The sequence below is a fragment of the Hyphobacterium sp. genome, from assembly GCF_043584775.1.
In the GTDB taxonomy this organism is placed as follows: domain Bacteria; phylum Pseudomonadota; class Alphaproteobacteria; order Caulobacterales; family Maricaulaceae; genus Hyphobacterium.
The window spans coordinates 2,723,667-2,780,427 of record NZ_CP121327.1 but is presented as its reverse complement, the minus strand read 5'-3'; the positions used below and the strand labels follow the sequence as shown (position 1 = coordinate 2,780,427).

General features: G+C 59.7%; 52 protein-coding genes and 1 tRNA gene (1 of these 53 running past the window's edge). 23 read left to right on the top strand and 30 right to left on the bottom strand.

What is annotated here, in order from left to right; all coding sequences use genetic code 11:
- The first annotated feature begins 96 nt into the window (after positions 1–96).
- The 4 genes from P0D52_RS13870 (at position 97) to P0D52_RS13855 (ending at position 3,944) form a co-directional block, all read left to right on the top strand.
- Entirely contained in the window at positions 97–651 is a 555-nt protein-coding gene (locus tag P0D52_RS13870) for a hypothetical protein (protein ID WP_394693239.1), read from the top strand.
- Between the two features lie 133 nt (positions 652–784).
- Positions 785–994 (top strand): helix-turn-helix transcriptional regulator, encoded by a 210-nt coding sequence (locus P0D52_RS13865; RefSeq protein ID WP_394693238.1) that lies wholly within the window; start codon positions 785–787, stop codon positions 992–994.
- 3 nt (positions 995–997) lie between these two features.
- Complete coding sequence (locus P0D52_RS13860; RefSeq protein ID WP_394693237.1) at positions 998–3,214, top strand: phage/plasmid primase, P4 family; 2,217 nt, start codon at positions 998–1,000, stop codon at positions 3,212–3,214.
- A 211-nt stretch (positions 3,215–3,425) separates the two neighbouring features.
- Positions 3,426–3,944 (top strand): hypothetical protein, encoded by a 519-nt coding sequence (locus tag P0D52_RS13855; RefSeq protein ID WP_394693236.1) that lies wholly within the window; start codon positions 3,426–3,428, stop codon positions 3,942–3,944.
- A 152-nt stretch (positions 3,945–4,096) separates the two neighbouring features.
- Here the strand turns inward: P0D52_RS13855 and P0D52_RS13850 are convergent.
- Positions 4,097–4,172, bottom strand: a tRNA-Thr gene (locus P0D52_RS13850).
- A gap of 225 nt (positions 4,173–4,397) precedes the next feature.
- Here P0D52_RS13850 and P0D52_RS13845 point away from each other — a divergent pair.
- On the top strand, positions 4,398–5,036 hold the full coding sequence (locus P0D52_RS13845) for a hypothetical protein (protein ID WP_394693235.1): 639 nt from the start codon (positions 4,398–4,400) through the stop codon (positions 5,034–5,036).
- 8 nt (positions 5,037–5,044) lie between these two features.
- Here the strand turns inward: P0D52_RS13845 and udk are convergent, their stop codons facing one another.
- Genes udk through hemC form a run of 5 tightly spaced genes read right to left on the bottom strand, consistent with a single transcriptional unit; the run spans position 5,045 to position 10,113 of the window.
- Positions 5,045–5,704: a uridine kinase gene (gene udk, locus P0D52_RS13840; protein WP_394693234.1), complete on the bottom strand. Its 660-nt coding sequence runs from the start codon at positions 5,702–5,704 to the stop codon at positions 5,045–5,047.
- The gene (locus tag P0D52_RS13835) at positions 5,701–7,140 is read right to left on the bottom strand and encodes a heme biosynthesis protein HemY (RefSeq protein WP_394693233.1); all 1,440 of its coding nucleotides are present in this window, start codon (positions 7,138–7,140) and stop codon (positions 5,701–5,703) included. Before P0D52_RS13835 ends, udk begins: the two co-directional genes overlap by 4 nt.
- A complete protein-coding gene (locus P0D52_RS13830) occupies positions 7,137–8,408 on the bottom strand; it encodes a hypothetical protein (RefSeq protein ID WP_394693232.1) in 1,272 nt (423 codons plus the stop codon). Before P0D52_RS13830 ends, P0D52_RS13835 begins: the two co-directional genes overlap by 4 nt.
- 56 nt (positions 8,409–8,464) lie before the next feature.
- The gene (locus tag P0D52_RS13825) at positions 8,465–9,175 is read right to left on the bottom strand and encodes a uroporphyrinogen-III synthase (protein ID WP_394693231.1); all 711 of its coding nucleotides are present in this window, start codon (positions 9,173–9,175) and stop codon (positions 8,465–8,467) included.
- Positions 9,172–10,113 (bottom strand): hydroxymethylbilane synthase, encoded by a 942-nt coding sequence (gene hemC / locus P0D52_RS13820; RefSeq protein WP_394693230.1) that lies wholly within the window; start codon positions 10,111–10,113, stop codon positions 9,172–9,174. The genes P0D52_RS13825 and hemC overlap by 4 nt, the downstream gene beginning before the upstream one ends.
- A gap of 38 nt (positions 10,114–10,151) precedes the next feature.
- Here hemC and tsaD point away from each other — a divergent pair, with 38 nt between their 5' ends.
- Genes tsaD through P0D52_RS13800 form a run of 4 tightly spaced genes read left to right on the top strand, consistent with a single transcriptional unit; the run spans position 10,152 to position 12,899 of the window.
- On the top strand, positions 10,152–11,282 hold the full coding sequence (gene tsaD, locus P0D52_RS13815) for a tRNA (adenosine(37)-N6)-threonylcarbamoyltransferase complex transferase subunit TsaD (protein ID WP_394693229.1): 1,131 nt from the start codon (positions 10,152–10,154) through the stop codon (positions 11,280–11,282).
- Positions 11,279–12,280 carry an NAD(P)H-dependent glycerol-3-phosphate dehydrogenase gene (locus P0D52_RS13810; protein WP_394693228.1) on the top strand — a complete coding sequence of 334 codons (1,002 nt, stop codon included), beginning with the start codon at positions 11,279–11,281 and terminating at the stop codon, positions 12,278–12,280. The genes tsaD and P0D52_RS13810 overlap by 4 nt, the downstream gene beginning before the upstream one ends.
- Positions 12,281–12,288: 8 nt before the next feature.
- Positions 12,289–12,570 carry a YciI family protein gene (locus tag P0D52_RS13805; RefSeq protein ID WP_394693227.1) on the top strand — a complete coding sequence of 94 codons (282 nt, stop codon included), beginning with the start codon at positions 12,289–12,291 and terminating at the stop codon, positions 12,568–12,570.
- The gene (locus P0D52_RS13800) at positions 12,567–12,899 is read left to right on the top strand and encodes a Rieske (2Fe-2S) protein (RefSeq protein ID WP_394693226.1); all 333 of its coding nucleotides are present in this window, start codon (positions 12,567–12,569) and stop codon (positions 12,897–12,899) included. Before P0D52_RS13805 ends, P0D52_RS13800 begins: the two co-directional genes overlap by 4 nt.
- An 81-nt stretch (positions 12,900–12,980) precedes the next feature.
- Here P0D52_RS13800 and P0D52_RS13795 read toward each other — a convergent pair whose 3' ends face one another.
- Together P0D52_RS13795 and P0D52_RS13790 are read right to left on the bottom strand one after the other, a co-directional pair.
- The gene (locus P0D52_RS13795; RefSeq protein ID WP_394693225.1) at positions 12,981–13,724 is read right to left on the bottom strand and encodes a creatininase family protein; all 744 of its coding nucleotides are present in this window, start codon (positions 13,722–13,724) and stop codon (positions 12,981–12,983) included.
- Between the two features lie 63 nt (positions 13,725–13,787).
- Positions 13,788–14,315 (bottom strand): hypothetical protein, encoded by a 528-nt coding sequence (locus tag P0D52_RS13790; RefSeq protein WP_394693224.1) that lies wholly within the window; start codon positions 14,313–14,315, stop codon positions 13,788–13,790.
- A gap of 142 nt (positions 14,316–14,457) precedes the next feature.
- Between P0D52_RS13790 and P0D52_RS13785 the strand changes: the two genes are divergently transcribed.
- Entirely contained in the window at positions 14,458–15,216 is a 759-nt protein-coding gene (locus P0D52_RS13785; protein ID WP_394693223.1) for a class I SAM-dependent methyltransferase, read from the top strand.
- A 135-nt stretch (positions 15,217–15,351) separates the two neighbouring features.
- Here the strand turns inward: P0D52_RS13785 and P0D52_RS13780 are convergent, their stop codons facing one another.
- The gene (locus P0D52_RS13780) at positions 15,352–16,122 is read right to left on the bottom strand and encodes a DUF3800 domain-containing protein (RefSeq protein WP_394693222.1); all 771 of its coding nucleotides are present in this window, start codon (positions 16,120–16,122) and stop codon (positions 15,352–15,354) included.
- Between the two features lie 95 nt (positions 16,123–16,217).
- Here P0D52_RS13780 and P0D52_RS13775 point away from each other — a divergent pair, with 95 nt between their 5' ends.
- A complete protein-coding gene (locus P0D52_RS13775) occupies positions 16,218–17,888 on the top strand; it encodes a tetratricopeptide repeat protein (RefSeq protein ID WP_394693221.1) in 1,671 nt (556 codons plus the stop codon).
- On the opposite strand, the gene P0D52_RS13770 is transcribed toward P0D52_RS13775, so the two are convergent.
- The 3 genes from P0D52_RS13770 to rlmN are packed head-to-tail and all read right to left on the bottom strand — an operon-like array spanning position 17,885 to position 20,669.
- Complete coding sequence (locus tag P0D52_RS13770) at positions 17,885–18,664, bottom strand: extensin family protein (protein ID WP_394693220.1); 780 nt, start codon at positions 18,662–18,664, stop codon at positions 17,885–17,887. The two genes, P0D52_RS13775 and P0D52_RS13770, sit on opposite strands and share 4 nt — an antisense overlap.
- 11 nt (positions 18,665–18,675) lie before the next feature.
- Complete coding sequence (locus P0D52_RS13765; RefSeq protein ID WP_394693219.1) at positions 18,676–19,533, bottom strand: GNAT family N-acetyltransferase; 858 nt, start codon at positions 19,531–19,533, stop codon at positions 18,676–18,678.
- Entirely contained in the window at positions 19,533–20,669 is a 1,137-nt protein-coding gene (gene rlmN / locus P0D52_RS13760; RefSeq protein WP_394693218.1) for a 23S rRNA (adenine(2503)-C(2))-methyltransferase RlmN, read from the bottom strand. The genes P0D52_RS13765 and rlmN overlap by 1 nt, the downstream gene beginning before the upstream one ends.
- Before the next feature lie 87 nt (positions 20,670–20,756).
- On the opposite strand from rlmN, the gene P0D52_RS13755 reads away from it, so the two are divergent.
- Complete coding sequence (locus tag P0D52_RS13755; protein WP_394693217.1) at positions 20,757–21,506, top strand: DUF6065 family protein; 750 nt, start codon at positions 20,757–20,759, stop codon at positions 21,504–21,506.
- Here the strand turns inward: P0D52_RS13755 and P0D52_RS13750 are convergent, their stop codons facing one another.
- A complete protein-coding gene (locus tag P0D52_RS13750) occupies positions 21,507–22,004 on the bottom strand; it encodes a hypothetical protein (protein ID WP_394693216.1) in 498 nt (165 codons plus the stop codon).
- Between the two features lie 152 nt (positions 22,005–22,156).
- On the opposite strand from P0D52_RS13750, the gene P0D52_RS13745 reads away from it, so the two are divergent.
- Complete coding sequence (locus P0D52_RS13745) at positions 22,157–22,738, top strand: sigma-70 family RNA polymerase sigma factor (RefSeq protein WP_394693215.1); 582 nt, start codon at positions 22,157–22,159, stop codon at positions 22,736–22,738.
- Between the two features lie 74 nt (positions 22,739–22,812).
- Entirely contained in the window at positions 22,813–23,496 is a 684-nt protein-coding gene (locus P0D52_RS13740; RefSeq protein ID WP_394693214.1) for a ChrR family anti-sigma-E factor, read from the top strand.
- On the opposite strand, the gene P0D52_RS13735 is transcribed toward P0D52_RS13740, so the two are convergent.
- Both P0D52_RS13735 and P0D52_RS13730 read right to left on the bottom strand, forming a co-directional pair.
- The gene (locus P0D52_RS13735; RefSeq protein WP_394694798.1) at positions 23,493–24,008 is read right to left on the bottom strand and encodes an RNA methyltransferase; all 516 of its coding nucleotides are present in this window, start codon (positions 24,006–24,008) and stop codon (positions 23,493–23,495) included. The genes P0D52_RS13740 and P0D52_RS13735 overlap by 4 nt on opposite strands.
- Before the next feature lie 17 nt (positions 24,009–24,025).
- A complete protein-coding gene (locus P0D52_RS13730; protein ID WP_394693213.1) occupies positions 24,026–24,901 on the bottom strand; it encodes an isoaspartyl peptidase/L-asparaginase family protein in 876 nt (291 codons plus the stop codon).
- A gap of 137 nt (positions 24,902–25,038) precedes the next feature.
- Between P0D52_RS13730 and P0D52_RS13725 the strand changes: the two genes are divergently transcribed.
- Positions 25,039–25,818, top strand: coding sequence for an SDR family NAD(P)-dependent oxidoreductase (locus tag P0D52_RS13725; RefSeq protein ID WP_394693212.1), 780 nt, complete (start codon positions 25,039–25,041; stop codon positions 25,816–25,818).
- Between the two features lie 175 nt (positions 25,819–25,993).
- Positions 25,994–28,072, top strand: coding sequence for a TonB-dependent receptor (locus P0D52_RS13720; RefSeq protein WP_394693211.1), 2,079 nt, complete (start codon positions 25,994–25,996; stop codon positions 28,070–28,072).
- On the opposite strand, the gene egtB is transcribed toward P0D52_RS13720, so the two are convergent.
- On the bottom strand, positions 28,069–29,382 hold the full coding sequence (egtB, locus tag P0D52_RS13715) for an ergothioneine biosynthesis protein EgtB (RefSeq protein WP_394693210.1): 1,314 nt from the start codon (positions 29,380–29,382) through the stop codon (positions 28,069–28,071). The genes P0D52_RS13720 and egtB overlap by 4 nt on opposite strands.
- Positions 29,383–29,827: 445 nt before the next feature.
- Between egtB and P0D52_RS13710 the strand changes: the two genes are divergently transcribed.
- Positions 29,828–30,448 carry a DUF6445 family protein gene (locus tag P0D52_RS13710; protein WP_394693209.1) on the top strand — a complete coding sequence of 207 codons (621 nt, stop codon included), beginning with the start codon at positions 29,828–29,830 and terminating at the stop codon, positions 30,446–30,448.
- Positions 30,449–30,452: 4 nt separating this feature from the next.
- Here the strand turns inward: P0D52_RS13710 and P0D52_RS13705 are convergent, their stop codons facing one another.
- From P0D52_RS13705 to P0D52_RS13690, 4 genes are all read right to left on the bottom strand, one after another.
- Complete coding sequence (locus P0D52_RS13705) at positions 30,453–32,357, bottom strand: cytochrome c peroxidase (RefSeq protein ID WP_394693208.1); 1,905 nt, start codon at positions 32,355–32,357, stop codon at positions 30,453–30,455.
- Positions 32,358–32,449: 92 nt separating this feature from the next.
- Positions 32,450–33,598, bottom strand: coding sequence for an osmoprotectant NAGGN system M42 family peptidase (locus P0D52_RS13700; RefSeq protein WP_394693207.1), 1,149 nt, complete (start codon positions 33,596–33,598; stop codon positions 32,450–32,452).
- Positions 33,595–35,373 carry an N-acetylglutaminylglutamine synthetase gene (gene ngg / locus P0D52_RS13695; protein WP_394693206.1) on the bottom strand — a complete coding sequence of 593 codons (1,779 nt, stop codon included), beginning with the start codon at positions 35,371–35,373 and terminating at the stop codon, positions 33,595–33,597. Before ngg ends, P0D52_RS13700 begins: the two co-directional genes overlap by 4 nt.
- A 1-nt stretch (position 35,374) precedes the next feature.
- On the bottom strand, positions 35,375–37,153 hold the full coding sequence (locus tag P0D52_RS13690; RefSeq protein WP_394693205.1) for an N-acetylglutaminylglutamine amidotransferase: 1,779 nt from the start codon (positions 37,151–37,153) through the stop codon (positions 35,375–35,377).
- Positions 37,154–37,421: 268 nt separating this feature from the next.
- On the opposite strand from P0D52_RS13690, the gene P0D52_RS13685 reads away from it, so the two are divergent.
- Both P0D52_RS13685 and P0D52_RS13680 read left to right on the top strand, forming a co-directional pair.
- The gene (locus tag P0D52_RS13685; protein ID WP_394693204.1) at positions 37,422–37,910 is read left to right on the top strand and encodes a hypothetical protein; all 489 of its coding nucleotides are present in this window, start codon (positions 37,422–37,424) and stop codon (positions 37,908–37,910) included.
- Between the two features lie 523 nt (positions 37,911–38,433).
- Positions 38,434–43,353 (top strand): NAD-glutamate dehydrogenase, encoded by a 4,920-nt coding sequence (locus tag P0D52_RS13680; RefSeq protein WP_394693203.1) that lies wholly within the window; start codon positions 38,434–38,436, stop codon positions 43,351–43,353.
- Here the strand turns inward: P0D52_RS13680 and P0D52_RS13675 are convergent.
- From P0D52_RS13675 to P0D52_RS13650, 6 genes are all read right to left on the bottom strand, one after another.
- Positions 43,335–44,210, bottom strand: a complete 876-nt coding sequence (locus tag P0D52_RS13675; protein WP_394693202.1) for a dienelactone hydrolase family protein — start codon at positions 44,208–44,210, stop codon at positions 43,335–43,337. The two genes, P0D52_RS13680 and P0D52_RS13675, sit on opposite strands and share 19 nt — an antisense overlap.
- A gap of 36 nt (positions 44,211–44,246) precedes the next feature.
- Positions 44,247–45,107 (bottom strand): dienelactone hydrolase family protein, encoded by an 861-nt coding sequence (locus tag P0D52_RS13670; RefSeq protein WP_394693201.1) that lies wholly within the window; start codon positions 45,105–45,107, stop codon positions 44,247–44,249.
- Positions 45,108–46,697, bottom strand: a complete 1,590-nt coding sequence (purH, locus tag P0D52_RS13665; RefSeq protein WP_394693200.1) for a bifunctional phosphoribosylaminoimidazolecarboxamide formyltransferase/IMP cyclohydrolase — start codon at positions 46,695–46,697, stop codon at positions 45,108–45,110.
- 76 nt (positions 46,698–46,773) lie between these two features.
- On the bottom strand, positions 46,774–48,489 hold the full coding sequence (locus P0D52_RS13660; RefSeq protein WP_394693199.1) for a heparinase II/III family protein: 1,716 nt from the start codon (positions 48,487–48,489) through the stop codon (positions 46,774–46,776).
- A 5-nt stretch (positions 48,490–48,494) separates the two neighbouring features.
- A complete protein-coding gene (gene rpe, locus P0D52_RS13655; protein WP_394693198.1) occupies positions 48,495–49,157 on the bottom strand; it encodes a ribulose-phosphate 3-epimerase in 663 nt (220 codons plus the stop codon).
- A 43-nt stretch (positions 49,158–49,200) separates the two neighbouring features.
- Positions 49,201–50,505, bottom strand: coding sequence for an RsmB/NOP family class I SAM-dependent RNA methyltransferase (locus P0D52_RS13650; RefSeq protein ID WP_394693197.1), 1,305 nt, complete (start codon positions 50,503–50,505; stop codon positions 49,201–49,203).
- A gap of 46 nt (positions 50,506–50,551) precedes the next feature.
- On the opposite strand from P0D52_RS13650, the gene P0D52_RS13645 reads away from it, so the two are divergent.
- Positions 50,552–50,758, top strand: a complete 207-nt coding sequence (locus P0D52_RS13645) for a DUF1674 domain-containing protein (protein WP_394693196.1) — start codon at positions 50,552–50,554, stop codon at positions 50,756–50,758.
- 63 nt (positions 50,759–50,821) lie between these two features.
- Positions 50,822–52,063 carry a hypothetical protein gene (locus P0D52_RS13640; RefSeq protein WP_394693195.1) on the top strand — a complete coding sequence of 414 codons (1,242 nt, stop codon included), beginning with the start codon at positions 50,822–50,824 and terminating at the stop codon, positions 52,061–52,063.
- On the opposite strand, the gene pyrF is transcribed toward P0D52_RS13640, so the two are convergent.
- The 3 genes from pyrF to P0D52_RS13625 are packed head-to-tail and all read right to left on the bottom strand — an operon-like array spanning position 52,060 to position 54,239.
- Positions 52,060–52,752: an orotidine-5'-phosphate decarboxylase gene (pyrF, locus tag P0D52_RS13635; protein ID WP_394693194.1), complete on the bottom strand. Its 693-nt coding sequence runs from the start codon at positions 52,750–52,752 to the stop codon at positions 52,060–52,062. The two genes, P0D52_RS13640 and pyrF, sit on opposite strands and share 4 nt — an antisense overlap.
- Before the next feature lie 12 nt (positions 52,753–52,764).
- Complete coding sequence (locus P0D52_RS13630; RefSeq protein WP_394693193.1) at positions 52,765–53,391, bottom strand: LysE family translocator; 627 nt, start codon at positions 53,389–53,391, stop codon at positions 52,765–52,767.
- Positions 53,392–53,402: 11 nt separating this feature from the next.
- Positions 53,403–54,239, bottom strand: coding sequence for an SDR family NAD(P)-dependent oxidoreductase (locus tag P0D52_RS13625; RefSeq protein ID WP_394693192.1), 837 nt, complete (start codon positions 54,237–54,239; stop codon positions 53,403–53,405).
- 222 nt (positions 54,240–54,461) lie between these two features.
- Between P0D52_RS13625 and P0D52_RS13620 the strand changes: the two genes are divergently transcribed.
- Both P0D52_RS13620 and P0D52_RS13615 read left to right on the top strand, forming a co-directional pair.
- A complete protein-coding gene (locus tag P0D52_RS13620) occupies positions 54,462–54,923 on the top strand; it encodes a hypothetical protein (RefSeq protein WP_394693191.1) in 462 nt (153 codons plus the stop codon).
- A 69-nt stretch (positions 54,924–54,992) separates the two neighbouring features.
- Positions 54,993–56,171 carry a dipeptidase gene (locus tag P0D52_RS13615; protein ID WP_394693190.1) on the top strand — a complete coding sequence of 393 codons (1,179 nt, stop codon included), beginning with the start codon at positions 54,993–54,995 and terminating at the stop codon, positions 56,169–56,171.
- Between the two features lie 17 nt (positions 56,172–56,188).
- Here the strand turns inward: P0D52_RS13615 and P0D52_RS13610 are convergent, their stop codons facing one another.
- Positions 56,189–56,761: the 3' portion of a hypothetical protein gene (locus P0D52_RS13610; RefSeq protein WP_394693189.1), read on the bottom strand. The gene runs 270 nt beyond the window's last position; 573 of the gene's 843 nt are visible here — the last part of the coding sequence; its start codon lies beyond the right edge, outside the window; it ends in the stop codon at positions 56,189–56,191.

Sequence of the window (56,761 nt, the reverse complement as noted above, 5' to 3'; positions counted from 1 at the left end):
CGATCAGAGCCACGGGCGTCAGCCTCGGACCGTCCCCAAGCGCTACAGCGCCGCGAAGAGTTCGCCGGAAACCCAGAGTCGCCAGACTTGCCGAGCATGTTGGAGAAGTTGGCGTTGGGACTCATCCTCGCTAACCGACCCGGTCTTCGCGACGGGCCAGCGAGGCTGAATGAGGCTGCTAGCCTTGTGCGTGAAGCAATAAAGACCGTCACTGGGTTCTCGGATCAAGGCCGCACGGCAGACTTTGACATAGCCCTCCAGTTCAAAGCTTGGAACACACCCACTGGTGCCGAGAAAGTTGTGGCCAGACCTCTGGATGATCGCGGCGATTACATAGAATCCTTTGCTCTCTACAAAGAGAATTCGGATAAGCTAATCGACGGCGACGTTGCAGACCGGTTGAGAAAAGCAACAGCTGATCTTCCCGAGGCCGCTGCGATAGCAAGTCAGGGTCGGATCAAAGACAATTTCCATGTCTATGGAGAATATCTCTGGCAGTCTGCCGTCCATCGGGTGAATGATCAAGAAGAGGAGGAAATGCTTCGAGATCTTCAGGAGATTTCCCGAATCCTCGCGAAGTGGAACATCGGTCTAGACACCGATCCGGTAAAGCTAGGGCTTGCTGCATTGATGAAGCCCGCCGAGGAATAATTCAAATCCGGTCGAAGGGGGAAAGTGCCCCCTTTTTCCCACATCCCAAAACACTAAACGAGCTTTTACTGATCCGGTTCCGCATTTCGGAGCCAAATTTTCGCGGAGGCTCCATCAGAACAAGGAGCTTCTGATGAAACAGAATCCCTTCAACGAGCCGCTGCTGACCACACGCGATGCAGCCAATTATCTCGGGGTCAGCGATAGCTGTCTCCAGCGCCACCGCTGGGCCGGTACTGGCCCTGTCTTTATCCGCCTGGGTCGCAACGGTCGCGTCCGTTATTGCCCTTCTGATCTGGACGCGTGGTTTATCCGCTGCCGGTCCACACGAGCGGAGGGCTGAGCGATGAGCAATCAACTCAACCTTCGCGCATTCATTGACGCCCTGACGCCATTCGCGCGAGCGAAAGCTCTAGCCGATCTTGGAATCACACCGCTTCCAATTCCCAAAGGGAAAATGCGCCCTAAAGGAAAGTGGTCTGATTATGAATTCCAAGCCGGAAAGTCCGAGGCGGACTTTATTGAAGGCATCGAGGTAGGTATTCGCCTCGATGGTTCGAGTCTGGTTGATGTCGACATTGACTGGCTTGAAGGTCGGGAAATCGTGGCCGACCTTTTCCCTTTGGCTCCTACGTTTGGTCGTTCTGGCAAAGAGGGCACCCACCTCTTTGTGGCTGCGGACTTGGACAAGACAATTAAGTTCCAGCTCCCAAACACCGCCGCCGATGCACCTGGCATCCCCGATGAACACGCTTTGTGTGTCCTGGAACTGCGCTCCAAGGGGCTCATTAAGCCGCCGCCTGGCTTGCACCATAAGGATGACAAGACACTTGCCTGGAACAATAACGCCACGTTGGTTCCCGCCTTAAGTAATGATTGGCTGATCAAGCAAGCAGGACTTGCTGCGTTCCTGACGGTCTGTGCCCGATTTTATCCGGGCGAAGGTTGTAGGCACGATTTCGGTGTACAGCTCTCAGGCGCCCTCGCGCGTATTTGTGAAGACGCTAGCGAGATAGACTCAATGGTTCAACTCGTTGCCGAAACAGCAGGGGATGAAGAAGCGGCAAAGCGCGGCGCGGGTAAATCGAGCCTTGAGAAACTGGAGGCAGGCAAGGACGTCACCGGCATGCCGACCGTCGTCAAATCCCTTGGGCTACCAGATGATTGTATCCCGGTGTTCAACGGGTGGCTTGGACTTTCTCAAATTCTGCCCGAACCGTCGAACAAAGTTCCAATGAACACCGCTCGCCGGTTCCTAATAGACCACCACATGGCCGGCGAAACGATCACCCTTCGCTACCACGCCGGTTCCTATTATCGATACCAGGGCGCAGCCTATGTCGTATTCGAGCCGGAATACCTTTCGAAGGACCTATACGCCTTCTGTGATCGCTTCTTCGAGGTGAAGAGACATGATGTTGCCAACGTCTTAGACATCATGCGCGGACTGTGTCTTCTGCCCGAAGGCTCGCAACCACCAATTTGGCTGACAGAATCAAATGACAGGCCTGACCCAAGTGACATAGTCGCCTTCAAGAACGGACTGCTCGACCTGGGAACCGGCGTACTGTTGCCACCGAATCCTGAGTTCTTCACGACATCAACACTGGCGGTGAACTACGATGCGGACGCGGGAATGCCGCCGCGGTGGTCCGAGTTTCTCCAATCGACGTTCGCGGGTGATGAGGACCAGATCGAGCATCTGCGCCAGGTGATGGGATACATCATCTCCGGCGATATGAGCCGCGAGGCCGTGTTCGTCTTTTTCGGTCCGCCACGATCTGGAAAAAGCACGACGATCTCGGTTCTTGAGGCCATTCTTGGCGCATCAAACACGGCAAGCAGTTCGCTCGCAGACCTGGATTACACATTCGGTTTGCAAGGCTTCGTGGGAAAGATGTTGCTATCCATCACCGATGTTCGGATCGACCCCCGCACCAGCAAGGCGGGTGTACTCTCAGCGATCCTAGCGATCAGCGGTCAGGACGAAGTGACGGTCCAGATCAAGTACGGCAATGCTTGGAAGGGTCGGCTCGGCGTTCGGATATTGATCGCCACCAACGAGCTCATTCGCCTGAACGACCATACGAAAGCGTTAGCGGCTCGGCTTGTGCCAGTTATCTTTCCTAACTCGTTTACCGGCAGGGCCGACACGGGCCTAAAGCGCGCATTGCAGAAGGAGCTGCCCGGGATAGCGAAGTGGGCAATCGACGGATATTTGGCAAAACGAGAGGCAACCGCTTTCACGTTGCCACAGTCTTCGGAGGAATACGTTTCGGACCTTGATGAGGTGAACAATAACCTTCTCGAATTCGTCGAGACGTGCTGCGTGCGTGGAGGCGAGTACGACATCAAGAAGGATGACCTCTATAAGGAGTATTATGAATGGTGCCAGGAAGCGTCGGTTTTCGCTCTCGGCAAGCAGGCCTTCTCGCAGCGCTTGTTGTCGCTGCTTCCTTCGGTCCGGTCAGACCGCATCCAGAAGGACCATGTCAGGGTGCGGGTTTATCGCGGCATAACAACCACAACAGACAAGCTCTTGTGCGGAGGCAAGGAGCCATAAATTGGTGCCCTACCTGTCCACCCTTTGCCTAAGCCCTAGCAAACAATAAAGCCAATACATATGGCCTACATTAAGCAATATATAAGGGTATTACGGCATGGGGCGGGCAGGGTGGACACTTCGCGATTGACCCCGTTAATCTCGCGAAAATTCGATCCCAAAATCTCTCAACCTGCTTGCCTTGGCAGGCAAACAGGCCAACCCTCGGACCATGTTATCGCTTCTGCTGGCAGCGCTTGTCACAACAGACCCTCCGATCGATCCGCGCCGTGTCGCGGAATCCGCGATCTGTGTTCCGGTGTCATCTTCTTCCGTCGCGCTGGGCGAAGCTCTGGATCAGTTCGCCTTTTCTATACGATGGGCCTCCAGGGCCGAGGCGCTGGCCTTTCCCGATTATCCGGATGAACTGGCAGCGGTTTATCAGGAGTGCGTATTCGCAGCCTTCGGCGAATCGCCATTGTTCCGGGGCCTGGTGCTTGTGACCGGTGAGATTCCGCACCAGTGGCCGCTACAACGCCATATAGACGCCAGCGCTGGTCGCCGGTTCTCCCTTGCCGGGCATCAGCTCGCAAACGGTGCCACACTGACGGTATATCCCGATGAAGGCGAGTTTCTGCTGACGGTGCCGCAGGATGCTCGCGACGAACCCGAGATCGGCGTTCTAATAGTCCGCGGGACGTGCGACTTCGTTTGGTTCGAAGGCGCTGAGCCTGGCAGCGCTGAGCGCTGATTCAAGGGCGCTACTTTTGAAGTCCCCGGAAATCGTTTGTCTATGCGGTTGGACGGCCGATATGCGCTTCATGCGCCCTACTAGACCGTACACGCACAATCTTTGGATGGCTTCGGTAGTGCTGATGTTTATTATTAAAAACAATGGCTTGATGGTGCCGCATGGGTGACTCGAACACCCGACCTACGCATTACGAATGCGTTGCTCTACCAGCTGAGCTAATGCGGCCTAAACCAATCATGAGCGCTACATTTGCGCTACTTTTCTTACCTCTGGCAACCTAACTCACTGCTTTGCTTCGTGTTCCGCAATTAGGGCACCTAATTACGAATGCGTTGCTCTACCAGCTGAGCTAATGCGGCCCTTGAAATAAGGCGGCGGAACGTAACCGCGAACGCAGCAATCCGCAATATGCCAAATGCGCTCCATCACACAGCGTGCTAGGGTTGAAACATGAATCGGAACGCCGCCCTGCACCGCAAGCGCCCACAAACAAAAGCGGGCGTTGCGTTTGCCCCTGCTCAAACCGGAATTCTGGTTTTGGCCGGTGGGCTATTTGCGATTATTCAGACTTTTTCGACAGTGACGCTGGCGTGTCGTGGATACTATGACTGGTATCTGTTCAACCAGCAGATCGGCGGAAGCATAATCCAGGCCTATGTGGTCTTCTCCTCAGCTATATCGTTATATTTACTGGCCGATATCCTCCGCCCGAAACGCCAGCGCGCCTCGGTGATCGTAAGACTATTTCAGGTCCTGTTGGTTCTCAGCATCGTGTCTGTGGTCACGGTTCAGCACGGTTTGCTCTTGCCACAGGAACAGCATGCTGACGTTCGCCGTTCGATTCACCTGGCGCTGGAGCGCACGTTTCAATTCCAGCGTGACCGGCTCTACTGGGAGGTTGAGGGCGACGGCGGAGATCCGGTTCCGGCGCCGGGCACACACAGTTTCCAGGACAGCTCACCCTTTGTGATCAAAGCGGGCCGGCTGAGGTGTGAAGTGGATGCAGAAGTGGAAGCGCTGCAGGAAGCGCAATGGCGGGCCTATTCGACAGGAGCGATTCCGTTCGCGATCACTGACGAGCGCCATTGAAGGCCTGACTAGCTTCTTGAAGCCAGCATGTCCCTGATTTTCGCTGCGGCGGGCGCCGCCAGCCGGTCAAAGGATGGAGACAGGGCTTCAAGTTCCGGGCTGGCAGCCGCGGCATCATTGATCACGACCAGATCGGCTTCATCCTTGCCGGGCTCGGTGTGCGCCAGATGCATGGGCCGTACGGTCCGCAGATACTGGGTCACGACCGATTCCACGCTGCGCCCGCGTTCGCGGACATCACGCAACAGGCGGCGGGCCAGACGAATATCCGCCGGGGCATCCACAAAGATCGAGAAATCGTAGAGATCGCGGAGTTTAGGATCCGCCAGAACATGAATGCCCTCTACGATAATCACATCGGCAGGCTTCACTTCCCGGGTCTGTGCCAGCCGCTTGTGGGTCAGAAAATCATACAGCGGCGCGTGAATGGTCTTGCCGGCTTTCAGTTTTCGCAACTGATCGCCCATCAATTCGTGATCATGCGCGGCCACATCGTCAAAATTGAAGCGCTGGGGGTCAAAGCCGGGCTCGTCTGCATGATCGCCATAATATTCGTCTTCACCAATAAGGCGGACGTCAGAGGGCGTGAGCTGGCGGCGAAGCGCATCAGCAAAGGTCGACTTTCCGGACGCCGACCCCCCTGTCACCGCGACAATCAAAGGCGTCATGCGTCATCCTCGTCAATACCTGGATCATCCGGCGGGCGCGGCGCATCGTAGAACTCGGGCGCTTGGCCCGCCTTCTTCACGGGCTTGGGCGCTTCCAGCAGCGCGTTTTCCGGCACCGCGCCCGCCGCTATCTCGAAACGTTCATAGCGCGGATGCGTCATCCGGCCTTCATCGCCATAGGCATAGACCATGCGCTTCCAGTCATCCGGAGAGTAGGAAAAAGCCCGTCCCTCACCGTCAATATCCGACCAGTCAGCCTCGCCGGGCGCATGTGAGGCACGCGTCATCCAGCGCCGCGCGGCGGCGTCATCATCTTCCTGACGCGCCAGCCGGGCGGCCAGTGCGCAGAGCCGCGCCGTCGGCGTGCCCATATTCAATAGGGGATCCAACACGGCCCTTGCCGCGTCGGCCTGCGCGGCATCAAGGGCTGCCTCGACCAATAGCAATTTTGACTCGCGATGCTCCGGCCGCGTCGCGGCCAACATCCGCAAGCGTTCCGCGCGTTTTGCCTTGGTGTCAGACTTTCGCAGATCACCCAGCGCCCGGGCCAGAGCCGGATGGGGCTCGGCCGCCCAGGCCGTTTTGATCAACTCCTCGGCGCGCTTGTGCTTGCGGCCCGCGGCCAGAAGGCGTGCGGCGAGCACCACGGCGGGCGCAAAGCCCGGCGCAGATGCGGCGGCCCGTTCGGCCATGGGGCGGGCAGTTTCAGGCTCGGCAGTCTCGCATTCCAGCGCTCTCGCGGTTAAGAGGACGGCTCGCCGGCGCCGCGCCCGGTCGAGCGGAATCCGGCGGCGCTTTTCGCCTTCGCTCAGGGTTTCCAGCGCTGCCGACCAGTCGCCCTGCGCAACCTGCGCATCAAACAGGGCATCAAACGTCCAGTTCGCCGACCGCGATTGATCAAAGGCCGCTTTGGCATAGCTCGCTGCCTCGGCATGGGCTCCGCGCTCCTGAGCAATTTGCGCCAGACCCCGCTGGGCAACCAGCTTGGACTTCGGATCTTCGAGCATCGCTTCGTAATGGGCTTCAGCGCCCGGCAGATTGCCGGCAGCTTCCGCCGCCCGGGCCGCCAGAAGGCGCGACAGTGCCGGCCGGTCCAGCAAGGCATCGGCGCGGGCCGCTTGGCGGACCGCGACCTCGCCTTCACCTGCGGCAGCAGCAATCAGCGCATTCTCGAGGGCATCAAAGCCTTTTTCCTTGCGGCGCCGGCGGCTGAATTGCCGGAATTTGTCCGGTGCAGTCCACAGGATGAAAATCGCCCAGATCGCGACAAACAGAAGAAATGTGCCGACCAGCAATATCGCCATAGCCAGCGCAAACGGCATCTGGCCTTCCATGCCCAGAAATTCAAAACTCACCGATCCCGGATTGAGGGTCAGGAAGACACTCAGCGCGCTGGCGAGAATAATCGCGATAACAACAAGGATAAGACGGATCATAACGGGTCAGCTCCGGTCCCGGCAGCCGCAGCTGTCAGCGCGGATCGCAACTCATCCAGCGCCGAATTGATGGAAAGCCGTGCCCGCGCCTGAACCAGCCAGCTTTGGGCCGATTCCAGAGGCGCACCCTCCAGTTGCTCGGTCAGAAGTACGGCTCCAGCGAGATCATTGCGTTCCAGCCGCTCATGCGCGAGCACAATCCGCGCCAGCGGGCTGGCCTCGCTTCCCGATGACGGCCGCAGCTCGATCAGGCCGAAAAAGACACGATTGGTGCCGATGGCGTCTTCGATCTCTTGCCGGGGATAGGAATTCACCAGCATCTCGACCGTCGGCACGCCGGATCGGGCATGCGCAGACAACAGACTCAATTGAGGCTGGTTTGGCCACAACCGGGCCAAAGCGGCACGCTCAGCCTCGAATGACTGGCCGCTTCTGGCCGCGTCAACCAGCGCAACGAGCGCCAGAGACCGGGCCGCCAGTTGCCGGCCAGACAGGTCCTCGGCAGCGTTCTGGCCCTGTTGTTCTGATTGGCGGCTTTCCAGCGCGTCAATCCGTTCCTGAAGCGGACCAAGATCAACCGGCGGCGCGGCCTCAAGTGATTCAATACGGGCGATCAAGGGTGTGATGTCTTGTGTTTCAGTGGGGCTCTCGGCTTCGAGAGAGGAAAGACGGGATTCAATCGCCGTCAGATCAACAGGCGCGTTTTCGGGAGGCGCGGCATTTTCAAGAGCCGTCAGCCGCTCCTCAAGAGCCGCGAGCACTGCCGGATCAATCCCGCCACTGACCGCTCCGGCCTGATCGAGCGCCTGATTGGCGAGGGCCGTATTCTGTGAGACCGCCGTCTCCAACACGTCCAGCCGCTGGGGAATGCCTGAATCGTCGGAATCGGGGCGTGATGTCGCCTCCAGCGCCTCAATCCGGGCTTCCAGATCTGACAGATCAACCGGCTCCGGCTCGATCGACGGTGCCAACTCCAGCGCGGCCAGCCGCGCTTCCAGCGCCGTTGGATCGAATGGCACAGCGCCGGATGATGATTCAATTTCCGCGAGGCGGCTTTCCAGCGCTTCGAGCTCGGCCGCCTCCGGGTTCCGCGCGTCCAGCGCCCACGCAATCCACCCGCCCAGACCTGCGCCAACAAAAGCGGCGAACAGAAAGGTCAGAAAATACTCGCCCATTCCGCCGGAGTGTCGCGGTTTCTGCGGGCGCGGAGCGTCTACTGCCGGTTCAAACTCGGCATCGACGGGTTCGGGTTCAGTCGGATCACTCATTTACATACAGCCCGTGGCTGATTCGCCTTAACGAAACCATGCTGACGACTGTCAGACTAGAGGTCAAAACCTATCCGGCCCAGCATGTCATTCTCATTGGGTGTCTCCGCCACTTTTACGGCCGCCCAGTCAGAACGCACCAGACCATTCGCGGCCGCCTGACTGATCGCGACGGCAATCACTGTGTTGAGGTGGTCAGACAGGTCAGCATCCTCGACCAGCGCGGTAAAGGCGACGGCCGCACGTTGCGAATGGAACAGGGCGACGGCCAGTTCCCGCTGCCGGATGAGTTGCGCGGCTTTTTTGGGAAGCTGGTCTTTGGCCACGGCTTCATAAATCACGGCCTCATCGACCTCGAAGCCGCGCGCCTGAAGGGCGCCAGCAACATCGTGAGCGGTGTGCGCCCCGCGCAGATGCAAGAGCCGGTGCCGCCCCGGAACCAGCCGGGCCTCGCAAAGTGCGATGAGGTCGTTGGCATCGCCGCCTGCGGACCGGACTTTTGAGAACCCGGCCTCCAGAGCGGCGGCGGCAGTGGCATCGCCGACGCAGAAAGCGGGCAGATCGGTTTCGCTCCGGCCGGATAACCAGGCGCGCACGCCATTGGGACTGGTAAACAGGAGCGCGCTGATCCGGCTGAGCCCGACCTCGATTTCATCGGCAAATTCCACTCGCAATATGGGCGCGATGACGGGCTCTGCGCCCCGTCGTGTCAGCTGTTCGGCGGTTCTTGAGGCACCGGGCTCGGATCGGGTGATCAAGACCTTCATGAGGTTTTGATCGCCTCTGCCAGACGAGTGCCGCCCGCCTGCTTGATCGCTTCGCCCAGTTCGCGTCCGATCCCTTCCGCATCCGCAAAGGACCCCGTGCGCTGATCCTGCCAGCGCGCACTGCCATCCGGGAGCAGTGCCTCGCCCATGATCCTCAAGGTGTCGCCATCAATCGTCGCATGGGCGGCAAGCGGTGTTCGGCAGGACCCATCAAGAGCCGCCAGAAATGCGCGCTCCGCGGTCAAGGCGAAGGCGCTGGGCAGATGGTTAAGGGTTAGAACGGCCCGCGCAGCCGCCTCATCATCCGCGCGAATAACCAGACCGATGGCGGCCTGACCGGCGGCGGGAAGCATGGTGTCCAGACCGCAAGGCGGGAAAGACCCCTCCTTGCGCCCAAGACGTTTAAGGCCTGCGCGCGCCAGGAAGGTGGCATCAACGTCTCCGCTTCTCACCTTCCCCAGCCGTGTATCGACATTGCCGCGCAGAGTGACGATTTCCAAGTCGGGGCGGAGCGCCAGCGCCTGCGCCTGCCGCCGCAAACTGGCCGTGCCGAGCCGTGCGCCGCGCGGCAGGTCGGCGAGCTGTGCGCTCCCATCAGCCGTGAGCAGTACATCGCGGGAGTCCTCGCGTTCCAGAACAGCGGCAAGTACGAGCCCGTCGGGCAATTGGGTAGGGACATCCTTCATGGAATGAACCGCGATGGCGGCAGCGCCGGTCAACAGGGCGTCGTCAATTTCCTTTGTAAACAGCCCCTTGCCGCCCGCATCAATCAATTTCCGGTCGGTCAGCCGGTCGCCGGTCGAAACCAGGGCGTGAATGGGGAAGTCATTGGTCGTTGCGCCCAGTGCAGCAACAAGTCCCTCCTGGACGAGATGGGCCTGAGCCAGCGCCAGGGGAGACTTTCGTGTCGCGAGCGGGAGGGGGAGGCGCAAAGGCACGTTGCTTTATCCTGTTCAGGCAGAGTATCGAACTTGTCATGGACTTAGACTCCTCACCACCCGTCGCGCAAGACAAAGCCCTCACTGTTCTGGGGCTGGAATCCAGTTGCGATGAAACCGCCGCCGCTATTGTCAGGCTGGACGCTGACGGGCGGGTAGAGGTTCTGGCGGAAAAAGTACGCGGCCAGAATGACGCCCATGCGCCTTATGGCGGTGTCGTTCCCGAAATCGCCGCGCGAGCGCACGCCGAGGTCATGGACGGTCTGGTGGAACAGGTGCTAGCCGATGCCGGCCTGTCTCTGGACGCGCTGGATGGAATAGCGGCCACATCGGGCCCCGGCCTCATCGGCGGCGTAATGGCCGCCCTGATGACGGCAAAGGGGTTGGCGCTGGGAGCGGGAAAACCGCTGATCGCTGTGAATCACCTTGAAGGGCACGCCCTTTCGCCGCGTCTGTCGGAGCCTTTGGATTTTCCGTATTTGCTGCTTCTGGTGTCCGGCGGGCACACTCAATTGCTGATCGCGGAAGGATTCGGGCGCTATCATCGTCTGGGCTCGACCCTGGATGATGCGGCGGGGGAAGCCTTTGATAAAACCGCAAAAGTGATGGGGCTGGGTTTTCCCGGCGGACCGGCACTTGAAAAGATGGCGAGGTCCGGAAATCCGGATCGTTTTGAACTCCCGGCCCCGTTGGCGAATCGGCCGGGGTATGATTTTTCCTTTGCAGGATTGAAAACAGCGGCCCGTCAGATCTGGGATGGAATTTCCTCTCCGACACCTACTGACAAGGTTGATCTGGCGGCGGGCATGCAACGGCAAATCGCCCGATCTCTGGCACAAAGATCGTCTAACGCCATGAAATATTTCATGGAGACATATGCGGACATTGATGATCTCGCATTTGTAGTAGCCGGCGGCGTGGCGGCAAACCAGACGATTCGCCAGGCCCTTCAGGACGCTGCCGATTCACAGGGTTTCCGATTGATTGCGCCGCCGATGAAGTGGTGCACGGACAATGCAGCCATGATTGCATTGGCTGGAGCCGAGCGTCTTCGCCGCGGTGAAACCGACGATCTGTCCGCGCCTGCCCGGGCGCGCTGGCCTTTGGACGCCGCTTCGGCCAAGCTGGATCCGGCGATTGGTTCTGGTCGGAAAGGGCCCAAGGCATGAGCGAATATCAGTCAATTGGCGTGATCGGCGCGGGTGCCTGGGGCACGGCTCTGGCCCAGACAGCCGCGATCGCGGGACGCGATGTCACGATCTGGGCACATGAAGACGCTGTCGCCAACGATATCAATGCCAATAAAGAGAATTCGGCCTACCTGCCCGGGGTTTCGCTGCATGCCAACATTCAGGCGTCCGGCGCTCTGTCGGACCTGTCCACCTGCGGCGCGGTTCTGGCCGTCGCCCCGGCTCAGCATATGCGCGGCGTTCTGGCGCAATTTGCGCCCTATGCGACCGAAGCGCTTCCGGTCCTTTTATGTTCGAAGGGTATCGAACAATCATCGCTGAAATTGATGACGGACGTTCTGGATGAGGAGATTCCGGCTGCCATTCCTGCCGTTCTGTCCGGCCCCAGCTTTGCGATTGACGTTGCAAAAGGCCTGCCGACAGCAGTGACGCTCGCCACCTGCTACAAGTCATTGGGTCATGCGCTGATGGAAGCCATCGGCACACCGCGTTTCCGGCCCTACTGGTCAGGCGATCTGATTGGCGCAGAAGTCGGCGGCGCAGTGAAAAACGTTCTGGCCATTGCCTGCGGTATCGTCGAAGGCCGCGAACTGGGCAAGTCCGCTCATGCGGCCCTGATTTCACGCGGGTTTGCGGAGATGACACGGCTGGCCGTCGCCATGGGCGCCGAGCGTGAAACACTGTCCGGCCTTTGCGGGTTGGGGGATCTCGTTCTGACCTGCTCATCGCCGCAATCGCGCAATATGTCTTGCGGCATGGCGCTGGGGCGGGGCGAAACGCTCGACAGCGTTCTGTCGGCGCGGAAGGCTGTCACAGAAGGCGTGGCGTCAGCGCCTGCCATCGCGGCTCTGGCAGACAAGCATGGCGTCGACTTGCCGATCTGCGCCGCGATGAACGCCATATTGTCGGGCAAGGTCACTGTGGATCGCGCCATGGAAGAGCTTTTGTCCCGTCCCTTCACGGTGGAGGGAGCGTAGTGGCGTTCATGGTCAAGGCAAAAGATCGCGCCGGCGCGCTCGACATTCGCCGCGCCAATCGCGAAGCGCATCTCGAATTCCTGAAAGCGGCTGGTGACCGCCTCTTGCTGGCCGGACCCATGCTGACGTCCGATGGCGAAATGGCTGGAAGCCTGCTGATTGTCGATTTTGAGTCAGAGGGGGCGGTGGTCGACTGGCTCGCGGGCGACCCCTATTCCAATGCCGGCTTGTTCGAGAGCGTCGAAATCGCGGGCTTCAAGCCTGTTCTGTCAAACTTTCCGGCCTCATGATGGACTTACCGCCCTCCGGTACCCCTCTGGGTCATATCAGCGACCTGCCGGACCCCGGCGGGCTGGAAGCGGACTGGGATGCCGCCCCGCTTTTCCTTGTGCGCAAGGGGGACGATATCCGCTGTTTCGTGAATATCTGCCCGCATGCCGGGCGCGCCCTCTCGCTCCCCGACGGTCGGGTGTTTCTGCATAAGGGCGAACATATTCTCTGTCCGGTCCACGGTGCGACATTCGAGGTCTTGTCGGGCAAATGTACTGGTGGACCTGCTGGCGAACCCCTGAAATCTGTTCCGATCCGCCTGGACGGGGACGTGATCCGGGCCGCCTAGTCGAGGCGAATAAGGCGCGCCTCATTCGTCACCGTCTGGCCGCCGTTCATGCCGCCCGGTGTGACAAAACCTCCAGCTTGGCTAGTCGTTCGAGCGGAAAAACGCGGTTGCTTCGGAAATCAGTGAATCGCGCGCGGCGAGCGTGATGGTTTCGCCCTTCTCCGGGGTGGCCTGGGATGGATCCGAGCCGATCCGGCCATCGGGAAAGGTCTTCCGGTAATCATCGGCATCGGCAAAATCTCCGTCCGGGGCAATTTTCGGGCTCATTTCAACCCGTTTGACGGATTCCGGATAGCCAAAATAGGTCACCGCCACCTCGGAGGCTGTGGCATGAGAGCCGTCGCCGACCGGAAAAATTTCGCGGCAGACCTTCATGACGCCCGGCAAGTCCCACCAATTGCGGCTTTGCAGACGGTAGGGGCAGGGCTCTCCGGCCAGCGACCAGTTCGAATAGCTTTCCGCGATCGCTGCCTGAATGGTCGGCACATTGCCGCCATGGCCGTTGAGGAAATAGATCCGCTCGAAACCATGCCGGACCAGGCTGTCGATCCAGTCCTGCAGGGCGGCAATCATGGTCGAGGGCCGCAGCGTGATGGTCCCTGAAAACCCGAGATGATGTTGGGCAATACCGACATTGAATGTCGGAGCGATCAGCAGGTCAGAGGTTTTGCTGGCTTCATGCGCAATGATTTCCGGGCAGAGGGCATCCGTCCCCAGCAGCCCGTTCGGGCCGTGTTGTTCAGTCGAGCCGATCGGGATGATGATACCTTTGGAGTGTTCCAGATAGGTGTCGATTTCCTGCCAGGAGGATTGATGCAGCAGCATGTCGTGACCTCTTATCGTCTATGGCAGAAGGGCTACGCGTCACGCTGGCCTATGGCAAGTAATTCAATTCAGCCCGGCGCGTTGACGGAACCGGTGAAGGTAAAGGCTCTGATCATGCGCAGCCTCACCCTCGACGCTCGCGATGGCCGACAGCATGGTCGACATGGTCCGCATTTCCTCTGGTCCGACGCGGCGAGCAAGGAAATCGGTCATTCGCGGCACCAGGTCGCCGGGGTCCGCAACATTGGCGGAAAACCAGGCCGCACGTGACAGCAGCTCTTCACTCGTCGCGGCGTTGACCTCGAAAACCCTTTCCATCTCGGTACGAATGGTTTGCTTGTGCTGGGTCGTGACCTCACCCCCGGCGCGGGCCATTCCCAACAGCAGGACGGCAGCGGCTTCGCGCGGATCCTCAACCGAGGAGAGCCGTTGACGGTTTGCTTTGGCCCGAAACCGCATCTTTCGAGGCAGGTTGACGGCGGTTTCTGCGGCATCTTTCACAATCTCTGCGCCGCGCATCGCCATGTTGATGCGCCAGGCTATCCCGCCAATCGCCACCAGTAAGCCGATCAATCCGAGTACGATATGCATCCCTACCCCCAACACCCACACGCCAGAACTGTATTCGCAAATCTGTGCACCCGTCCAGTGTTCACGAAACTGTGCATGCGAAGCCGCTTGTCTTGACGTGATAATCGGCGAGGATGCGCCCGAACAACTTCGGGGGAAACTCATGAGACTGGCAATTTCAATTCTGGCACTGGCTGTATTGTCAGCCTGCTCCGCTAATTCGACAGATCATATCACGATGGCGGTGAATGATTCGGGCCGGCCGGAAGCCGACATGCAACGGGATGCCGGCCGTCATCCGGCCGAAATGCTGACCTTTGCTGGTGTTCAACCCGGCTGGCGCGTGGCCGATCTGGGCGCGGGCAGCGGCTATTATTCGCGCATCCTGTCCGGTGCCGTGGGCATGGACGGAGAGGTGATCTCCGAGAACATGGACTGGATAGTCGAGCGCTTTCCAAATGCGGATACCGCCATTACCGAGCTTGCCGCAGAACGTGACAACATTACGCGCCTGGTTTCGCCCGTCCCGGCCATTCTCGATGATTATGACAACGAGCTGGATGCTGCCTTCATGATGCTGATCTATCATGATCAGGCCTGGGCACAGGAAGGCTTCGAGGCCCCGACCCGTGAAGATCGGATTGCCATGAACCGGTCCATTTTCAATGCCTTGCGTCCCGGCGGCGTCTATCTGGTTGTAGATCATCGCGCCGAAGATGGAACCGGTGATAGCGTGATTGGCGACTATCACCGCATCGAAGAAGCCTTCGTTCGCGAGGAGATCGAGGCGGCAGGGTTCGAGCTGGCCGACGAGTCCGACATTTTGTCCAACCCGGACGATACAAGAACGATTTCGGTCTTTGATCCGTCCATTCGCGGAAATACGGATCGCTTTGTACTGCTGTATCGCAAACCGCTTTGATTGAAGCGGTGATTATGGTAAATTCGCTTTGCGAGCTGAGTTAGACTGAAAAGTCAGACACGGTTAGGCAATGATCGGGCGGCACGTCGCTATGCGAATGTGCCGCCCGTTCTCATTTCGGCCAGCATTTCCTGATCACACATTCTCGACGATAAAAACGCCATCTGCATTCACGCCCGGCGTCTTGACGATGGCCGGTTGCAGCGCTTTCAAAAACCGCTCATTGCCCTTATTGGCCTTCACGGCCATTGAGGGCTTCTCCTTCTGAAAGACAGCATAGGCACAAAGATCAGCGGCTTGGATCAACAGACTCCGCTTTGAATCCTGATGCTGAGGCAGCTCGATGACGTGCTTGAGCGGTTTGTTATGGATGCGCGTTTTCTTGCGCCACCAGCCATAGGTCTCCGTGACAGGCCGCTCCCGCCGCAATGCCCGCACCAGCTTGTCGAGCTGAGCGCTTTGGGTCCGGTCTGCCACGACGAATCCCTGAGCCCCCGCATTCCGCCTCCGGCCACCGGCACTGGCCAGAAAACCGTCAAACTGACCGAGCTGAGCCGACCACCCGGCCCGAAACACATCGGTTTCGGGTGGCAAATTCTTCTTCCGGACGGCGCACAGGATAACCCTTACGGACTTGATGTCGGCAATGCCCTTGAGTGCGGATTCGATCAGCGCCACGCGCCGTGCAGAATCGCCGGGCCCTTTGCGCATGATCGTTGATGCGCGCAATTCGTCACTGGCCTTCAGACCATATTGCGCCCCGAGGGACTGGCGCAGCTCAATCAGGGCCTGCTCGATCTCCGTCCATTTTCCGGAAGGCGCGATCAATCCGGCCAGCACGAAAGCCGGGCTGGACCCCGGTTCCCGACCGGTATCCCCGGACTCATCGACATACATCAAATACATGTAGCGCCACCCCTCAGGCCACAGTGTATAGTTAACACGACTCAACGTGATGACGAAAGCTGGCTCGCCTCTCGCGGGAAGGTTAAGGTGAAATCATGACAATCTGGACCTCTTTCAAGAACGGAACCGCTCCGGCGCGTGTCTGGCTCAAGCGGCGCTGGGCCCCAACAGCCGCGATCGCGGCGGTCGTGGCGACAACGCTGGGCGTGATCACGGATATTGAAAGCCTTGTCACCGGCGGCGGCTCGCTGTCACAAGCTGAAGCGGCTTCGCTGGCGCTGAGCGTGGCATCGCACCTCGAGACGGCATCTATCGCCAGTGGTGGTGAGATTGATGGCAATTCCGATCTGGAACGCACGATCAATGAGCTCGCCCGGTCCGGTGATCGCACTGTAGAGCAGGCCCTGACCGATCTGAATAACGGAAACTCCGACGCCGCCTTCACGGCGCTTGAAGACAGCGCCCGCCAGTTGGAGCGACGTCAGCCGCAGGAAGCCGGCGAACGCTGGTTCGCTGTGGGGGTTCTGGCAGAGGCCGTCGATCCCGAAAGGGCGCTGGCCGCCTATCAGGCTTCTCTGGCCCTCGCGCCGGACCGCCCGCGCACGCTGGACCGGTTGGGCGGTCTTTATCTGGATCAGGGCGACGACGAACAGGCCGAAACCCTGCATCGCCGCGCCCTTGATGCGGCTATTGAAGCGGGCGATGAGCTCGAACAGGCCCGGATTCACTCCAGCCTGGGGTCGTTGGCCTGGATGCGTGGTGATTTTGATGCGGCGACCGAATTTTACGACCGCGCGCTCGAACTCGCCGATCTCAATGGCGACGTCGTCCTGTCGGCGCGGCAATTGGGAAATCTCGGTCTGATGGCCATGGCGCGGGGGGAAACAGAAAGCGCCGAAACCTATTATGATCGCGCCCATAATCTCATGGAGCAGAGCGGTGATACCGTTGGCATGGCACTGGCCCGCAATAATCTGGCGAATATCTATCGCGAGCGCGGAGAGCTGGACCGGGCCGAAGACATGTACCGGTTGACCCTGTCCGAGCTCGAAGCCGCCGGGCAACCTCAATTCGCCGCCATGACCATTGCCAGCCTGGGCATGGTCGCGGAATCGCGGGGCGATTATCAGTCCGCCACCCGCTTCTATGAACGCAGCCTCGAGCGCGCCCGGGAGTATCAGTATATACGGGCCATAGAGCGCGCGGCCCGCAGCGCGGGCTGGATGGCCATGCAGCGGGGAGATCCGGTTCAGGCGCGGCAATATGCAGACGAAGCGCTGGCGGCGGCCGAACGCATTCCGGATCCGGCCAACAGGGCAGATGTGTTGATTCTGTCAGTGGGAATTGCGGCTTCGGCTCAGGACGATGCTCTGGCCCGTGCCCACGGCGCCCGTGTCTTCGAGATCATTGATGAGCGCGGGGCGCCGCCGGATACACGGGCCTATATTCATGATGCGCTGGCCTTGTCGGCCTTTTTTGCCGAGGACTATTCACGCGCTGAACAACATGTGTCTCAAGCCAGACAACTCTATGAGGAAGCCGGTGAAATCCCGGCCATGGCGGAACAGGAATTGCGGCTGGCCACATTGGCGTTTCGGCGCGAGGAGCGGGAAGAAGGCTGCAACTGGCTGGCAGCCGCCGAGGTCAATTACGGGCGCTCCGGATTTATTTCCGAAGCCAACCGCATGGTCGATCGCCGCGAGGAAGAAGGGTGTCCACCCCGTGAAATCGGCGGCAACGGGAATGGCGCCGGCGAACCCGGCTAGGAGCAAATCTCCCAGGGGCCCATATCCATATGGAAATGGTCGGCATGCGCGTCATTATAGTCCGGACCCAGCACGCCGGTGAAAATCTCGCAGGATCGGTCACGGACTTCTGTCAGGAAAGCAGCCTCTTCGCCGCCATTATCCCAGCGATGGACGCCGACAACGCGGCCATCCGACAAGCGGAAACCTGAAATATCAATCGCATTGGCATTGGCGTGCTGGGACCAGCGTCCGGCCTGCGCCGAATTCTCCCGGCGGCAATTATAAGTGCCGTAATGCAGGATTTCGGCGACCTCGGCATCGAGATGACGGGCTGCAGCGGGAGCGACGATTTCCCGCTCCCAGATATAGAGCGCAGCCGCCAGCGCGCAGGACGCCACGGGCGGCTCCGGATTCGCATAGTCCAGATTCGATGTCGAAATCTGGACACCCGCCTGCCACCGGCATTCCGGAGTCGGCGAGCGCGGCTCCACTTCGGCATAGCTCATATTCGAACCATCCAGCGCGGCTAGGCAGGCTTGCGGGTCATCCCGCAGCGCGCGGATTTGCTCCGAGGTAAAAAGCCGGATGGGCTCTTCCAGATCGGCTTCACCCCAGGCTTTCGCGCCATTGGGCATTTGTTCGATATAGAAAAACACGCCCAGAATGCCGAGCAGAGCAAAGATCAGGATGGAACCGCGTAGCGCGATCTGGACCGGCAGGCTGCTGCCGCCCCAGAAATCGGGCTTGCGCGGCGTTTCTGTCCGCCGCGACGAGGATCTTCGTTCATCTGACATGTCAGGACCGTCTAAAGCGGAACTTTTGGGCCATTTTCAGGCACGACAAGCCCGTAAATCAGGCTGTCACGCATGCCGATATGGGTCGACCAGTTTCCCATGAGCCGGCCTTCATAGGTCAGACCCAGCCGTTCGATCAAATGGATGGAGGCCTGATTGTCAGGATCGACATCGGCCCAGATCCGGCGGAAGCGGCGGACATCGCGCGCGTGATCCAGCATTTTTGAGGCCGCTTCAAACGCGATGCCCTGACCTTGAGCGTCCGGACGGAACATGAAGCCGATCTCGGCCTGATTGTCTTCCTTGTCCATCAATATGACCCAGCCCAGCGCCTGGCCCGGCTCGGTTTTTCGTTCCACCGCCCAGCACTGGCACCCATTCCCGTGGGCGTTCCAGGCGAGATAATCATGGACCTCGGCAACGGTCTGCATCGGCCCGCGTGACCAGTAGCGCATATTGGCCTCGTCCGAGACCGCCGGGAAAAGCGCTTCGGCATCGTCCTGACGAATGCCACGCAAGACCAGCCGTTCGGTCTCATAGACGGGAACCGGATGGCCTGCTTTTCGTTCGGCGAGCTCGTCCGCAGTCAGCGTCAAAACCACTTCCGGAAAGCGTTCCTCGATGCAGGCCTGCATGGTCTTGAAACAGTCCATGTCGAAGAAGTGGTGCGTCTCGAAACAGGCCTGGCGCACCTCCTCTGATGGCCAGCGCGCATAGGACCAGAACAGCCCGTCAGCGCCTTCGTGCAAACGCGCGCCATAGGAAGCACAGGTCTTGTGAATGGCTCTCGTCGCTTCCGTCCAGGCCTTGCGGAATGTGTCTTCCGTGCCCGGCTTCAGCTTCCAGCGGTAGAGGACAGCGGACGACATCAGCCTTTCCGCGCACTCGCACGCAGGCGCTCGCTTTCCGATTTCAGCTGCCCGCAAGCGGCGAAGATATCGCGGCCGCGCGGCGTTCGGATAGGAGAGGCATAGCCGGCCCGGTTCACGATTTCCGCAAACGTCTCGATCGTTTCCCAGTCCGAGCACTCATACGGGCTGCCTGGCCAGGGATTGAACGGGATGAGATTGATCTTGGACGGCACACCCTTCAATAGCTGAACGAGCGCCCGGGCTTCGGCGGGGCTGTCGTTCACGCCCTTCAACATCACGTATTCAAACGTCACGCGGTTCGAGTTGTTGAGCCCCGGATAGGCACGAATGGCATCCATCAGCTCGGCAATTGGGTATTTCTTGTTCAACGGGACCAGCACGTCGCGCAAATCATCATTCGTCGCATGCAGCGAGATCGCCAGCATGGCGCGGGTCCGTGTCCCGAGCTCCTGGATCTTCGGCACAACACCCGATGTCGACACCGTCATCCGGCGCCGGCCAATGGCCATGCCATCACCATCGGACATGATGTCGATCGAATCCGAGACCGCATCCAGATTATAGAGCGGCTCGCCCATCCCCATGAAGACGATATTGGTGATCTTGCGGTTTTCCGCCGAGGTCGGCCATTCCTCCAGATCATCGCGCGCAATAATGACCTGTGCGGCAATTTCCTGTGCCGTCAGATTGCGAACCAGCTTCTGGGTGCCGGTATGGCAGAAGGTGCAATTGAGCGTGCAACCGACCTGACTGGAAACGCAGAGCGCACCGGATTTCCCAACATCGGGAATATAGACGGTTTCACACTCCACGCCCGGCGCAAGACGGATCAGATATTTGCGTGTCCCGTCGACCGAGACCAGCCGCTCGACGATCTCGGGACGCGCCAGCGTGAAGGCTTTTGCGAGGCTGCCGCGCTGATCCTTGGCGATATTGGTCATTGCTTCAAAATCAGTGACACCATGATGATGCACCCAGCGCCAGACCTGTTCGGCGCGCATTTTCGCCTTGCGATCCTCCACGCCGGCAGACTTCATCGCCTCCAGCATCTGCGGGCGCGTCAGCCCGGCCAGCGAGCGTGGACCCGCCGTCGGCTTGGCGGAAGGATCATATATGTTCAGTGCAGCAGTCATGGGAGCGCGGACATAATGCATATTTGCCGCAAAAGCGAGGGGGTGACCGATTGAAGCCTGCGGGTGTTGCGGTTATCGATTGGGCCTATGAAACTGACGCTTTATCCCCTCTCGACAGAAATGCCGCCAGTGCGTCCGGCCGACCCGCGCCGGCAATGGATGGACGACACGCCAGAAAGTTTCGCCTATCGCTGTTTGCCTCTGGCGCTTGCCAATCAGCATGGCTGGGAAGTGACCACGCCAGTCGGGTTCACCGCGACCTGGAATGGCGGAAATCTCCCTGAAGACGTCAAGATCGAATTTGACACGCCGCCGGCCCAAAACCTTACTGGCGCGCCGCTGGCCAATTTCGGTTCCGGCGTTCTGACCTTCGAGCTTCACTTCCTTCTGCGTACCCCGCCCGGCTGGAACATTTTCGTCACTGGGCCCATGAATGGTATCAAGCACGGCATTGCGCCGCTCTCCGGCGTGATCGAGACCGATTGGAGTCCCTATACCTTCACCATGAACTGGCGTTTCACCGCGCCCGACTGCCCCGTGCGGTTCGAGGCGGGCGAGGCCGTGGCGCATTTTTTCCCTGTGCGGCGGGACCTGTTCGAAAAATTCGAACCGGCGCTTGATCATCTCAATCGGGATCCCAAGGCCTACGAGCAATTCATGCAATGGCGTGACAGCCGCCAGGATTTCGCCAAGAGGCTGTCTGAACATGAAGCCGATGCCGTTGAGGAAAAGTGGCAGAAGACCTATTATCGCGGGCTTCGGCCTGACGGATCGGCAGGTGTGAAGGACCACAAGATCAAGCTTCGGGCGAAGCCTTTCGAGAAGCCATCCCGCTAATCAGCAAAGCGCGTCAACGCGTTGCAGGGCAGCGGTCACACCGGTGAGCGAAAAGAGGTAGGCGGTCGCCGTTCCGCGTTGACTGGTCGCCTCGATGCGCATTTCTGCCCCGCGCCGCATTTCGCGGATCAGATCGTTTTCATCGTCCAGATCTTCAAGAAAACCGTCCTGGCCCGCGGCAAACATCTGATACCGGCTGGAGCCGATACGCGCGCGCGGCGGCGTTTCCGGCCGCAAGGCATAGCCGGAAACAAAGCGGGGCTGTTCTTCGGCCGCGCCATTGGCCCAGGTCGAGATCACAAAGAAGACTTCGCCATGATCAACATTTGACGGTGTCATCTCGATGGGCCGGCTGGCGGCGTAGCAAACCTGACCATTATCGGTATCGATCGTGAACACGATCCAGTCGCCATAAGCCCCTCGGTTCTGCGCGTCCTGTGCCAGGCCAGGGCCTGAAAAAACGGCAAACAGAGCAATAATCAAAAATCGAAAACGCATGGCGAATTCCGGCTCCGTGATGATGACTGGTCATATCATCCCTGCAATGCGGCGCTTTATGGGCAGTTAATGGCGAAACCACTTTCCGCTTCACGTGCATATCTGTTAGGCAATTATAACGCTGAACAAAAGCGGTGGATGAAGGATTTCGCGTGCCAGACTCATCGAGACAGGACACAAGCCCGCCCGGCCGGGATCAGCTGGACGCGTGGGTGGAAGCCTGCGCGAAAGCAGATCGTTCGGCTTTTGCGGCCCTGTTCGAGTTTTATGCACCGCGGGTGAAGGGGTATCTGAAACGCCTGGCAACAGATGATGCCACGGCCGAAGAGCTCGCACAGGAAGTCATGCTGACGGTCTGGCGCAAAGCCGGTCAGTTTGATTCCCGCCAGGCCTCGGCGTCGACATGGATCTTCCGGATCGCCCGGAACCGTCGAATTGATATGGCGCGAAAAGCGGCGCGGCCTGACCTCGATCAGGACGAACCATTATTGCAGCCTGTTGCCGAGGAATTGCCCGACACTGCCGCGCATGCGCGCGATCGCGAAGGGCGTGTGCGCGAGGCCTTGAAATTGCTTCCGGAAGACCAAGTTCGTCTCCTCAAGCTGGCCTTCTTCGAGGGATTGTCCCATTCGGAGATTGCTGAACACGAAGGCGTTCCGCTGGGCACTGTAAAGTCAAGAATAAGGCTGGCCTTCGACAAATTGCGCGGTCAGCTGGATCCGGGTGATATTTAATTGCCGGCTTGCCCTTGACCCATAGGTCAAGCGAGACATATCGAGAAAACCAAGACCAGATATAAAAGAAAACTATGACGTTGATTTCTGTAGATGATGAGTTGATCGCGGCGCGCGCCTCCGGGACGCTGAGCGCGCCCATGCGTCTGCTCGTCGACACTCATGCGGTTCTGAAAACAGATGTGGCTGCCGCGGCGCTCATGTCCGATGCCCTGTCCGGGGCGTTTCTGGAAGGCATGCCCGCCGAGCCGATGGCCGAGAATGCGCTTGATATCGCATTGGCCGCGATCGATGCCCTGGAATCCGGCGCAGGCGAGGCGGCGGGCACGCAAGCGATCAGCCGCAAAGCCGCTGCTGCGGCCGCAGATTCAGTGCTGTCGGAATTGTTGCAATTGCCGGAGCCTGTCCGGGACCGCGCCCTGGAAGCAGGCGCTCAATGGCGGTTCGCTGCACCAGGCGTGCGCCGCATCGAGTTGATGCGTGAAGGCGACGCGACGGCAGAATTATTGCGGATCGAGCCGGGTCATGGCTCGCCGAGCCATACCCACAATGGCAAGGAATTCACGCTCGTGCTGGCGGGCGCTTTTGCCGACGGCATTGGCCGCTATGAAAAAGGCGACCTTTGCGCGGTTGGCGAGGAAACCACCCACCGGCCGATTGCCGAACAGGGCGAGATCTGTTTTGCGCTGGCTGTAACGGACGGGTCCCTCAAATTCACAGGTGCGCTGGGCGCTGTGCAGCGCCTTTTGGGTCACTAGTGCTTTTTCGCATCCCAGTCTGAAATCGCATCCAGACCTGGTCCGCCAGGCATGACTGGGCGATCAGGATAACCGCCCATGCAAAGCGTCCGATCATAAAGCGTGATCGCGGCAGCAACCGAGACATTGACGCAAAACCGGGTTGGAATGCGCACGATGTGGTCGCACCGCGCCTGCATTTCCGATGAAAGCGAACCGCGCTCGCGTCCCAGCACATAGGCAGCCGCGCGCGGATGCCGGAAGCTGGGTAATTCCACCGCATCATCGGTCAATTCGATGCCGACCAGCGAACAGCCTTTTGGCAACAGCATGTCACTCAACGTGTCCCAGCCATAATAGGGAACGTTTTTCAGACTTCGCGACGTGTCGGAATCAAAGACCTTCTGGGCCTTGTGATGCGCGTTGACCGTAAACGCGAAGCTCGCGCCAAAGGCATGGGCGGTCCGCAAGATTGCGCCGAGATTCATTGGCTTCGAGATTTCCTCGGCGCCGATGCCGAAATAGCCTTTCAGCGGCCGAATGGGCTTGATCATGACAGGTCCTGCACGCCAGCGGTAATCCGGCCGTCCGCGTGCAGCACCGCGCATTTCATGCCTTCGGAATTATAGGGTGTCGCGATGCGGCCATCCCGGCCCACAGCAATAATACCGCCATCCCCACCGAGGCGCTTGACGTCCTTCAGGGCCCAGCGTGCCGCCTCGTCGGGGCTTTCATGCAGATAGCGGACGCGCGCAGCAGCCGTTCCGGCGGCCAGAGAGCGAATGAAGAACTCGCCCTGGCCTGTACAGGAAATCGCCACGTCCTGATCCGCCCAGGTCCCGGCCCCGATCAGCGGGCAATCACCGACCCGGCCCGGTGTTTTCTTCAGCGTGCCGCCGGTCGAGGTCGCGGCTGCAAGACGGCCTTCGGAATCGAGGGCCACACAGCCGACCGTGCCGGTCGCATAGGCCCGGCCATCCGGTACGGCTGCAGGTGTATAATAGCTATCCGGATCATCGACCGCTTCGAGACCTTCGCGTTCGGCCAGCCGATTGGCGCCCCACCCCGCCAGCATGACATGCGGCGTCGATTCCATGACCTTGCGCGCGGCATGTATCGGGGAAACGAAACCTTCCATAGCGGCAACGGCACCGGCATTGCGCGTTTCACCATCCATGATGGCCGCGTCCAGCTCATAGCGATTATCGGTGTTGGGTGAAGAGCCTTTTCCGGCCACATAGAGGCCGCTGATTTCCAGCTCGTAGACAATGGTCTCGACCACATCCAGAGCCGTAGCGCCATCATTGAGCATCGCCTTTCCGCGTTCGGCGAGGCGGCGCATATGATCAATTTCGCGATCATAGGATTTCTTGGCGAGCACGCCGGCTCCGCCATGTAACACCATCGCTACGGGTCGGGTTGTCATGGATCGAATCCCTGTTCTTGGACGTCGCGATCATCTAGCACCTGAAATCGTCACATCAAAACGACTGAACACCGTTCACTTAATGGCGGCGGCGCGCTATGTCCGTTGCAGGATAAAAAAGCTTCAAGGGGAGTTCCATGAAAATTACCAAGGACACAGCCGCCATCGTGACCGGCGGTGCATCAGGCCTCGGCGAAGGCACAGCTCGCCGTCTTGCCGCAGACGGTGCCAAAGTTGCCCTGTTTGACCTGAATGCTGAACGGGGTAAGGCCGTCGCAGCCGAGATTGGCGGCGTCTTCTGTCACGTCAATGTCGCGGACATTGCCAGCGTGGAAGCCGGGTTTGCCAAGGCGCGCGAGGCCCATGGTCAGGAACGGGTGCTTGTGAACTGCGCGGGCATCGGTTGGGCCGAGAAAACCGCCCGCCGCTCCTCTTCAGGCGATATCGTTCGGCACCAGCTGGACAAGTTTGCGCTGGTCGTGAACATCAACCTTGTTGGCTCGTTCAATTGCGCTGCGATCGCAGCGGAAGGCATGCTGTCAAATGACCCGGATGATGGCGGCGAGCGCGGCATCATCGTCAATACGGCGTCAGTGGCAGCACAGGATGGTCAAATCGGCCAGGTGGCCTATGCAGCAACCAAAGGCGGAATTTATAGCATGACCCTGCCGATGGCGCGGGACCTCGCGCGGGAAGGTGTCCGCGTCAATACGATCCTGCCGGGCTTCTTTGAAACCCCGATCTATCAGCAAATGCCGCCGGAAGTGAAAACTAATCTGGCGTCTCACCTTCAATTCCCGCAGCGTTTCGGTACGCCGGCTGAATATGCCGACCTCGTCGCCTTCATGGTGACCAATGGCTATATCAACGCCGAATGTGTCCGCCTGGATGCGGGCGCTCGCATGCCTCCGAAATAAGCTTCCAATTCTGACTATCGAGAAGGCCGCATTCTCACCGGGTGCGGCCTTTTTGCGACGCATCGGGCCTGGACTGTGAAGGCGACTGCAAATCATTTGCATGACGGGTAGACAGGCGGCGCCCTGTCAAAGTAAATGCATATCATTCGCAAAGTCATTTTTTCGGGGTCTTTCCATGCGTTCTTTGTTTGCCGGTGCCGTGTCCATGCTTGCCCTCTCGGCGGGCGCTTTTGCCGATGATGTCGCACCTGCATCAGAGGCGGCGACGGCCACCGACGACATCATCTATGTCTACGGAACGCGCAGCTTCTATCGTGAAGATGAGTCCAGCTCCGTCACGCGGACCGAGACCCCGCTGGAACATATTCCCCAATCTGTTTTCGTCATCACACGCGATGTGATCGACGATCAGGCCATGACCGGCTTTGGCGAACTCGTCCGTTACGTGCCCGGCGTCACGATGGGGCAGGGCGAAGGCCACCGCGACGCACCGGTTCTCCGTGGTAATCTCACCACGTCGGATTTCTTCGTCGACGGAATCCGCGACGACCTCCAGTATCTGCGTGACCTCTATAATGTGGATCGCGTCGATGTGATCAAAGGGGCCTCGGCGCTGGTATTCGGCCGGGGAACCGGCGGCGGTGCCATTAACCGCGTCAGCAAATCCGCCGATGGCGGCGATATTCGCAGTCTGATGCTCACACTTGGCAGTGAAGGTCAGGCGCGGCTGGCTGGCGATCTCGGTGGCGAACTGTCCGACAATGTGGGCGCCCGGCTCAATGTCGTCGTTGAAAACAGCGAGATTTTCCGGGATTTCGTGGAAGTTGAACGCCTTGGTGTCGCCCCGGCTTTCCGCTTCGAGCTGTCGGATGCCACGCAGCTGGATGTTTTTGCGGAATATTTCGAAGACACTCGCACGGTGGACCGCGGAGTTCCGTCTCTTGCCGGCCGGCCCTGGCCGGGCGATGCCGGCACCTATTTCGGCAATCCGGATATCTCGAACAGCGACATCACTGTCGCCACCTTGCGTGGCGTGCTGACCCACGAACTGGCCAGCAATCTGATTCTTCGCAGCGTGCTTTCCTATGGCGATTACGATAAATACTATCAGAATGCCTATCCCGGAGGGCCGGTAGATCCCGTTGCCAACACGGTCCCGATCTCGGCGTACAATTCGTCCACGACGCGCGAAAACCTCCTGTTCCAGACGGATCTGATATGGGAGCCGGTATTTGCCGGTCTGCAACAGACCATTCTTTTCGGTCTCGAAGCGGGTCATCAGGAAAGCGCCAATATCCGGGTAAATACGGCAGGGTCTGTTTTCAGCCTCGCTGACCGGGGGCGCAATTTCATGCCGGACTTCTCCGTACCGGCCGCGCGCGACAACACGAATGAGCTCGATCTTTTTGCGCTACTGATCCAGAACCAGATTGCGGTGGCGGACAATGTTCGCTTTGTTGCCGGCCTGCGATTTGACCGGTTCGACATGACGTTCGACGATCGTCGTCCGAACACCACCGATTTCTCACGAGAGGATACCTTCTTCTCGCCGCGCCTCGGTATTATCTGGGAACCCGGCCTCGAAGCCTCTTTCTATGCGGGCTGGAGCCGTTCCTACCTTCCGCAATCCGGCGAACAATTCAGCTCTCTCAATGTCACAACGGCGGCTCTCGAACCGGAAGAATTCGAAAATCTTGAAGTCGGTTTCCGCTATCAGCCCAACGAGCGCCTGCTGGTCAGCGCTGCCGTCTACCGTCTCGACCGGACCAATACCCGCGCTCCCGGCGCGACGCCGGGCACTACGGTTCAAACCGGCTCGCAGCGTGCGGAAGGCGTCGAGCTCGCCATTCAGGGTGAGGTGCGGGATGGCTGGAATCTGATCGGTGCCATGGCCTTCCAGAATGCCGAGATCACGTCGACCACCAGCGCGGCACCTGCCGGCCGCAACGCGCCACTCTCACCGGATTTCAGCGCGTCGCTGTGGAACCGGGTCGAGGTGACGGACAGGCTGGATCTTGCGCTCGGCGTCATTCACCAGGGTGACCAGTTCGCCTCGATCAGCAATGCGGTCACGCTTCCGGGCTATACGCGCCTGGATGCCGGTATCTTCTATGCATTGACCGATACAATCGATGTCCAGCTGAATATCGAGAACCTGACCAATGAGGAGTATTGGTTCAGCGCCCACAATGACAACAATATCAGCCCCGGAGCACCTACCTCTGCGCGGCTGACCCTGTCGGCCAGTTTCTAGGCGGACCTCAAGGAGCTGGCCGGGCGTGTGCGCTTGGCCAGCCGGATTCCGGAGAACTGCCAGCGCGCATCGGCCGGAAAGAAATTCCGGTAGGTGGCGCGGATATGATTGCGCTCGGTCGCACACGATCCGCCGCGCAGGACTTGCTGGCCTGACATGAATTTCCCATTGTATTCCCCGACAGCCCCCTTGGGCGGATGATATCCGGGATAGGCTTCATATCCGCTGGATGACCACTCCCAGACGCCGCCAAAGACCGCTTCAGCATCCGGCCCTCCTATCAGCGGTCCGGGATGATAGCGCCCTGAATCTCCCAGCATGACGCCTTCGGCAGGGAATTTGCGCGCCAGCAATTCGAGTTCTGTTTCGGTGGGCAACCGCTCACCTTTCCACTCGGCAAAGGCGGCGGCTTCATAGGCGCTGATGTGGCAGACAGGGAATCCCGGCTGCAAAGGCGCCAGCCCGTGGAGTGTGTATTCCTGCCAGCCATCCGCGCTGTCCCGCCAATACAAGGGATGGCGGATGGCGTTCTCGTTGATCCAGCTCCATCCGTCTGACAGCCACAGCCGTGCGTCCTGATACCCGCCGTCCTCGATAAACGCGTAAAACTCGGCATTCGATACGGGACGCGCCGCTATCTCGAAATCTTCCTGCCACCGCTTGTGGCGGGGCAGTTCATTGTCAAAAACGAAATCTGCGTGGCTGGCCCCGATCTCGACAATTCCGCCGCTCATTTCCAGATACCGCGCCTCGGGCGGCGCGCCGGCGTTGGCCAATGGTGTTGAAAACGGCGCATGCGGATCTGGTGCCTGCGACAGCACGTGCTTGATATCTGTCAGCAGTAATTCCTGGTGTTGCCGTTCGTGTTGCTGGCCAAGCTCGAGCAGGGGCGCTACTTCAATCCATGCATCGTCAGACGCAATATCGATCAAATTCGAAATCGCGGACTCGACATGCTGGCGATAGGTCAGAATCGTATCGGTTGAGGGCCGCGACAGCATGCCCCGCCGGGCCCTAGGCCATTTCTCACCGACCTGTTCATAATAGGAATTGAAGAGATATCCGAATCCCGGATCGAACTCTTTGTAGGAATCGAGAAAGGGCTTGGCGAGGAAGGTTTCAAAGAACCAGGTGACATGCGCCAGATGCCATTTTGTCGGACTGACATCCGGCATGGTCTGGATCTGCATGTCTTCCGGAGACAAACCAGCGATCAGATGCAGCGTATCAGATCGCACTTTCTCAAACCGGGCGCGGCACGCCGACCGGTCATCAAACTGTGGTCGGTAGGAAAGAGCTGGGTGGGTCATCTGATCGGGCTCCGGTGCGTCGCCAAAGCCTAAACGGATGCCTTGAAACTTACCACCCGTAGGTGCTTGACGCTCGAACATGAAAGCTTTGTAATGTCTTTGCCGTCTGGGGAGGGGGCAAGATGAAGCTACTGATTGGAATAGGTGCCGCTGGCTTGCTGGCGATTGGTGCCACAACGTGTCCCGAAACCGTGCGTGACCAGGCAAGAGAGGCCGTTACGCTCTCACCCGCCATGCACGCTGAAATTTCGAGGCAAATTGATATGTTTATGGGTGTCATGGAGGGCGAAAGACCCGACATTCATCCCGTAGACTCACAATAATTCTATCGGGATTACCGCGCGGTAATCTGATCGAAAGCACGCGGACAGGCGCGCAACCCTAGCCTTTGCCCACTTTTTGGGGGAAGGTGATGCATCGCTCTTTGATCATCCTGGATAACGTCATGGACAACGCTCAGGAGCTGCGCGAAGCGGCCCTGACATTGGATTACCCGCGCGCGCCCGAGAGCGTCCTTTATCCGGGCCGAAACTCTCTCCAGCAAATCAATCTGGAAGGCTTTCAGCAACAGATCGAGCATGTGATTGGCGAACGGCTGGTTTCCGCTGGCGGTGACAGTTTTGCGCGGTTCCGCGTGAGCCTCGAAGGGGAAGACGGCAAGGGCGGCGTCCATGTCGATCCCTGCCACTGGACCTGCGTCTATTACCTGACACCGGATGAATTGTGTCAGGGCGGAACGGATTTTTATCGGCACAAGCGTAGCGGTCTCGAACACGCCCCTCACACGCCTGAGGACCTTGCTGCCGTGGGCGCGGCATCTTATTCGGATTACGTCAACAACATGGCGTTTCCTGACACCAAAAATCCCGATGCCTGGGAACATGTCATGCATGTCCCCATGAAGTTCAATCGCCTGGTCCTGTTCCGGCCGTGGTATTTTCATGATGCGGGCCCCGGCTTTGGCACCGATATCCGGACGGGGCGTCTGGTCTATCTGCTATTCTATTTCGGTGCAGCTGAGCTGGAACGCGAGCGGCGCGAGATGTCCCGCGCCGCTTATGCGTGATCGATTAGTCGACAAACGGGTCCGCAAAACGTGGATCGGTCAGAAAGTCATTATCGGTCAGTGTATGCAGGAAGGCCTCCAATGCCTGCGCCTCCTCCGGCGTCAGATTCAGGCGTCGCGGCTGTCCACCTCCTGCCCGTAGGCGCGGATCCAGATTGGGGTTGAGAACAACGCCGGAATTATAGTGTTCGATCACCTCGGTCAGCGTTGTGAAGCGCCCGTCATGCATGAAGTGCGTCCGCACACCAACATTCCGTAGCGAGGGCGACTTGAACTCTCCCAGCCCGTTCCCGGCATCTGCATCTGGATCATTGGCGGCGTCCAGACCGATATTGTGAACGTCATCGCTGATATGAGCCAACGTATTGTGGCAGGCCGCACACCCGACATTCTGGATGTTCGAGCCATTCACCGGCATGAAGAGTTGCAAGCCGAGATATTCCTGTTCGGTAAAACTGGCTTCGAAAGCGGGAGATCCCACAGGTCCGGCGGCCAGGGCGTCATCAAACCGGGAGTTATATGTCGTCAGCGACCGCACAAACTGCGCCATTGCCAGTGCCATCCGGTCTGACGTGACTGCCGCATCGCCAAACGCTGCCGTAAAGAGCTGATCGTAGAAACTCTCGCCATCGACGCGGGCAACGGCCTCCTCCAGTGTCAGCCCCATCTCAACTGCACTTTGGATGGGCGCGAGCGTCTGGTCTTCCAGCGTCTCGGCGCGCTCGTCCCAGAAGAAATGCCCATTGGCATAGAATCGGGCATTGGACAGGCCTGGTGAGTGCCGTCCCGTCAGTTCACCCGCAAACCCGCGGGAAAATTCCAATGGATCGGAAAACCCGGTCGCCTGAGTATGGCAGCTGGCACACGAGGTCGTATTGTTTGCCGACAGACGCCGGTCATAGAACAATACCCGACCCAATGCGGCTCCCGGATTGGTGATATGATTATCAAGCGGCGTATTGTCCGCCCCTGCGGCCGGCCCGTTGAGATAATAGTTTGGTAGATCAATGTCCGCATCCGCATACAGGAACGGAATCTGGGGCAAAATCGGCTCACTCATCAGCGTACGGACTGCAACCGAAGTTGAGCCACGCAACGCGCCGCCTTCTTCAAACCGCACGGAAATACGGTTCGTTCCGGGTTGAAATGCCACCGGCAGGCCGTCCTGGACAAAAATAGCAAAACTTGCCGTTTGATTGGCGCCGATGAAGAAGTCCACGCTGGCGGCTGCCGGCGAAAGGCAGGCACCGGTTGCCTGATTTGTCTGGCAAATCCGGGGCGTGACGGTAATCCCGTCCTGGCTGAGCATGGGCCGCGCGGTCAGATTCGCGGCCGCGCCGACATTGCTGATGGCAACAACGAAGGCACCATTTTTCTGACGGTCGATGGTTTCAACAACGCCGGGAAGGGAATTGAGACCCACGGCAGACCCGGTGTCCGAAACCGCGACGATATCGGCGCCGGCCGTGGTCGATGCCGAGAGCCAGAAGGAATTGACCCCTGCCGTCACCGCAGCCGGACTGGTATTGTCGCAATCAAAGATCAATGGCAGGTCACCGCCGGCATAGGGCGCGTTCGGCGTGAAGGCGAAGACAAAGCTCTGTGATCCGCCGCCGGAGATATTCACCGGAGTGTTGGGGGTGCCGCTGCCAACATTGTTCGCATCCGTGGTCTGGAACGCGAAAGTGCCGCTCGCCTCGCCGCCCGCCTCCAGCGCCACACGGCAATTTTCCGCTTCGGTCTGCCCGGCATTGATGATGGTCGCAAAGGCCGTTGCCGTATCGCCAACCTGAACTGCCCGGCTGGAGGGCAAGACCGCGGCAACGATCGGACCGCTATTGTCCTGGGCTAGAGTGGCGGAAAAGGTAAGGAAACTCGCCGCTATTCCGGCTTTCAGATAGTTATGCATAGACACCAGTCCTCGCTCGCTTTTTTTCAAAAAAAGCGCCGTCCCCAATACCTAAACGGCCAAGAGTTACCAATCCGTCGCGAGGAAGTGGATTAATCGGTCCGGTGGCCGCTCGACCCTTTCGCCGCTTCATGCGGCTGCTCGGGGAAGCCCTTGAGGTCACCAAGCTCCTGGGCGTCCCGCAGGATATCAACCGGGCTGAGAACAAAGGCGGCCACAAGCTGCGCCACCGAACACGGCGCATTCATATGCGTTCGCTCATATCCGTGGCTGGCGTCGATGCCGAAGGTCACCAGCGCCGTGCGGACATCCGCACCCCCCTCGACCGCCGAGGCATTGTCCGAGCGGTAATGCTCGAAATGGTCGCGTTGATGGCGAATGTCATGCGCGCGGCAAAGATCAATCAGCTTGCGAGTCAGGTGATAGTCAAATGGGCCGGTCATATCTCCCATGGCAATGGTGACGCCGGTTTCTCTTGAGCCCTGGCCGGGCGCTACCGCGCCATTATCAATGGCCACCATGGAGGCGATGTCATGGGTCAGGATCGAAGACGCGCCCGAGCCGATTTCTTCTGTGATCGAAAACAGGAATAGCGTATCAACTGCGGGAGTCTGGCCCGATTCCTTGATTGCCTTCATCGCGGCCAGCATGGCGGCCACGCCGGCTTTGTCATCAAGGTGGCGCGACACGATATAGCCGTTGTCGAAAAACTCGGGCTGAGGATCAATGGCAATGATATCGCCAATGGCCATGCACGCCCGCTCGGCATCTTCTTGGCTGTAGATGGGCATGTCGATCCGGAATTCGACCTGGTTCCAGCTGACCGGTTGCTCGTCAACTTCATCCGCATAGACATGGCCAGATGCCTTTAATGGCAGGATGGTCCCCCGAAACGTCCCCTTCTCGGAAAACAGTGTGCCGCGCGCACCTTCCGCAAATCTGGAGGACCAGTGACCGATCGGGGCGACTGCCAATCGGCCATTCTTCTTCACTTGCCGCACGATAGCGCCGAGCGTATCCAGATGAGCAATCACCCCCCGAGCGGGTTGAGCCGCCTTACCGGCGATTCTGGCACGAATGGCGCCGCGCCGGGTCAACTCGGTTTCGATCCCCATTTTCTGGATTTCTTCCATCGTCCAGCGGGCAATTTCATCCGTATATCCCGACGGGCTGGGAATGGAGAGCAGGGTTTCAAGCGTCGACCTCAAATAGGCCGTATCGATCTCGGGCAATGCCGTCATTCCGTTTCGTCCTTTCTCGCCGTCTGGGGGAAGAGCAGGTCAACAAACCGCTCGGCCGTCGGTTGTGGCTCATGATGCGCCAGTCCCGGGCGCTCATTGGCCTCAATAAAAATGAAGTTTTCCGAATCAGGCGATTCAACCATGAAATCCAGCCCGACCACGGGTATATCCAGCGCTTTGGCAGCCTTGATGGACGCCTCGACCAGTGACGGATGAAGCTCGCCCGTGACGTCATGGAGCGTTCCGCCCGTATGAAGGTTGGCCGTTTTGCGAACATCGATTGCTTTTCCGGCAGGCAGCACGTCGTCCAGTGAAAAGCCTTCATCTGCGACGCAGCGCGCGGTTTCTGCATCGAGCGGGATATGTGATTCGCCGTCCGTTGCGGCGTTTCGCCGGCGCGACAGCCCTTCGATCAACTTGCGGATCGGCGACGTGCCGTCGCCGATAACAGACGGCCGTTTGCGAAGCGCGGCGGCAATGACCTTGCCGTCTATGACAATAACACGCAGGTCATCGCCCGGCATGAAGGTTTCGACCAGAACGTCGGGGCATTGTTCTCGGGCGGCCCTGATCGCCGATGCAAGCGTTTCAGTGTCCTTGATTCCAACCGTGACCCCGCGCCCCTGCTCGCCCCGGACCGGTTTGACCACAACCTCACCAGACGCCTCCAGAAGCGCCTCAACAGCCGCCCCGTCGTCGGCGCTGACCGCTTGCGCCACGGGAATGCCGACCTTTTCCATCAATCGCCGGCTGACCGCCTTGTCATCACACCGGCTCATCGCCACTGCACTGGTGAGCTCCGACAGGGATTCGCGGCAGACAATGGACCGCCCGCCATGGGTCAGCCGGAAGAAGCCGCCTTCGGCATCCAGAACGTCTACGGCAATGCCGCGGCGCCGTGCCTCCCCGGTGATGATCCGGGCATAGGTATTCAGGTCGGCTTCCATCGAGCGGCCCGTATACAGGGTCTCGTTGATCGGGTTTTTGCGTTTGACGGCAAAGAATGGAACTCGGGCAAAACCGAGTCGCTCATACAGCGCGATGGCCGCCTCATTGTCATGCAATACGGATAAATCCATGAAGGCGCATCCGCGGGTCTGAAAATGAAGCGCGAGATGCCGCGTCAGGGCTTCACCGATCTTCGGAGCGCGCGCGCGCGGGTCAACCGCCAGGCACCAGAGCGAACTGCCCTTTTGCGGGTCATCGAACGCTCTGCCGTGATCGACGCCGGTCACCGTACCGACAATATCGCCGCTCTCATCGTCTTCGGCGACGAAAATTGTGATGACGCGGGAATCGCGCCGCTTCCAGACATAATCCGGATCGACGGTCACCATGCTGTTGGCCCGATAAATCCGGTTCACCGCCCTGGCGTCTGCCGCAGAGGAAAGCCGTCTTATGGTAATGCCCTGAAGCTTGGCGCGAGATGCCTTGAAACTTTCCAGGTCGAGTCGGTAGGTGTGCGACGGGTCGAGAAAGAGCTCGGTTGGCGCCAGGGCAAGCAGGACGTGCGGATCCCGCACGTAAACGGCAATATCCCGCCGGTCTTCGCCCTCGTCTTTCAGGGCTGCCGCTATGGAGTCATTGTCCGCATAAGTCTGGCAAAAAACCAGCCGGCCCCATCCGCAATCGACTGAGACGCCGTTCTCGCCATCATGGGTATGAGGCAGGGCAGAGGGTGGCGGCGTCAATCCCGACCGGCGGCGCAACTTCTCCAGACGGTGCTGACGGGCACCGGCCGGCCGGTCTTTTCGCGAAGGTCCCGACGACGTCATCTTACGCCGCCTTGTCGTGCTGATCGAGCCAGAGCGCGAGAACGCCAACCTGCCATAACTTGGACCCCCGCAGAGGCGTTATGTGATCTTCCGGAGCCTTCAGCAAAGTCTCGACATAGTCGGGATTCACAAGACCCCGATCCCGGAAAGCGGCCGAGTTGACGGCATCGCGTACCATTTCGAGATAGGGGCCGCGCAGGTATTTGAGGGCCGGCATGGGAAAATAGCCTTTGGGCCGGTCGATGACAGCAGCCGGTATATGATCCCGGGCTATGGTTTTCAAAACGCCCTTTCCGCCTTCCGCCATCTTCAGATCTGCGGGACACCGCGCTGCGACTTCCACCAGTTCGTGGTCGAGAAAGGGCACGCGGGCTTCCAGGCCATGCGCCATGGTCATATTGTCAACCCGCTTGACCGGATCATCGACCAGCATGATGTGGGAATCGAGGCGCAGGGCCTTGTCGACCGGTTCGGAGGCTCCGTTGTCGGCAAAATGCCGCCGGACGAACTCGGTTGACGGGTCGTCAGCCAGAATTTCCGGTGGAATCAACTCCGCCATCTCAACCTGATCGCGATCAAAGAAGGCCTTCTTGTAGGATGCGACAGGATCATTCGCCCCCACCATCGGCGGGTACCAGTGATAGCCTGCGAAAATCTCGTCCGCGCCCTGACCGGATTGTACGACCTTCACATGTTTGGAGACTTCTTCGGACAGCAGATAGAAGCCAACGCAATCATGCGACGTCATGGGTTCTGACATGGCGCCAATGGCGCGGCTGAGTGCGGGCAAGGCCCGCGAAGTCTCCACAGGAATTTGGTGGTGGCGCGTACCGAAATGCTGGGCAACGATATCGGAGTACTCGAATTCGTCGCCCTTTTCCTCACCGACGGTTTCAAATCCGATCGAGAAGGTGTTGAGGCCGGTCGCACCCGCTTCGGCCAGCAAACCGACGATCAATGAAGAATCGAGTCCGCCAGACAACAAAACGCCAACCGGAACGTCGGCGACCAGACGGCGGCGTACCGCCGCTCTCAATTCAGTCTCGATACGGTCCTTCCAATCATCGGCCGAGAGCGATTGCTCGCCGGGCTCAGGATCATAACCGGGTTGCCAGTATGTTTCTTGCTTGCGTGTCCCGTCCTCGGCGATCACCAACACTGTTGCGGGCGGTAGCTTGCGAATACCCTTGAACAATGTGTGGGGAGCCGGAATGACCGAATGAAAGGAGAAATAGTGGTGTAGCGCGACGGGGTTGATCGTCCGGTCGACATCTCCCGCGGCCAGAAGCGCCGGAAGCGATGAGGCAAACCGCAACCCACCGTCGGTATCCGCAAGATAGAGAGGCTTGATGCCCATGCGGTCGCGCGCCAGAACGGTTCGACCGGAGTCGCGCTCTCGGATGGCGAAGGCAAACATGCCATTGAATCTCTGGACGCAATCAGGCCCCCAGGCGTGATACGCCTTGAGAATGACTTCCGTGTCCGAAGTCGAGAAAAACCGGTATCCTTTTCCCTCCAACTCCTCGCGAAGCGCCTCGTGATTATAAATGCAGCCGTTGAAGGCGAGCGTGAGGCCGAGTTCCGGGTCTTCCATGGGCTGCTGACCGGCATCGGACAGATCAATGATTTTCAGCCGCCGATGAGCCAGGCCGGCCGCCCCACGCGAAATCATCCCCGCCCCGTCCGGCCCTCTGGGTGCCATGACGTCGGCCATCGCCTCAAGCGCACGGGGGCGGGAAGGACTCCCATCAAACCGCAAGTCACCGGCAATTCCGCACATGGACAGTTATCTCCTATACTTTCTGTATTCAAACAGTATTGAGTCAAACTAGAATGATATGATTTGGCGAAACCTATAATTAGGATCGGTGCAGAGATAAATCAACCAGCCGCACAGCGTCCGTTGCAAAAGCAAAATCAAAATAATTATGATGTGTGTGTGTGACGCACGGTTGAATTATGCTGATTGTCGACTATCTCTATGTTCATTAGAAAATCGTCGAAACCAGAATCGTCCGCACCAAGGTGCAGGGCGTAGAAGGAGCTTAATGAACCGTTTTGCCCGTAAACGCCAACCCATCATCGGCCGTGTCGCCGCCGTAACTGCCCAGAATTTTGATGCTGATGAATTTGTCAGAGCGACCCGCCCCCTCGAGCAAAAAGGATTTGCTGTATCCGTCGTGTCCAACACGAATGGCATGTTGACGGGGCGGACAGAAGCGGGTCAGGACGTCAACTTCGTACCGGCGTCTACGATTGGCGATATGGAATTTGACGGGTATTGCGCGCTCATACTTCCGGGCAATTCCCACGGCATTGGCGAATCCACACAGGCCGCAATCGAGAAATTCCTGAGCGACGGCAAGCCCATCATTGCCATGATGGGGGACGTGCCCATGCTGGCCGAAGCGGCCAATTCACCGGACGTTTCCGACGCGGGCGTTGCCATTTCCTTGAACGGGAAGGTCTTCGCCGCACGCGGCGACTCGGATTCAGAAGAGGCCATAGAGGTCTTTGCGCAGGCCCTCGCCGCCTGACTCTGAAGCCAATTCAGCTGAATGTGGAAGCGCCGCCCGGACAGGGCGGCGCTTTTCTTTTTTGGAAAGACAGTCTTTCACAAACTTGTGACGCCTCGCGGGGTGAAATTCCGTACCACCCGACCCATATGCGGTGGGTAGGAGCGAGGGCAAACATCAATGCATAAAATTGCATCCATCGGACTGGCGGCAATGGTTTTGGCAGCCGTCATTCTGGTGTGGTCTTCAAATGGAAGCGCCACACTCTATATAGCCTAACAGAAGCCCATCGGGCTTTCGTCGAACAGGCCTCTCTTGTGCGTCCCCCCAGCCTGCCTTGGAGGCCTGCAGGCACCGCCGGACAACTCCCCTGTCCCCGTCCGGCGGTGCCACACCATTCTTCACACATTATTGCGGTATTTTACGGCATTACGCCTTGATTAACCCTTCTCGTTGCAGGAGTAAGGATGAAACGCTGGTCGTCCTGTCGGCTGCACATTCAGGCGATCCGCTCACCTAGTCCGTGCTTAAGAAGAGCCGCTCCATGACCTCTGTTGTCGCCACCGCTCAGGCCTACACATCCGCAAACTTCGCCAAGGCCGCCCGCAAAGTCTGGCAAAAGAAATTCGGCAACGAACCGGACGCCTCCGCGCTGTCGTTTCTGGAGCAGGTTCTGGGCGATGCGCTGGCCGAAGACCTTGAAGGTATCAAGGCCGTTCAGCTCGCAGAGCAGGCGGCCGAATTCTGGGATTGGGCCAAGGGATTGGGCAATGGCGAAATCCATGTTCGAGCCCGGGCCTCCGACACGGGAAGCGCCAGCTCAATCAAGCGCGACATCGTCGAAGTGGCCGGTCCGGATCGCCCGTTCCTGGTTGATTCCGTTATGGGTGAAATCGGCGCGCAGGGCCTGGACGTGCTGGCCATGTTCCATCCTATCGTCCCGGTCAGCCGCAACGAAAAAGGTGAAATCTGCGCGGGCGGCGAAGCGCTTCCCGAAAGCCTGATCCAGGTGCATGTCGAACCGCTGGACGAGCGCACCCGCGAGGCGCTTGCAGAAGCGGTACGCGGCGCCATGGACGATGTCCGTCTGGCCACGGATGACTTCAAGGATATGCGCGCTGCCATGAATATGGCCATTGCTCACGTTGAGGACGCCAACACCCCGGCCAGTCTTGAGGAAAAATCCGAAACCCTCGAATTTCTCCGCTGGCTGCGGGACGACCATTTCGCGTTTCTGGGCAGCCGGGTCTATCAGTTCGACGTCGATTCCAAGGGCAAGATGACAACGCGTGAACCGACGGTTCAACCGGGCTCCGGCTTTGGCATTCTGCGTGACCCGGAGCGCCAGGTGCTGCGCAAGGGCAATGAGCCCGCACTCCTCACCCCGGCCATTGAGTCATTTCTGAACGAGCCGTCCCCGATCATTGTCGCCAAGGCGAATATCAAATCCCGCGTCCACCGCCGGGTGTATATGGATTATATTGGCGTCAAACGGTATCGCGAGGATGGTGCCGTGGTGGGCGAGGCCCGGTTTGTGGGATTGTTCACCGCCGAAGCCTATGACCGGATGGCGCGGGATGTGCCACTCGTGCGCCGCAAGGTCAGGCGGGTTCTGGAGCGTGCTGGCAAGATTCCCGGCACGCACTCCGAGAAAAAACTCCGCAATATTGTCGAGAACTACCCGCGTGATGAACTCTTCCAGACCGAGGAAGACGATCTGCTGAAGATTGGTCTGGGTATCTTGCACTTGCAGGACCGGCCACGCACAAAGCTTCTGGTGCGGCGCGACCGGTTTGACCGGTTCGTCTCCTGTCTGCTTTTCGTGCCACGCGACCGCTACAATTCGCGTGTCCGGGAGCAGGCCGGCGAAATGATACGCGCGGCATTTGATGGCCGCATGTCGGCCTATTACCCGCATTTCGGCGACGGTCCACTCGCCCGGGTCCACTATATTGTCGGCCTCGATCCGAACGACCACCCCGAGCCTGACCTGCATGAACTGGAACGTCAGATCGTTGCGCTGGCGCGCACATGGGAGGACGAACTTGTCGCGGAAGGCCGCCGCTCTCTGCCGGATTCGCACCGCCATCGCATGTCAGCTTATGATCAGGCTTTTTCGGCCGGCTATCGCGAACAGTTTGCGCCCGCCGAAGGCATTGCCGATCTCTTGCGGATCGAATCGCTTGGCGAGGAGACGGATGTTGGCGCGCGACTCTACCGGACTGACGGAGAAGACAAATCCGTTCTTCGGTTGAAGATATATCGCCGGAATGAGCCCACGCACCTCTCTGAGATCATGCCGATTCTTGAAAATATGGGTCTCAATGTGATCCAGGAATCCGGGTATGAGGTTCATCGTGAAACCGAAGAATCCCGCGAACCGGTTGTTCATATTCACGACTTCGAAATGCAATCAGATGCCCTGGCCGACACGGATGTGAATGAGTTCAGCCAGGCCTTCGAAGATGCCCTCCTCGCGGTTCTGGCCAACCGGGCCGAGAATGATGGCTTCAATCAGCTCATCCTGAAACTCGGCGTCAGTTGGCGCGAGGCCGCCGTCTTGAGGGCGTTTGCGCGTTATCGCCAGCAAACCGGGCTCGACCCGTCGCAAGCCATCCAGGAAGAGGCATTGTCGGAAAATCCGGCCATTGCCCGCCAATTGCTGGCTCTGTTCGATACGCGGTTCAATCCGGCGCTTGATCTTGATCTCGAAGCCCGCAAGGAAAAGGCTGCGGCGATCGGAAAGGATATCCGGTCTCAACTGGAGAAAGTCGCCTCCATCGACCACGACCGGGTATTGCGGCGCTTGCTCCGCTTGCTGGAGGCAACGCTTCGGACGAATTATTTCCAGACCGGTGAAGACGGGCTGCCAAAGGCGCATATCTCGTTCAAGATTGCCAGCCGGGAAGTTGAAGAACTCCCCCTGCCAAAGCCTTACAGAGAAATCTTTGTCTGGTCGCCGCAGGTTGAAGGGGTGCATATTCGCTTTGGCCCCGTGGCCCGGGGCGGATTGCGCTGGTCGGATCGCCGCGACGATTTCCGCACCGAAGTGCTGGGCCTTGTGAAGGCGCAGCAGGTGAAGAATGCCGTGATTGTGCCAGTGGGTTCAAAAGGCGGCTTTTATCCCAAGCAATTGCCGCGAGCGGGGTCTCGCGATGAATGGCTGGCAGAAGGTCAGAGCGCATACCGGACATTTATCCGCGGCCTGCTCGATATCACCGACAATATTCAGGACGATGACGTGGCGCATCCCGGGGACGTCGTTATCTGGGACGGCGAAGACCCGTATCTGGTCGTCGCCGCCGACAAGGGCACGGCCACCTTCTCCGACATGGCCAATGGCGTGGCGCAGGACGAGTATGATTTCTGGCTCGGCGACGCCTTCGCCTCGGGCGGCTCGGCGGGCTATGACCACAAGAAGATGGGCATCACGGCCCGTGGTGCATGGGAGTCCGTAAAGCGGCACTTCCGCGAACTCGGAAAGGATATCCAGAACGAGACCTTCACCGTTGCCGGCGTTGGCGACATGTCCGGCGACGTGTTTGGCAATGGCATGCTGTTGTCTCGCAAGATCCAGCTGATCGCGGCTTTTGATCATCGCGATATCTTTATTGATCCCAACCCGTCCGATTGCGAAGCCAATTGGGAAGAGCGCAAGCGCCTGTTCGATCTGCCGCGCTCCAGCTGGCAGGATTACAACAAGAAGCTGATCTCGAAGGGCGGCGGAATCTTCTCGCGCTCCGAAAAGTCGATCAAGCTGTCCAAAGAGGCGCGCAAGGCGCTGGGTATTGAAGCCGAAACGCTTTCGCCACCCGAATTGATGACCGCCATCCTCAAGGCCAAGGTCGAACTGCTCTGGTTTGGCGGTATTGGCACCTATGTGAAAGCATCCACCCAGCAGCACTGGGAAGTGAGCGACAAAGCCAATGATTCGATCCGGATCAATGCCATGGAAGTGGGCGCAAAAGTCGTTGGCGAAGGTGCCAATCTTGGCTTCACGCAGGCCGCGCGAATTGAATTCGATCGTGTCGGTGGCCGGGTCAATGCAGACTTTGTCGACAACTCTGCCGGCGTGGATACGTCTGACCACGAGGTCAATATCAAGATTTTGCTTAGCCCGCTTTTGCGCTCTGGCGAGATGAGCCGCGAAGCGCGGGACAAGTTGTTGGGCGGCATGACCGATGACGTCGCCGAACATGTGCTCCGGCACAATTATGATCAAACGCTGGCTTTGACCCTCGCCGAGCATGACGCCCCCGCGGATGTCGATGCGCATGAGCGCTTCATGGCCGGTCTTGAAAAAGCGGGCCGGCTGGATCGCAGCGTTGAGGGCCTGCCGTCTGGAGACGGTATGCGTGCCCTGAAAGAGCAGGGCTTGGCGTTGACCCGCCCTGAGCTCGCCGTTCTGGTCTCCTATGCAAAGATCACGACCTTCGACAAGCTCGTGGCCTCCAATGTGCCGGATGACCCGCATTTTGAAAGCATGCTGAAAGGCTATTTCCCGAAAGACCTCGACGCCTATGGCGAACAGATGTCCGGGCACCGTTTGCGCCGCGAGATCATTGCGACGGTTCTGGCCAATCACATGATCAATCTGGGCGGTCCGACCTTTGTCCACCGCGCGATCGAATCAACAGGCGCCGAGGCACAACAGATTGCTCGCGCATTTGAGGTCGGCCGTAGAATTTTCCGTTTCTCGGAGCTGACCGATCGTATCAACAAGCTGGATAACCGCGCACCGGCGGATATCCAGATCACGCTGCATCGTGAAATCATCCGCCTTTTACGGCGGCAAACCTACTGGCTGGCCCGAAGAGCACGGTCACAGGAGGCCGGACAGGCCACGCCGATCAATGAGCTGATCGAAGCCTATCGTCCGGGCGTCGACAAGCTGCGCGATACGGCGATGGGGCTGATCTCGACCTATGAACGGGCCAATATCGAAGAGCGCACCGAGGCTTATGTCAAAGCCGGAGCGCCGAAGGATCTCGCCCATGATATTGCGGTTCTGCGCCCGCTGACATCATCTTCGGATGTCGTTGATCTCGCCTTGCAGGAAGACTGGCCGCTGGAATCGGCAGGCTATGTCTATCATGCGGCCGGATCGCGCTTCTCGGTGGATATGTTGCGGGGCCTGGGTTCGGAAGTGTCCTCGGACCTGCATTGGGACCGTCTGGCGGTTCGCCGCCTGATTGAAGACCTCTATGCCAGCCAGCAGGCGATCGCGGCATCGATGATGCGGTTTGCGCGGTCAGCCGGCGGCGGGCTCCAGACCGGTGTTGAAGCGCCCAATCGCGAATGGGCGGACGAATTGCTGGATGCCTGGTGTATCCAGAATGATGTCGAGGCCGGACGATATGACGGGGCACTGGAGGAGCTGGAAACGACAGGGGCGTGGACCCTGTCCAAACTGGCGATCGCATCCACACAGCTGCGGGAGCTGGCTCAGTCCTCTGAGCCGTGACCCAGTTTCAGATGCCGGGTCAGGAAGTCCTGAAAGGCGGCATAGGCGATTTCTGCGCGTTCGGGATCGAAGATCAGCGTTGAGGTTGGATGGTGATCCGGTTCGTCAAAGGCATGGGTCGCATTCTCGACATAGCGCCATTTGACATCGGCCCCCCATTTGATCTGGCGATTGAAGACATCCACCGAGTCCTGATCGTTACAAATGGTGTCCCCGCGTACCAGGAGGCTTTCAACTGGAATGTCCGGCGGCCATGGCAGGCGCCGCGACCGGGCCGGAAATCCGCTATAGGGATACATGGCGAAAACCGCCTTGATGCCTGCAAGGCCGTTTGGTGGAAGCTCGCTCAAGGATGCCGGCGGCTGTCCAGCCCTGTCCAGCGCCAACGCTTCCAGTGCGGTCCAGCTGCCATGGCTCCAGCCGGCGAGAATGATCTGCCCGGAATCCGCTAAAGGGTGCTGCCGAACCAGTTCCAGCACGGCGTGCAGATCACCGGCACGCTCGGACGCCCGCAATTTTGCGCCTGTGCATACGGTTTCCAGCGCCTCCTCATACGCGATTCCATGAAAAGAATTGGAGTCCGGAACAATCGCCATGACGCCAAGATCGGTCGCCAGTTGAGCAAAAGTCGCCATATTCGGTCTGACGCCGCCGCATCCGTGCAAGAGAATGACGACAGGAAAGGGCCCCTCACCTTTCGGGAGGTGAATATCCGTAAAGGGCGTAATGCCGCGCATGATTTCGTCCAACGCTGTTTTTGGGACCGGCGTCAGCAAGCCTCTCCGGTACAGCCGGAACAGGACAAAAGCTGCGGCGATCAGCGCAATCAGAAGCGCAAAGAGTGAAAACCATCCCATTCCGCCTTGATGGGCGAGGACAGGCGCGGCGTAAAGTCAGTCTTGCGTCTCACCCAGAATTTGGATCAGTCTGGCGCGCAATCTCGCGGCGGCTTCGGGATTGTAGGTCATGCGCGGATCAATGGCCGGCGCATCGGTATCATCAAAGGCGTGGGTCACGTCCTCCCAGACCGCATAATCCATTTCCACACCGGCCTCGATTGCCCGATGCGCCAGACGCTCGCAATCGGCGTGGGGTGCCACCATGTCGCGTTCGGCCAAAACCATCTCCACCGGCGGAAGGCCTGGACCGATGCGCCCGGAGGCGCGGGCCGGAAATCCGCAATAGGGATAGATGGGCACAATTCTGACAACGCCATCAAATGATACGTCACCGTCGATCAGGGCGGGAGGCCGCACGCCCTCACTGACAAAGCTCATCGCATCCAGAAGCGTCCAGCCGCCATGGCTCCATCCCGCCAGAACCAGCCGCTCTGGATCCACGCCATCCGTTTCGCGCGCAATCTCCAGTGCCGCAAACACATCAGCGGCGCGTTCCTGGCCCATCAGCCGCGTCGCGGAGCAAACCTGTGTCATGGCGCCCAAACGTCCGATCCCTCTGGGTGCAAAGGAATCAACAAGCAGTGCGCCGAAGCCGGCTTCGGCAATCGCCTCGGCATAGGCAGTGTGCATCGGTCGCTCACCCCCGCAGCCGTGAAAGAAAAGAATCGCCGGCACCGGCTCATCGACGGATTCCGGCAAGAAAACCCGGACGCCGGGACGCAACATCTCGACCTGCTCGTCCAGCGTTCGCTTGGGTATGAAGACGCTCGTCAGATTCTGCGCCGCTGCGACGCCATAGATCACGGCCAGCCCAAGCAGGGCGAGGCCAATTCGGAGCGCCCAGCGTCGCATCATCTAGTGCCGGAAATGCCGCATGCCGGTAAACACCATGGCGATGCCGGCTTCGTTCGCCGCCTTGATGACATCTTCATCGCGCACCGAGCCGCCGGGCTGGATGACGCTGGTGGCGCCGGCTTCGACGGCCGCCATCAGCCCGTCAGCAAAGGGGAAGAAGGCATCCGAGGCACAGGCCGAACCGATTGTGGCAGGTTCGTCCCAGCCATTCTCCTGGGCGATTTCGACGGCTTTTCGGGCTGCCAGCTTCGCTGCCTCAACCCGGCTCGTCTGACCCATGCCGATCCCGGTCGTCATGCCATCCTTGGCATAGACAATGGCGTTGGATTTCACATGTTTACAAACGGTCCAGGCAAACAACAGATCCCGTGTTTTCACATCATCCGGTTTGGCTTCTGTCACGGTTTTCAGATCACCCTCAGTGGCCAGACCATTGTCGCGTTCCTGAACCAGCAGACCGCCGGCGACCGTTTTGGCGGTCCAGTTTTCCTGTTTCGGATCGGGCATGGCACCGGTCAACATGACCCGTAAATTGGACTTCTTCGAGAGGATATCGAGTGCCGCCTCATCGGCGTCCGGAGCAATAATCACTTCGAGGAACAGCTTGGTCAGGCCGTCCGCGGTTTCCGCATCGATTTCGCGGTTGAACGCCACAATCCCCCCGAAGGCGGATATGGGATCTGCCAGCAAGGCCCGGTCCCAGGCCTCGCGTACGGTTTTCCCGAGCGCGACACCGCAGGGATTGGCATGTTTGACGATCACGCAGACGGGTTCAGCCTCGAACTCCGCAGCGAGTTCGAAAGCGGCATCGGCATCTGCCAGATTGTTGTACGACAGGGCCTTGCCCTGAATGATGCGCGCCGTCGCCACGCCGGGTCGACCGGCGCCGTTGGCATAGAAGGCGGCCGCCTGGTGTGGATTCTCGCCGTATCGCAATTCTGAAAGGCGGGCACCGCCAAAGGTCCGGAAGGAGGGGGCTTTGTTGCCCAGCTCGCCGGAAAACCAGTTCGAGACCGCGGCGTCATAGGCCCCGGTGCGTGCGTAGGCTTTGGCGGCCAGCGCCCGGCGCAAGGCCAAGGGCGTCGAACCTGAATGCTCGTCCATTGCATCCAGCACGGCATCGGCGTCTTCATTATCGACACAGACCGCCACAAAGGGGTGGTTCTTCGCTGCGGCCCGCAACATGGCGGGGCCGCCAATGTCGATATTCTCGATGCAGGTTTCGAAATCTTCACCCGCAGCAACCGTGGCCTCAAAGGGATAGAGATTGACGAACAGAAGATCGATATCTGGAATGTCATGCGCCGCCATCGACCGCCGATCGCTCTCCAGATTGCGCCGCCCCAGCAGGCCACCATGGACCAGCGGGTGCAATGTTTTGAGCCGCCCATCCATCATTTCCGGAAAGCCCGTCACCTCCGAAACATCTTTGGCCGCGATTCCCGCTTTTTTAAGCGCGCGAAGAGTTCCGCCCGTCGACAGGATTTCAACTCCCAGCGCGATGAGCCGGCGGGCCCGGTCTTCCAGTCCCGTCTTGTCAGACAGGGAAATCAGGGCGCGGCGGACGGGAACGAGATCAAGTGTGCTCATGGAACGGCTGAAACTTTCTGTTGAAGGCAAGATCGTCGATTATCATGCAGCGGCGGTGGCGCAAAGGCGTGAACGCTTACGTTCCGCCGACGCGGCCCAGTCTTTGAAACGCCCAGCGGACGCGGTTGGGCGGGCGTTCGCCGGCTCCGAAAGGCTCTGCCTCGCCCTGAACGACGATCTGTGACGTTCGTTTCGGGCCGCCCCCGGCAGCCAGATAGACGGAGCGCTCAATGCGGATCGGGCCGCCATCGGTCCGGAATCGCCAGCCATCGCCATTTCCCAGAACCAGCAGAGCGCTCATTCCGTCCCGAGCGAGCGACGCCTTCACGCCCGGATGAAGATGAAAGCGGATCGCATATCGATAGCGCTGATCGACATCATCCGGCGGACCGTCATCAACCGGCCGGAAAAGCCCATCCTCGCCGCGCAAATCACCGCCATCCGCCGCCAGGAACAGGCGCCGCCGGTGATGAAGGCCGAAGTTTTCATGATAGCCATCATGACTGGCTTCGATCCATGTGCCGATGTCTTCCTCATTCCGCCGCGCCACGACCATGCCGGGCTGATCCTCAAAGCGCGGACCGAGAAGCTTTCGTCGCCATCCGGGCGGTATCAGGCGCGCCGAAGAGGTTTCTTCCAGTGTCAAAGTAGAGTGAGCAGCCGTCGCTCTGACGGCTTCCCGCCAGCTATCGGGTTGCTGGTCGGCCCATCCACAATTCACAATGATCCGATGGCCACCCGCTGCGAGCTCGAAAGCCAGCGTGCCCGCGTGCGCAGAGGTGCCTGACGCGCCCTTCACCGGCTTGCCGGCATCCATGATCAACAGGGCACCGCCTGCTTCGATCCGCTGATATCCGCTATTCGGCGCAAAGCCGAAGGAGCGGGCTCCCGTATCCCGGGCCGAAAGGGAGATATCGATGGCACGTCTATCCCCTTCGCCGCCACCCTGAAACGTGGCCAGGCCCCCATCTCCCATGCGAAAAAAGCGGATGATCGGTGCCATGCGATCCATGGCCCGGCTGATCGATTCCGGCGTTTCACGATTGGCGTGTGCTTCTGCCGTATCAATCAACGTCAACAGGGTCAGGATTTCCGAAGTGGCCGCTGGGGACCGGCTGAGATGGCCTCCGTCTGTAAAGACCTGACGGGGCAATTCGCTATCCAGCAACTTCTGGCCGGCAGTGCGCAGGCTTTCAGTGTCGAGCACCGCACCCGATAGCATCAGGGCCGCACCGGCGCGGATCTGATCCAGATCGGTGTTTCCATGAATGGCCGAACGCTTCAGATGGCGAGCCTGCCGTAGCAATGATTTCAGCCGGTCGGGTTCGCCCGCGAATAGCTGCCCTGCCAGCACCCAATTGATAATTCGCTGGGCACTGACTTCTGGTGCCCAGGAGAAGCTGTTCCACGTGCCAAAGCGGCTAATCCAGCCATCAATCAGCTCGCCGGCCCGTCCATTCGCCTGTCCGTCCTTGCACGCGAGCAGGTCGCGTAGCCAGGCAAAGCCATGCAATGAGCGCGCAAAGCGCTCGGAAGGCGCGGGATGTGAAAACGGATCCTGCGCTTCCAGCACATGACCCGAAAATCCGAATCGCCCGTCCAGAATGGCCGCGCCACGCGCCGCATCCGCCGCGCGAATGTCTTTCAGAGGAGGAGAAAAGGGGGCATCGGGCAGTGGGCCAGCCGATATCGCCCGCGCGCCACCGATGGAGTTCAATGTATCAAAGAGCTCACGCCGCGCTCTGCGGCTGACGGCTTCGGCATAATCGGAAAATCGGACCACTCGGGTCATTCCGGCTATTCTCCCCGCAGGGCTTTGATGTTCGCCGAATATTTTTCTGCGCCGCCCTTGAAGACCGCTGTGCCAGCCACAAGCGCCCGCGCTCCGGCGTCAACACATTGCCGCGCCGTTTCCGGATTAATCCCGCCATCAACTTCAATCATCACATCCAGCCTGCGCATTTCGATCGTCGTCGCCAGCGCTTCGATCTTTCGTAATTGTGACGAGATAAAGCTCTGTCCGCCAAAGCCGGGATTGACGCTCATCACCAATACAACGTCCAGCTCGTCGAGAACGTGATCAATCACACTCTCGCTGGTGGAGGGATTCAAAGCCGCCCCCGCCTTGCAGCCGGCGCCTTTGATGGCCTGTACGGTTCGATGAAAATGCGGGCCGGCTTCTGGATGGGCGGTGATGATATCGGCGCCCGCGGCCGCAAAGGCATCGATAAAGGGATCGATCGGCGCAATCATCAGATGGCAGTCGAAGGTTTTCTTCGAGTGCAGACGAAGCGCTTTGACGACGCCCGGTCCGATGGTCAGATTTGGCACGTAATGACCATCCATGACATCGACATGGATCCAGTCCGCGCCAGCTTCGTCGATGGCCCGCACCTCTTCGCCAAGTCGTGCGAAGTCCGCAGACAGGATAGACGGCGCGATGAGGACGGGTTCAGCCATGCAATTCGAATAACAGTGCGCTGTTGCCCGCGCAAGCAAGCCGTCAGGCTTTGGCGGTTTTCCGCAGCCGGGCGATGAAGAATCCGTCAATCCCGCCGCGATCGGCCCACATGTCGGGGGTGAGGCGCACGGCTCCATTCTCCTGAATGGCGTCTTCCAGCTCCGGTAACTCGTCCGGACGGATGGCGTCAATTTCCAACTCGGGATGCCGTGCCAGACCATTGTCCAGCCAGAATTCACCTTCTTCGGGCTGCAGCGAACATGTGCAGATCACCAGAAGGCCACCGGGCTTCAGCAATCGCGTTGCATTGTCCAGCAACGCATTCTGGATCGGGATCAGGGATGCAATGTCCTCCTGATTCTTGATCCATGCCGCATCCGGACGGCGCCGGAGCGTTCCGGTTGCCGAACACGGTGCATCCAAAAGGACGGCGTCGAACGATTGCGCTTCGCCCCAGGTCTGCCCATCAGCGGTAACGCATTCGGCCGCCAATTGCGTGCGGCCGAGATTGTCGGCAACCCGGCGCATACGTTTGGGCGATGCATCCAGCGCCGTCACGGAAGCTCCCGTCGCTGCCAATTGCATGGTTTTCCCACCCGGCGCTGCGCACAGATCAAGGACCGATTCGCCAGGCTGGGCGTTCAGCAGGCGGGCAGGCAGGGCCGCGCCGGCGTCCTGGGCCCACCACTCCCCGTCGTCAAAACCCGGCAGGGCGGTCAGGTCGCCAATTTCGGGTTTCCGCAGCGTGCCGGTCGGCAGGATCGCGGCTCCGATGGCCTCAGCCAAGCTTTCGCTATCCGGGGATTGCCGCAAGGACAGGTCCAGTGGTGGATCACGCATGACAACAGCACAGATGTCCTCGACTGTGCGAATACCATAGGCGGCTTGCCAACTGTCGCGCAGCCAGTTTGGTAGATTGTCCGATAGCGGTGTGGCGTCTGCGATCTCTCTGCCACCGGCAACAACCTTGCGAAGGACAGCATTGATCAGACCAGAGAACCGCTTGGAATTCGCCGAAGTCTTTGCCAGCGTGACGGCTTCGGACACGGCAGCATGGGGTTTGGTGTCCAGAAACAGGATTTGCGCCGTCGCGGTTTCCAGCAGCAATCGCGCTTCTCCCGCATGTTCGGGCAGGTCATGTTCCAGAAAGGCCGAGAGCACGGCGTGAATTTGTCCACGCCGGCGCAAGGTTGTCGCGGAGATCAAGCGAGCAAAGGCTTTGTCGCGCGATTCCATACGCCCGAATTCCGGCGTCTGGGAGAGCGCGGCATCCAGCGCTGTCCGGCTTTCCAGCACAAATTTGAGGGCGCGCACAGAAGCGCGGCGAGCGTCGAGTCCAGGATTCATGCGCGCGCCCTAGCATGTCGCGTTCTGACGCGCTATCTCCCCATCCATGAGCAAGCATGAAACACCTCCCGAAGGAGCCGCCCCCGGAAAGGCCTTGAGTGAGCCCGCGCGCCGTGCATTGGAAGAAGCCGCCCAGCGCCGGAAGAACGCCGCCGAGGGGGCCGAGTCTCCCAAGGAAATCAATGGCCCGAAGGGCCCGGAACCCACACGTTTCGGCGACTGGGAACGCAAGGGCGTGATCTCGGATTTCTGATCGCTTCGCGCGATAAGGGAAATCGCTGTCAATTGGCACAAGTCTGGCATTAGCATTTTGTTAATGAACAAGATGCTCGCCACTCTCCTCGTCTTCTCGGCTGCCGGTCCGGCGGTCGCCCAGGACTATAACCGTCTGCTCGGGGGTCAGAATGTCCCGGCAGGCGCCCAGATTCGTTTTGCTGAATGCCCAGCGGGGACACGTCAGGAATATCCGGAAGGGCAGTCCGAGCCCATCTGTGTTGTGGATCGATCCGGCACATATTCGCAAACCGGATCCTCAGGCGGTTACTCCTACGGTTATGATGGCGGCGATTATTCGGCCAGCGGGTCGGCTGGCGGATATCACGCAGGCTATGATTCCGGTGAATATGCCTCACGTGAATACGAGGGAAGCACGCTTCTGAGGCAACCGACATCTGGGCGCTCCCGGTATTCCTATATTGAGGATGGCGATTATATTCCGGATCCTTCTGCCAGCCGGTATGGCGCGACGGATCATGAAACCCGCCGCTATGCCGACCATCGTGGCGGCTCGCAGAGCGGACGCCGCATGCCGGGGCATCCCTGCGTCATTCTTGATCCGGTTCCGACCGAAGCCGACTGGAACGCGTCTGCAGGACCGTGCCGTCTCGTCGATACGCCACGTCGCCCGCCACATTATGAACCTCCGCGCTATGAACCGCCGCGTTACGAACCTCCGCGCTATGTTGTGAGGGACGACAGCTATTATCGCCGCGAGACCGAGTACACGCGGACCCGTTATGCGCGGGAATGGCAGGGTCAGGATGGGCGCTACTGGCGGGAATCAGGTGGATATTCCTCTGGCGGACACCATTCGTCCTGCGGCTGCTCGGATCATCACCGGCATTATGATGGCTGCGGACACCAGTCGGAATACGCCACGTATACCGGACCGATCTTCCCCGGCGTAGGCGGCCGCTCACCGGTCTATTATGGCGGCGGCGGAGGCGGAACGGTCATCATCAATCATGGTGGCGGGCGGTCTCGGGCCTTCGCCGGCAGCGGCGCCGGGTCCAGTTCGAACGCCAATGCCAGCGCGTCGGCCAATGTCAATGTGAACACCAATGTCCGCGTCAATACCGGCGTCCGTTTTACCGGCGGCGGAGGTGGTGGCCACGGCGGCGGTGGCTATGGTGGTGGCGGTCATGGCGGTGGCGGTTATGGCGGCCACGGTGGCGGTGGATATGGTGGTGGCTACTCCGGGGGCGGCTATGGCGGCGGCGGGTATTCCGGCGGTGGTTACGGCGGTGGCGGTTATGGTGGAGGCGGCGGCCGCTATTAGGCGGCTTCCATTTCCTCCAGGATTTTTCGCGCGGCTTCGGCCGGATCCGGGGCCGCATTGACCGGCCGCCCGACGACCAGATGGGTCGCTCCATTGCGCAAGGCATCGGCGGGTATGGCGGCCCGGGCCTGATCATCCTTACTGGACCATGACGGGCGGATGCCGGGCGTCACGATCAGCAATTGATCGCCGAATTTTTCCCGGATTTCAGCCGCCTCCAGCGGGCTGGCAATAACGCCGTCCATGCCGGCTTCCAGACATTGCTCGACGCGGCGCATGACCAGATCATGCGCGCTCATCGTATAGCCCATCTCGGTCAGCATCGCATCGTCATAGGATGTCAGCACCGTCACGCCGAGCAGTTTCAGATCCGGATCATCGCCCCGGCCTTTCACGGCTGCGCGCATGACCGGCGGTTCGGCGTGAACAGTCAGAAGATCACCCCCGCGCGAAGCGATGGACCGCGTCGCCTTTTCCACCGTGGTCGGGATGTCGTGCAGCTTGAAATCCAGAAAAACCTTTTTCCCGGCAGTCCGGAGCTTCTGGCACAAATCCATACCGCCAACGGGCAGGAGCTGAAGCCCGATCTTGTAGAAAGAAACGGCGTCCCCGCAGTGCGCGGTCATGGCCTCCGCCTCGGCGGTTGAGGGCAGGTCGAGGGCGACGATCAGGCGATCTTTCATGGACATGGCAGTAACCTCCTAGGCGGTGTCGCGAGACAATATCAGGCGCAATCCCAGCGCACCGAAGGCGGTTGCGGCGACACCATTCAGTACGCGACGCAAAGTCAGGGATTGAGCAAGTTTGGCGCGCGCAGCGCCAGCGACGAAAATGACAGAGATCAGGACTGTGTTTCCAATCGCCATGAAGATCGCGGCCAGTGTCATCAATTGAACCCAGACCGGCCCCAGCTCGGCATTGGTGAACTGCGGCAGAAAGGCCATGAAAAACAGGCCGATTTTCGGATTGAGCAGATTGGTGGTCGCGCCCCGGATCATGGCACGTCTGACGCTTCCGGCGGCTCTGGCCGTCGGCGCTTCATTCCAGTGACGCAATGTCTGTACCGCCAGAAACACCAGATAGGCGCCGCCGACCCATCGCACGACGGTCAGGGCATGTTCTGTCGCCGCCAGCATTGCAGACAAGCCAAGCACCGTCGCCAACAGCCAGCTGGCAGCGCCGATATTGATGCCGAGCAGAGCGGCGAGTCCGGCCTGGCGGCCGCTGGATGCCGTCGTCGCCATGGTAAATGCCATATCCGGCCCAGGCGCAATGGCCAGTGCGACGGCGCCTGCAATAAAGATCGGCAAAATAGCGAGGTCGATCATGGGTCTGAGGCCTACTCCGCGGCTTCTGTGGATTGGGCGCGCTTCATGGCTTGTTTTGCCTGCCGGGCAATCAGCCATTCGCCGATCGGATCGGGCAGAATCCGCATCGTGGCGACCATGAATTTATACCAGGCCCCGGGCACGCAGACGGCCTTGTTGCGCTCGACCGCATCATAGGCGGTGGCAGCAACGTCTTCGGCTTTCAGCATCCAGTAGGACGGCAATTGCGAGACGGACTGGCGGGCCCCGTTCACATCATGGAATTCCGACCACGTATAGCCGGGACAGACGGCGGTGGCGTGGACATTCTTGCCCAGCATTTCCGCCTTCAAAGATTGTGAAACCTTGATGAGGAGCCCTTTGGCACCGGGGTAGATCGTGCCGGAATATCGCGTGTGTCCGGGCGAAACCGGGAGCAGGGCGGAGACGGACGAAACATTGATGATCCGTCCGAATTTGCGCTCTTCCATACCTGGAAGGATCAGATGAATCAGTTTGAGATAGCTCGTCACCATCAATTCGAGGAAACGCGCCTGATCGGCCCAGTCGGTTTCGGTGAAATAGCCGGGCTGTCCGGCGCCGGCATTATTGACCAGCCCGTCAATCTGCCGGCCGGCCTTTTCAATCTCGGCGACAATGCGCTCCGGTTCGCCCGGCTTGGCGAGGTCGGCGGGAATGACGAGGCTGTCAACGCCATTCTTCGCTTTCATTTCCTCGGCGAGGTCGCGCAACCGGTCTTCACGGCGGGCGACGAGGGCGAGATCCCACCCCTTGGCGGCGAATTCGCGGGCCATGGCATCGCCAATGCCGGAAGAGGCGCCGGTGATAAGAACGAGTTTGCGGGCCATATCAGTGTCCTTTGACGGCGGAGAAGATGAACAGACTCTCCTACAGTTTTCTGTTTCGTCTCCTACTACGACTCCTACGATTTTTTCCATGGCGGAGGCAATCGCACCGTATCGAGTGAGCAGTATATGCCTGCCCGCGCCGGTGGGGAGAACCGCCGGACGCACACGGCATCTGGTTGCGCTCCGCGCTTTGGGTCAGGATACGGCAAAGGGGAATCGCTCATGACCATCCGGGAATTGCTGGTTTATATCCTTCTGCGCCGCCTGCTCTATCCGGCGATCGCCTTTCTCGGCGCCAGCATGGTGGCCAGCCTGCTCGTCTCCATCGTGTTTTTCGCCATCGCGCTCTGGGGCGAACCGGACCAGCCGTTCAGCCCCTATGGCCTGTTCGGCATGCTGATCGTCGCCATCACGCTGGGCTTCTACGTTGCTGCCCTCGCCGGTGTGCCGGCCTGCCTTCTGATCTGGGGCATGCGATTTACCGGACTTCGCCGCGGATGGACGGACGCCATCGCCGGCGGATTGCTCGGTGCCGTGATGATGCATGTCGTCCTGCACGGCGCCTCGGCACTCACGGAGGCTCCGTCTTTGATGGTCGGTCTGTTCGGCATCGCCGGACTGGCCGCCGGGGCGGTCTACTGGAATTTCACCGGACGGCCGCGCCCGCCCTATACCCTACCCTGACCTGAGCGCCCAAGCCTTGCCTGCCGCCCACACCCCGGCCTAGTCTCGCTGCATCGGGGGAGATCGAACATGCGCACGTTTTTCAAATGGCTCGGAATGGCAATATTGGTGACGGCTCTGACCGGGGCCGGGTTTTTCTTTTTCATCCTGCCGCCGCGCGTTGATGATGCGCTGAACGCCGTCACTCCGCATGATCCCTATGAGATTTCAGCCGAAGCGCAGGCCCTGCACGACACGCTGCGCGTGGCGGACCTGCATTCCGATCTGCTCCTCTGGTCGCGCGATCCGGTGCGGCGCTATGGCCGGGGCCATACCGATCTGCCCCGCCTGCGCGACGGCGGCGTCGTGCTGCAGGTTTTCACCTCGGTCACCAAGACGCCCTCCAACATGAATTACGAGACCAATGACGCGACCAGCGATGACATCACCTTGCTGGCCATTGCCCAGCGCTGGCCGGTGGACACATGGGGCTCGCTGTACAATCGCGCCCGCTTTCATGCCCGCCGCCTGCATCGCGCGGCCGAGCGGTCCGGCGGTGAATTTGTCGTGGTGGAAAGCCGCGCCGATCTGGCAAACGCGCTGGCCGCCCATGCGGAAAACGGAAACATGGTCGCCGGTATTCTCGGCACGGAAGGTGCGCATCCGCTGGAGGGCGATCTCGCCAATATTCCGCGTCTCTATGCGGAAGGCTATCGCGTTGTCGGCCTGCAGCATTTTTTCGACAATGAGCTCGGCGGGTCCCTGCACGGCCTGTCGAATGCCGGATTGACGGAGTTCGGCCGCGCGGCGGTGCGTGATCTAATTGATCAGGGCTTCATCATTGATGTCGCCCATTCGTCCGAAGCTGTCGTTCGCGAAGTGCTGGATATGACCGATGCGCCGCTGATTGTCTCGCATACCGGCGTGCGCTCCCTGTGCGAAACACCCCGCAATATCGACGATGCGTTGTTTGCGGAGATTGCCGCGCGCGGTGGTCTGATTGGCATCGGCTTCTGGGCGGATGTCACCTGTGATGACAGCCCGGCTGGCGTTGCGCGCGTCATCGCCTATGCGGCAGAGCAGTTCGGCGTGGAGGCCATCGCATTGGGATCAGACTATGACGGCTCCATCACCGCCAGCTTTGATGCCTCCGAACTCGCCGTGCTGACCGATGCCCTGTTGGACGCCGGCATGTACGAGGCGGATATCCGCGCCGTGATGGGCGAAAACCAGATCCGCTTCTTCCTGGAAAACCTGCCGGCGGATTAGCGCGCAGATGGGGCGTATCACGCGATATGGGTCTCGGGGCAAACGGGTCCGGAAAACAGCTTCGCCAGCTCTTCCGGCAACTTGTCTTTATTCACCGGCACACCCAATTCCATCGACAGTATCCGGTTTCGCGCCGATTCGACAAATTGCAGGTCTACCGCTCCGGCACTGTATGTCCCATTCGGCGCAATCGTTTGGCCGAGAAGCCGCGACCAGTTTTCTGCTTTCAAGCCCTCGAAATCTTGCTCCATTGCAAGAACCGGACGCGACAAGGACCCTTCACCGAATATGGCGTGGAAGGCGTCTCTCGCCAATCCGGTTTGTTCGGCCACACGGGTCGTGTCGTGATAGTCGACAAAAAATGTCATATGATCCCGAAGCACCGAGTTGAGCTGGATCTGCCCTTTGGGGGTTCGGGACAGCCGTTCGCCCATTCCCGACATCCATCGCGCGAACCAGCCCGCACCGCCAAATCTCTTTCCCAGCCAGATCGTTCTGGCTTCGTTGTCCAGCAACCCGCCGACCATGACGGTCGTCCAGAAAAATGTCGCTTCACCAAAGGGGCCAGTTGTCGTGGGGGGGATATGCGG

Excerpts from the sequence above, each read along its gene's own strand:
- P0D52_RS13710 (WP_394693209.1), top strand. The coding sequence starts at position 29,828 with ATGGACAACGCTCAGGAGCTGCGCGAAGCGGCCCTGACATTGGATTAC.
- P0D52_RS13775 (WP_394693221.1), top strand. The coding sequence starts at position 16,218 with ATGACAATCTGGACCTCTTTCAAGAACGGAACCGCTCCGGCGCGTGTC.
- P0D52_RS13800 (WP_394693226.1), top strand. The coding sequence starts at position 12,567 with ATGATGGACTTACCGCCCTCCGGTACCCCTCTGGGTCATATCAGCGAC.
- P0D52_RS13865 (WP_394693238.1), top strand. The coding sequence starts at position 785 with ATGAAACAGAATCCCTTCAACGAGCCGCTGCTGACCACACGCGATGCA.
- tsaD (WP_394693229.1), top strand. The coding sequence starts at position 10,152 with ATGGACTTAGACTCCTCACCACCCGTCGCGCAAGACAAAGCCCTCACT.
- P0D52_RS13765 (WP_394693219.1), bottom strand. The coding sequence starts at position 19,533 with ATGTCGTCCGCTGTCCTCTACCGCTGGAAGCTGAAGCCGGGCACGGAA.
- P0D52_RS13650 (WP_394693197.1), bottom strand. The coding sequence starts at position 50,505 with ATGAATCCTGGACTCGACGCTCGCCGCGCTTCTGTGCGCGCCCTCAAA.
- P0D52_RS13700 (WP_394693207.1), bottom strand. The coding sequence starts at position 33,598 with ATGACGGCATTGCCCGAGATCGATACGGCCTATTTGAGGTCGACGCTT.
- P0D52_RS13845 (WP_394693235.1), top strand. The coding sequence starts at position 4,398 with ATGAATCGGAACGCCGCCCTGCACCGCAAGCGCCCACAAACAAAAGCG.
- P0D52_RS13625 (WP_394693192.1), bottom strand. The coding sequence starts at position 54,239 with ATGGCCCGCAAACTCGTTCTTATCACCGGCGCCTCTTCCGGCATTGGC.
- P0D52_RS13615 (WP_394693190.1), top strand. The coding sequence starts at position 54,993 with ATGCGCACGTTTTTCAAATGGCTCGGAATGGCAATATTGGTGACGGCT.
- egtB (WP_394693210.1), bottom strand. The coding sequence starts at position 29,382 with ATGACCCACCCAGCTCTTTCCTACCGACCACAGTTTGATGACCGGTCG.
- ngg (WP_394693206.1), bottom strand. The coding sequence starts at position 35,373 with ATGACGTCGTCGGGACCTTCGCGAAAAGACCGGCCGGCCGGTGCCCGT.
- P0D52_RS13870 (WP_394693239.1), top strand. The coding sequence starts at position 97 with ATGTTGGAGAAGTTGGCGTTGGGACTCATCCTCGCTAACCGACCCGGT.
- P0D52_RS13725 (WP_394693212.1), top strand. The coding sequence starts at position 25,039 with ATGAAAATTACCAAGGACACAGCCGCCATCGTGACCGGCGGTGCATCA.
- P0D52_RS13730 (WP_394693213.1), bottom strand. The coding sequence starts at position 24,901 with ATGACAACCCGACCCGTAGCGATGGTGTTACATGGCGGAGCCGGCGTG.
- P0D52_RS13785 (WP_394693223.1), top strand. The coding sequence starts at position 14,458 with ATGAGACTGGCAATTTCAATTCTGGCACTGGCTGTATTGTCAGCCTGC.
- purH (WP_394693200.1), bottom strand. The coding sequence starts at position 46,697 with ATGAGCACACTTGATCTCGTTCCCGTCCGCCGCGCCCTGATTTCCCTG.
- P0D52_RS13860 (WP_394693237.1), top strand. The coding sequence starts at position 998 with ATGAGCAATCAACTCAACCTTCGCGCATTCATTGACGCCCTGACGCCA.
- P0D52_RS13685 (WP_394693204.1), top strand. The coding sequence starts at position 37,422 with ATGAACCGTTTTGCCCGTAAACGCCAACCCATCATCGGCCGTGTCGCC.
- P0D52_RS13640 (WP_394693195.1), top strand. The coding sequence starts at position 50,822 with ATGAACAAGATGCTCGCCACTCTCCTCGTCTTCTCGGCTGCCGGTCCG.
- P0D52_RS13630 (WP_394693193.1), bottom strand. The coding sequence starts at position 53,391 with ATGATCGACCTCGCTATTTTGCCGATCTTTATTGCAGGCGCCGTCGCA.
- udk (WP_394693234.1), bottom strand. The coding sequence starts at position 5,704 with ATGACGCCTTTGATTGTCGCGGTGACAGGGGGGTCGGCGTCCGGAAAG.
- P0D52_RS13740 (WP_394693214.1), top strand. The coding sequence starts at position 22,813 with ATGACGTTGATTTCTGTAGATGATGAGTTGATCGCGGCGCGCGCCTCC.
- P0D52_RS13795 (WP_394693225.1), bottom strand. The coding sequence starts at position 13,724 with ATGCTGCTGCATCAATCCTCCTGGCAGGAAATCGACACCTATCTGGAA.
- rpe (WP_394693198.1), bottom strand. The coding sequence starts at position 49,157 with ATGGCTGAACCCGTCCTCATCGCGCCGTCTATCCTGTCTGCGGACTTC.
- P0D52_RS13670 (WP_394693201.1), bottom strand. The coding sequence starts at position 45,107 with ATGATGCGACGCTGGGCGCTCCGAATTGGCCTCGCCCTGCTTGGGCTG.
- P0D52_RS13780 (WP_394693222.1), bottom strand. The coding sequence starts at position 16,122 with ATGTATTTGATGTATGTCGATGAGTCCGGGGATACCGGTCGGGAACCG.
- P0D52_RS13690 (WP_394693205.1), bottom strand. The coding sequence starts at position 37,153 with ATGTGCGGAATTGCCGGTGACTTGCGGTTTGATGGGAGTCCTTCCCGC.
- P0D52_RS13810 (WP_394693228.1), top strand. The coding sequence starts at position 11,279 with ATGAGCGAATATCAGTCAATTGGCGTGATCGGCGCGGGTGCCTGGGGC.
- P0D52_RS13855 (WP_394693236.1), top strand. The coding sequence starts at position 3,426 with ATGTTATCGCTTCTGCTGGCAGCGCTTGTCACAACAGACCCTCCGATC.
- pyrF (WP_394693194.1), bottom strand. The coding sequence starts at position 52,752 with ATGTCCATGAAAGATCGCCTGATCGTCGCCCTCGACCTGCCCTCAACC.
- P0D52_RS13835 (WP_394693233.1), bottom strand. The coding sequence starts at position 7,140 with ATGATCCGTCTTATCCTTGTTGTTATCGCGATTATTCTCGCCAGCGCG.
- P0D52_RS13675 (WP_394693202.1), bottom strand. The coding sequence starts at position 44,210 with ATGGGATGGTTTTCACTCTTTGCGCTTCTGATTGCGCTGATCGCCGCA.
- P0D52_RS13790 (WP_394693224.1), bottom strand. The coding sequence starts at position 14,315 with ATGCATATCGTACTCGGATTGATCGGCTTACTGGTGGCGATTGGCGGG.
- P0D52_RS13680 (WP_394693203.1), top strand. The coding sequence starts at position 38,434 with ATGACCTCTGTTGTCGCCACCGCTCAGGCCTACACATCCGCAAACTTC.
- P0D52_RS13755 (WP_394693217.1), top strand. The coding sequence starts at position 20,757 with ATGAAACTGACGCTTTATCCCCTCTCGACAGAAATGCCGCCAGTGCGT.
- P0D52_RS13770 (WP_394693220.1), bottom strand. The coding sequence starts at position 18,664 with ATGTCAGATGAACGAAGATCCTCGTCGCGGCGGACAGAAACGCCGCGC.
- P0D52_RS13805 (WP_394693227.1), top strand. The coding sequence starts at position 12,289 with ATGGTCAAGGCAAAAGATCGCGCCGGCGCGCTCGACATTCGCCGCGCC.
- P0D52_RS13645 (WP_394693196.1), top strand. The coding sequence starts at position 50,552 with ATGAGCAAGCATGAAACACCTCCCGAAGGAGCCGCCCCCGGAAAGGCC.
- P0D52_RS13750 (WP_394693216.1), bottom strand. The coding sequence starts at position 22,004 with ATGCGTTTTCGATTTTTGATTATTGCTCTGTTTGCCGTTTTTTCAGGC.
- P0D52_RS13825 (WP_394693231.1), bottom strand. The coding sequence starts at position 9,175 with ATGAAGGTCTTGATCACCCGATCCGAGCCCGGTGCCTCAAGAACCGCC.
- P0D52_RS13830 (WP_394693232.1), bottom strand. The coding sequence starts at position 8,408 with ATGAGTGATCCGACTGAACCCGAACCCGTCGATGCCGAGTTTGAACCG.
- rlmN (WP_394693218.1), bottom strand. The coding sequence starts at position 20,669 with ATGACTGCTGCACTGAACATATATGATCCTTCCGCCAAGCCGACGGCG.
- P0D52_RS13620 (WP_394693191.1), top strand. The coding sequence starts at position 54,462 with ATGACCATCCGGGAATTGCTGGTTTATATCCTTCTGCGCCGCCTGCTC.
- P0D52_RS13705 (WP_394693208.1), bottom strand. The coding sequence starts at position 32,357 with ATGCATAACTATCTGAAAGCCGGAATAGCGGCGAGTTTCCTTACCTTT.
- P0D52_RS13660 (WP_394693199.1), bottom strand. The coding sequence starts at position 48,489 with ATGACCCGAGTGGTCCGATTTTCCGATTATGCCGAAGCCGTCAGCCGC.
- P0D52_RS13720 (WP_394693211.1), top strand. The coding sequence starts at position 25,994 with ATGCGTTCTTTGTTTGCCGGTGCCGTGTCCATGCTTGCCCTCTCGGCG.